General features: G+C 63.7%; 61 protein-coding genes and 1 tRNA gene (2 of these 62 cut by a window edge). 34 read left to right on the top strand and 28 right to left on the bottom strand.

Annotation, left to right across the window (positions count from 1 at the left end):
• From AB0H22_RS11785 to AB0H22_RS11765, 5 genes are all read left to right on the top strand, one after another.
• Nucleotides 1–19, top strand: the 3' portion of a protein-coding gene (locus AB0H22_RS11785; protein WP_358146676.1) for a hypothetical protein. The gene continues 215 nt to the left of window position 1, outside the view; the window shows 19 of its 234 coding nt (coding positions 216–234); its start codon lies off the left edge, out of view; the stop codon is at nt 17–19.
• Nucleotides 20–114: 95 nt separating this feature from the next.
• The gene (locus AB0H22_RS11780; protein WP_180751987.1) at nt 115–411 is read left to right on the top strand and encodes a hypothetical protein; all 297 of its coding nucleotides are present in this window, start codon (nt 115–117) and stop codon (nt 409–411) included.
• A 104-nt stretch (nt 412–515) separates the two neighbouring features.
• A complete protein-coding gene (locus AB0H22_RS11775) occupies nt 516–755 on the top strand; it encodes a hypothetical protein (RefSeq protein ID WP_180751988.1) in 240 nt (79 codons plus the stop codon).
• 130 nt (nt 756–885) lie between these two features.
• Nucleotides 886–1152, top strand: coding sequence for a hypothetical protein (locus AB0H22_RS11770; protein WP_358146675.1), 267 nt, complete (start codon nt 886–888; stop codon nt 1150–1152).
• A 94-nt stretch (nt 1153–1246) separates the two neighbouring features.
• Nucleotides 1247–1543, top strand: coding sequence for a hypothetical protein (locus AB0H22_RS11765; protein WP_180752249.1), 297 nt, complete (start codon nt 1247–1249; stop codon nt 1541–1543).
• A 54-nt stretch (nt 1544–1597) separates the two neighbouring features.
• On the opposite strand, the gene lysA is transcribed toward AB0H22_RS11765, so the two are convergent.
• Nucleotides 1598–2944, bottom strand: a complete 1347-nt coding sequence (lysA, locus tag AB0H22_RS11760) for a diaminopimelate decarboxylase (RefSeq protein WP_358146674.1) — start codon at nt 2942–2944, stop codon at nt 1598–1600.
• Between the two features lie 108 nt (nt 2945–3052).
• Between lysA and mfd the strand changes: the two genes are divergently transcribed.
• On the top strand, nt 3053–6709 hold the full coding sequence (mfd, locus tag AB0H22_RS11755; RefSeq protein ID WP_180751991.1) for a transcription-repair coupling factor: 3657 nt from the start codon (nt 3053–3055) through the stop codon (nt 6707–6709).
• Nucleotides 6706–7761, top strand: a complete 1056-nt coding sequence (locus AB0H22_RS11750; protein WP_358146673.1) for a nucleoside triphosphate pyrophosphohydrolase — start codon at nt 6706–6708, stop codon at nt 7759–7761. Before mfd ends, AB0H22_RS11750 begins: the two co-directional genes overlap by 4 nt.
• Here the strand turns inward: AB0H22_RS11750 and efeB are convergent.
• The 3 genes from efeB to efeU are packed head-to-tail and all read right to left on the bottom strand — an operon-like array spanning nt 7743 to nt 11057.
• Nucleotides 7743–9014 (bottom strand): iron uptake transporter deferrochelatase/peroxidase subunit, encoded by a 1272-nt coding sequence (gene efeB / locus AB0H22_RS11745; protein ID WP_358146672.1) that lies wholly within the window; start codon nt 9012–9014, stop codon nt 7743–7745. The genes AB0H22_RS11750 and efeB overlap by 19 nt on opposite strands.
• Nucleotides 8995–10155, bottom strand: coding sequence for an iron uptake system protein EfeO (efeO, locus tag AB0H22_RS11740; protein ID WP_358146671.1), 1161 nt, complete (start codon nt 10153–10155; stop codon nt 8995–8997). The genes efeB and efeO overlap by 20 nt, the downstream gene beginning before the upstream one ends.
• Nucleotides 10152–11057 carry an iron uptake transporter permease EfeU gene (gene efeU / locus AB0H22_RS11735; RefSeq protein WP_358146670.1) on the bottom strand — a complete coding sequence of 302 codons (906 nt, stop codon included), beginning with the start codon at nt 11055–11057 and terminating at the stop codon, nt 10152–10154. The genes efeO and efeU overlap by 4 nt, the downstream gene beginning before the upstream one ends.
• A 220-nt stretch (nt 11058–11277) precedes the next feature.
• Between efeU and AB0H22_RS11730 the strand changes: the two genes are divergently transcribed.
• From AB0H22_RS11730 to AB0H22_RS11700, 7 genes are all read left to right on the top strand, one after another.
• Entirely contained in the window at nt 11278–11997 is a 720-nt protein-coding gene (locus AB0H22_RS11730) for a hypothetical protein (protein WP_219603504.1), read from the top strand.
• 50 nt (nt 11998–12047) lie between these two features.
• On the top strand, nt 12048–13340 hold the full coding sequence (gene eno, locus AB0H22_RS11725; RefSeq protein ID WP_180751996.1) for a phosphopyruvate hydratase: 1293 nt from the start codon (nt 12048–12050) through the stop codon (nt 13338–13340).
• 104 nt (nt 13341–13444) lie between these two features.
• Nucleotides 13445–14023, top strand: a complete 579-nt coding sequence (locus tag AB0H22_RS11720; RefSeq protein WP_180752251.1) for a septum formation initiator family protein — start codon at nt 13445–13447, stop codon at nt 14021–14023.
• Nucleotides 14020–14499, top strand: a complete 480-nt coding sequence (locus tag AB0H22_RS11715; RefSeq protein ID WP_180751997.1) for a DUF501 domain-containing protein — start codon at nt 14020–14022, stop codon at nt 14497–14499. The genes AB0H22_RS11720 and AB0H22_RS11715 overlap by 4 nt, the downstream gene beginning before the upstream one ends.
• Nucleotides 14493–15440 carry a Ppx/GppA phosphatase family protein gene (locus AB0H22_RS11710; protein WP_358146669.1) on the top strand — a complete coding sequence of 316 codons (948 nt, stop codon included), beginning with the start codon at nt 14493–14495 and terminating at the stop codon, nt 15438–15440. The genes AB0H22_RS11715 and AB0H22_RS11710 overlap by 7 nt, the downstream gene beginning before the upstream one ends.
• Nucleotides 15441–15661: 221 nt before the next feature.
• The gene (locus AB0H22_RS11705; RefSeq protein ID WP_180751999.1) at nt 15662–16552 is read left to right on the top strand and encodes an alpha/beta fold hydrolase; all 891 of its coding nucleotides are present in this window, start codon (nt 15662–15664) and stop codon (nt 16550–16552) included.
• A complete protein-coding gene (locus AB0H22_RS11700) occupies nt 16549–17415 on the top strand; it encodes a sulfite exporter TauE/SafE family protein (protein WP_180752000.1) in 867 nt (288 codons plus the stop codon). The genes AB0H22_RS11705 and AB0H22_RS11700 overlap by 4 nt, the downstream gene beginning before the upstream one ends.
• Here AB0H22_RS11700 and AB0H22_RS11695 read toward each other — a convergent pair.
• From AB0H22_RS11695 to AB0H22_RS11675, 5 genes are all read right to left on the bottom strand, one after another.
• Nucleotides 17312–18529 carry an MAB_1171c family putative transporter gene (locus AB0H22_RS11695; protein WP_358146668.1) on the bottom strand — a complete coding sequence of 406 codons (1218 nt, stop codon included), beginning with the start codon at nt 18527–18529 and terminating at the stop codon, nt 17312–17314. The two genes, AB0H22_RS11700 and AB0H22_RS11695, sit on opposite strands and share 104 nt — an antisense overlap.
• On the bottom strand, nt 18526–19044 hold the full coding sequence (locus AB0H22_RS11690; protein WP_180752002.1) for an ImmA/IrrE family metallo-endopeptidase: 519 nt from the start codon (nt 19042–19044) through the stop codon (nt 18526–18528). The genes AB0H22_RS11695 and AB0H22_RS11690 overlap by 4 nt, the downstream gene beginning before the upstream one ends.
• Before the next feature lie 2 nt (nt 19045–19046).
• Nucleotides 19047–19526, bottom strand: coding sequence for an XRE family transcriptional regulator (locus tag AB0H22_RS11685; protein ID WP_180752003.1), 480 nt, complete (start codon nt 19524–19526; stop codon nt 19047–19049).
• An 86-nt stretch (nt 19527–19612) separates the two neighbouring features.
• Nucleotides 19613–21454 (bottom strand): fatty acyl-AMP ligase, encoded by a 1842-nt coding sequence (locus AB0H22_RS11680; protein ID WP_358146730.1) that lies wholly within the window; start codon nt 21452–21454, stop codon nt 19613–19615.
• Nucleotides 21455–21802: 348 nt separating this feature from the next.
• The gene (locus tag AB0H22_RS11675; protein WP_358146667.1) at nt 21803–22849 is read right to left on the bottom strand and encodes a hypothetical protein; all 1047 of its coding nucleotides are present in this window, start codon (nt 22847–22849) and stop codon (nt 21803–21805) included.
• 70 nt (nt 22850–22919) lie between these two features.
• Here AB0H22_RS11675 and AB0H22_RS11670 point away from each other — a divergent pair, with 70 nt between their 5' ends.
• The 8 genes from AB0H22_RS11670 (at nt 22920) to AB0H22_RS11635 (ending at nt 27854) form a co-directional block, all read left to right on the top strand.
• The gene (locus AB0H22_RS11670; RefSeq protein ID WP_358146666.1) at nt 22920–23306 is read left to right on the top strand and encodes a nucleotide pyrophosphohydrolase; all 387 of its coding nucleotides are present in this window, start codon (nt 22920–22922) and stop codon (nt 23304–23306) included.
• 180 nt (nt 23307–23486) lie between these two features.
• A tRNA-Leu gene (locus tag AB0H22_RS11665) sits at nt 23487–23560 on the top strand.
• Between the two features lie 188 nt (nt 23561–23748).
• Entirely contained in the window at nt 23749–24057 is a 309-nt protein-coding gene (locus tag AB0H22_RS11660) for a WXG100 family type VII secretion target (protein ID WP_358146729.1), read from the top strand.
• 3 nt (nt 24058–24060) lie between these two features.
• Nucleotides 24061–24372 carry a WXG100 family type VII secretion target gene (locus tag AB0H22_RS11655; RefSeq protein WP_358146665.1) on the top strand — a complete coding sequence of 104 codons (312 nt, stop codon included), beginning with the start codon at nt 24061–24063 and terminating at the stop codon, nt 24370–24372.
• Between the two features lie 3 nt (nt 24373–24375).
• The gene (locus tag AB0H22_RS11650; RefSeq protein ID WP_358146664.1) at nt 24376–26022 is read left to right on the top strand and encodes a hypothetical protein; all 1647 of its coding nucleotides are present in this window, start codon (nt 24376–24378) and stop codon (nt 26020–26022) included.
• Entirely contained in the window at nt 26019–26594 is a 576-nt protein-coding gene (locus tag AB0H22_RS11645; protein WP_358146663.1) for a hypothetical protein, read from the top strand. Before AB0H22_RS11650 ends, AB0H22_RS11645 begins: the two co-directional genes overlap by 4 nt.
• Before the next feature lie 131 nt (nt 26595–26725).
• A complete protein-coding gene (locus tag AB0H22_RS11640; RefSeq protein WP_358146662.1) occupies nt 26726–27058 on the top strand; it encodes a hypothetical protein in 333 nt (110 codons plus the stop codon).
• Nucleotides 27039–27854, top strand: coding sequence for a site-specific integrase (locus AB0H22_RS11635; RefSeq protein ID WP_358146661.1), 816 nt, complete (start codon nt 27039–27041; stop codon nt 27852–27854). Before AB0H22_RS11640 ends, AB0H22_RS11635 begins: the two co-directional genes overlap by 20 nt.
• On the opposite strand, the gene AB0H22_RS11630 is transcribed toward AB0H22_RS11635, so the two are convergent.
• A complete protein-coding gene (locus AB0H22_RS11630) occupies nt 27826–29190 on the bottom strand; it encodes a hypothetical protein (RefSeq protein ID WP_358146660.1) in 1365 nt (454 codons plus the stop codon). The genes AB0H22_RS11635 and AB0H22_RS11630 overlap by 29 nt on opposite strands.
• A 6-nt stretch (nt 29191–29196) precedes the next feature.
• On the opposite strand from AB0H22_RS11630, the gene AB0H22_RS11625 reads away from it, so the two are divergent.
• Nucleotides 29197–29340, top strand: coding sequence for a hypothetical protein (locus AB0H22_RS11625; RefSeq protein WP_358146659.1), 144 nt, complete (start codon nt 29197–29199; stop codon nt 29338–29340).
• A gap of 303 nt (nt 29341–29643) precedes the next feature.
• Entirely contained in the window at nt 29644–31305 is a 1662-nt protein-coding gene (locus tag AB0H22_RS11620) for a CotH kinase family protein (protein WP_358146658.1), read from the top strand.
• Here the strand turns inward: AB0H22_RS11620 and AB0H22_RS11615 are convergent.
• Nucleotides 31299–32207, bottom strand: coding sequence for a hypothetical protein (locus AB0H22_RS11615; RefSeq protein ID WP_358146657.1), 909 nt, complete (start codon nt 32205–32207; stop codon nt 31299–31301). The two genes, AB0H22_RS11620 and AB0H22_RS11615, sit on opposite strands and share 7 nt — an antisense overlap.
• 5 nt (nt 32208–32212) lie before the next feature.
• Nucleotides 32213–32848, bottom strand: coding sequence for a DUF3060 domain-containing protein (locus AB0H22_RS11610; RefSeq protein ID WP_358146656.1), 636 nt, complete (start codon nt 32846–32848; stop codon nt 32213–32215).
• A 47-nt stretch (nt 32849–32895) separates the two neighbouring features.
• Here AB0H22_RS11610 and AB0H22_RS11605 point away from each other — a divergent pair, with 47 nt between their 5' ends.
• Together AB0H22_RS11605 and AB0H22_RS11600 are read left to right on the top strand one after the other, a co-directional pair.
• A complete protein-coding gene (locus tag AB0H22_RS11605; RefSeq protein ID WP_358146655.1) occupies nt 32896–33285 on the top strand; it encodes a VOC family protein in 390 nt (129 codons plus the stop codon).
• 44 nt (nt 33286–33329) lie between these two features.
• Nucleotides 33330–33704 carry a hypothetical protein gene (locus AB0H22_RS11600; RefSeq protein ID WP_180752010.1) on the top strand — a complete coding sequence of 125 codons (375 nt, stop codon included), beginning with the start codon at nt 33330–33332 and terminating at the stop codon, nt 33702–33704.
• 17 nt (nt 33705–33721) lie between these two features.
• On the opposite strand, the gene AB0H22_RS11595 is transcribed toward AB0H22_RS11600, so the two are convergent.
• From AB0H22_RS11595 to AB0H22_RS11580, 4 genes are all read right to left on the bottom strand, one after another.
• Nucleotides 33722–34336 carry a hypothetical protein gene (locus tag AB0H22_RS11595; protein WP_358146654.1) on the bottom strand — a complete coding sequence of 205 codons (615 nt, stop codon included), beginning with the start codon at nt 34334–34336 and terminating at the stop codon, nt 33722–33724.
• A gap of 96 nt (nt 34337–34432) precedes the next feature.
• Nucleotides 34433–34909 carry a hypothetical protein gene (locus AB0H22_RS11590; RefSeq protein ID WP_180752012.1) on the bottom strand — a complete coding sequence of 159 codons (477 nt, stop codon included), beginning with the start codon at nt 34907–34909 and terminating at the stop codon, nt 34433–34435.
• On the bottom strand, nt 34902–35489 hold the full coding sequence (locus AB0H22_RS11585) for a hypothetical protein (RefSeq protein ID WP_180752013.1): 588 nt from the start codon (nt 35487–35489) through the stop codon (nt 34902–34904). The genes AB0H22_RS11590 and AB0H22_RS11585 overlap by 8 nt, the downstream gene beginning before the upstream one ends.
• A 164-nt stretch (nt 35490–35653) precedes the next feature.
• On the bottom strand, nt 35654–36088 hold the full coding sequence (locus AB0H22_RS11580; RefSeq protein ID WP_358146653.1) for a lipoprotein LpqV: 435 nt from the start codon (nt 36086–36088) through the stop codon (nt 35654–35656).
• Between the two features lie 190 nt (nt 36089–36278).
• On the opposite strand from AB0H22_RS11580, the gene AB0H22_RS11575 reads away from it, so the two are divergent.
• Together AB0H22_RS11575 and AB0H22_RS11570 are read left to right on the top strand one after the other, a co-directional pair.
• Nucleotides 36279–36851 (top strand): cysteine dioxygenase, encoded by a 573-nt coding sequence (locus tag AB0H22_RS11575; protein WP_358146652.1) that lies wholly within the window; start codon nt 36279–36281, stop codon nt 36849–36851.
• Entirely contained in the window at nt 36848–37216 is a 369-nt protein-coding gene (locus AB0H22_RS11570; RefSeq protein WP_180752015.1) for a rhodanese-like domain-containing protein, read from the top strand. Before AB0H22_RS11575 ends, AB0H22_RS11570 begins: the two co-directional genes overlap by 4 nt.
• Before the next feature lie 32 nt (nt 37217–37248).
• Here the strand turns inward: AB0H22_RS11570 and AB0H22_RS11565 are convergent, their stop codons facing one another.
• From AB0H22_RS11565 to AB0H22_RS11540, 6 genes are read right to left on the bottom strand one after another with little or no spacing between them, the layout of a single operon-like run.
• Nucleotides 37249–37746 carry a MarR family transcriptional regulator gene (locus AB0H22_RS11565; RefSeq protein ID WP_180752016.1) on the bottom strand — a complete coding sequence of 166 codons (498 nt, stop codon included), beginning with the start codon at nt 37744–37746 and terminating at the stop codon, nt 37249–37251.
• 4 nt (nt 37747–37750) lie between these two features.
• Nucleotides 37751–38524, bottom strand: a complete 774-nt coding sequence (locus AB0H22_RS11560) for an enoyl-CoA hydratase (protein WP_180752017.1) — start codon at nt 38522–38524, stop codon at nt 37751–37753.
• The gene (gene mmsB / locus AB0H22_RS11555; protein WP_358146651.1) at nt 38521–39405 is read right to left on the bottom strand and encodes a 3-hydroxyisobutyrate dehydrogenase; all 885 of its coding nucleotides are present in this window, start codon (nt 39403–39405) and stop codon (nt 38521–38523) included. The genes AB0H22_RS11560 and mmsB overlap by 4 nt, the downstream gene beginning before the upstream one ends.
• On the bottom strand, nt 39402–40433 hold the full coding sequence (locus AB0H22_RS11550; RefSeq protein WP_180752019.1) for an enoyl-CoA hydratase/isomerase family protein: 1032 nt from the start codon (nt 40431–40433) through the stop codon (nt 39402–39404). Before AB0H22_RS11550 ends, mmsB begins: the two co-directional genes overlap by 4 nt.
• The gene (locus AB0H22_RS11545) at nt 40430–41578 is read right to left on the bottom strand and encodes an isobutyryl-CoA dehydrogenase (RefSeq protein ID WP_358146650.1); all 1149 of its coding nucleotides are present in this window, start codon (nt 41576–41578) and stop codon (nt 40430–40432) included. The genes AB0H22_RS11550 and AB0H22_RS11545 overlap by 4 nt, the downstream gene beginning before the upstream one ends.
• 2 nt (nt 41579–41580) lie before the next feature.
• The gene (locus AB0H22_RS11540; RefSeq protein ID WP_358146649.1) at nt 41581–43086 is read right to left on the bottom strand and encodes a CoA-acylating methylmalonate-semialdehyde dehydrogenase; all 1506 of its coding nucleotides are present in this window, start codon (nt 43084–43086) and stop codon (nt 41581–41583) included.
• 313 nt (nt 43087–43399) lie between these two features.
• On the opposite strand from AB0H22_RS11540, the gene AB0H22_RS11535 reads away from it, so the two are divergent.
• Nucleotides 43400–44251, top strand: a complete 852-nt coding sequence (locus tag AB0H22_RS11535) for a Bax inhibitor-1/YccA family protein (protein WP_180752022.1) — start codon at nt 43400–43402, stop codon at nt 44249–44251.
• A gap of 50 nt (nt 44252–44301) precedes the next feature.
• Here AB0H22_RS11535 and purT read toward each other — a convergent pair whose 3' ends face one another.
• From purT to AB0H22_RS11520, 3 genes are all read right to left on the bottom strand, one after another.
• Nucleotides 44302–45501: a formate-dependent phosphoribosylglycinamide formyltransferase gene (gene purT, locus AB0H22_RS11530; RefSeq protein ID WP_180752023.1), complete on the bottom strand. Its 1200-nt coding sequence runs from the start codon at nt 45499–45501 to the stop codon at nt 44302–44304.
• Between the two features lie 94 nt (nt 45502–45595).
• On the bottom strand, nt 45596–46813 hold the full coding sequence (locus AB0H22_RS11525; protein ID WP_180752024.1) for an acetyl-CoA C-acetyltransferase: 1218 nt from the start codon (nt 46811–46813) through the stop codon (nt 45596–45598).
• A 49-nt stretch (nt 46814–46862) separates the two neighbouring features.
• On the bottom strand, nt 46863–47870 hold the full coding sequence (locus tag AB0H22_RS11520; RefSeq protein ID WP_180752025.1) for an SGNH/GDSL hydrolase family protein: 1008 nt from the start codon (nt 47868–47870) through the stop codon (nt 46863–46865).
• Between the two features lie 189 nt (nt 47871–48059).
• On the opposite strand from AB0H22_RS11520, the gene AB0H22_RS11515 reads away from it, so the two are divergent.
• From AB0H22_RS11515 to AB0H22_RS11500, 4 genes are all read left to right on the top strand, one after another.
• Nucleotides 48060–49136, top strand: coding sequence for an alpha/beta hydrolase (locus AB0H22_RS11515; RefSeq protein ID WP_358146648.1), 1077 nt, complete (start codon nt 48060–48062; stop codon nt 49134–49136).
• A gap of 90 nt (nt 49137–49226) precedes the next feature.
• Nucleotides 49227–50624 carry a cystathionine beta-synthase gene (locus AB0H22_RS11510; protein WP_180752027.1) on the top strand — a complete coding sequence of 466 codons (1398 nt, stop codon included), beginning with the start codon at nt 49227–49229 and terminating at the stop codon, nt 50622–50624.
• Between the two features lie 106 nt (nt 50625–50730).
• Complete coding sequence (locus tag AB0H22_RS11505; RefSeq protein WP_180752028.1) at nt 50731–51312, top strand: RDD family protein; 582 nt, start codon at nt 50731–50733, stop codon at nt 51310–51312.
• 64 nt (nt 51313–51376) lie between these two features.
• Entirely contained in the window at nt 51377–52549 is a 1173-nt protein-coding gene (locus AB0H22_RS11500; protein ID WP_180752029.1) for a cystathionine gamma-synthase, read from the top strand.
• A 3-nt stretch (nt 52550–52552) separates the two neighbouring features.
• On the opposite strand, the gene AB0H22_RS11495 is transcribed toward AB0H22_RS11500, so the two are convergent.
• Nucleotides 52553–53224, bottom strand: a complete 672-nt coding sequence (locus AB0H22_RS11495; protein ID WP_180752030.1) for a GPP34 family phosphoprotein — start codon at nt 53222–53224, stop codon at nt 52553–52555.
• Nucleotides 53225–53265: 41 nt separating this feature from the next.
• Here AB0H22_RS11495 and ilvA point away from each other — a divergent pair, with 41 nt between their 5' ends.
• Complete coding sequence (gene ilvA / locus AB0H22_RS11490; RefSeq protein ID WP_180752031.1) at nt 53266–54510, top strand: threonine ammonia-lyase; 1245 nt, start codon at nt 53266–53268, stop codon at nt 54508–54510.
• An 8-nt stretch (nt 54511–54518) separates the two neighbouring features.
• Here ilvA and greA read toward each other — a convergent pair whose 3' ends face one another.
• The gene (greA, locus tag AB0H22_RS11485; RefSeq protein WP_180752032.1) at nt 54519–55013 is read right to left on the bottom strand and encodes a transcription elongation factor GreA; all 495 of its coding nucleotides are present in this window, start codon (nt 55011–55013) and stop codon (nt 54519–54521) included.
• Nucleotides 55014–55276: 263 nt separating this feature from the next.
• A protein-coding gene (locus AB0H22_RS11480) for a DUF4307 domain-containing protein (protein ID WP_358146728.1) crosses the window boundary here: on the bottom strand, nt 55277–55601 show its 3' portion. It continues 35 nt past the right edge of the window; only the last 325 of its 360 coding nucleotides appear in the window; its start codon lies beyond the right edge, outside the window; its stop codon occupies nt 55277–55279.

The raw sequence follows: 55601 nt of genomic DNA, 5'->3' as shown, positions 1-55601 counted from the left end.
GGGTATCTGGATCCCGTGACGGAATGGCGCAGTCGGGTCGAAGCAGTGCGTGACATGCATCGATCACCTAGAATTTAACTTGTTGGGGTTGACCACTTAGGTGAGGTGTTTGTCATGACGTCAGTAGTTGTGCGATGGGTTGTGGCTGGGGCCGCCGCCGCCGCGTTGGGCGCTTTGCCCGTGTCGCTGGCCTCGGTTGCTGCGGCCGATCCGCAGTGCGCGGACCCGGCGATGTGTCAATCCGAGCCGCCCAACCCCGAGAGTTGCAACGGTGGACCCGACGACATGGTGTGCACCCGTGCGGGGGACGCGGAACTGCATTCTTCGCCGAACCCGGCAGACATCCCACCGGTGCCACAGGCCGAGACTCCGCCCTGGATGGTTTTCGGTAATCCCGGCATGGGCCGCTAACCAGTAGAAACCAGGGCGACACCGCCCTCAATGGTTGCTTTCGGATCCTAACGAGTCTAATTTTGACTTGTTAGGAAATCTAAGCATCTAAGGGGTGTTGTTCCATGCCTGGCCTTCGATATGCCATGGCGCTGGTGGCGACGGGTCTGCTTACGGCTGTTCCTGTCGGTATTGAGATAGCGGGTCCGGCGAGTGTCGCTCACGGAGGACACGGGAATTGCACGCAGCCGCGTACTGGTGCGGAGGTTTGCGTCAGTCCGGGTGACGCCGAACTCCGGTCGTGGCCTGACCCCGCCGATCTGCCGACGCCGCCCGACGTTCCGGTGCGCCCCGACAACCTGTGAGGTGGTTATCGGGGGAGGCATGCGCGTAAATCTGTTCAGTAGGTTCGAAAAAGCTGTGAACTAGCTGTATGACATGCGAAAAACGCCTACAGTGAAACCCTGGGGTTGATCGATGGGCGAGGTGCTTGTCATGGCATCAGTAGTAATGCGATGGATGGTGGCCGGAGCGGCCGCCGCCGCGTTGGTCGTCACGCCCGCGGTGCTGGCCCCGGTCGCAGGGGCAGAGCAGCCGTGCGCGGATCCGGCCATGTGCCAGGCGCCCACTCCGGCGCCGGTGCACGAGGATGCGGAGCTGCACTCCGCGCCAAATCCGAACAATATTCCGCAGGTTCCGCAGGCCAACATTCCGCCGTGGCAGATGATAAATGCTCCGGGTGAGGCGCGTAACCACCCCTGAGCCATGGTGCGCGGCTGGCAATGAGCTGTGAACCGACTGGGAAAGCGCTGGTCTGATGGCTAGATGAGGCAGGCGGACCTATCGTCGTCTCATGATGTCTCTGCTGGTACGGCGTGCGGCATTGCTGGTGGCCGCCGGTGTCACTATCGGTATGCCGCTCGCAGTTGGGGTGTCGAATGCCGATCCCCCATGCGCACCCGGTGCAGCCGCCTGCTCCCTCCCGACCGCAGTTGTCCCGCCGTCTGGAGGGCACGAGAAGTGCAGTGCGCCAAAACCGGGTGAACAGGTCTGTTCCGAGCCCGGTGATGCCGAGCTCCACTCAACACCGACGGCCCATATCCCGGCACCGCCGTTGACGGTGGCGCCGACCAAGAGCGGTGCCGCGCTCTAGCCGAATGTGGCGAGGACTCGCTAACGGTCGGGCTGACTAGTCCGGTCGCTGGCCCTAACGCGCGCCGCAGTCCCGCGCGAGCAGATCGGCGATCGTCTCGCGGCGTACCAGCTCACGCACCCGCCCGTCGCGCACCGCGAGCACAGGGGGACGACCGACCAGGTTGTAGGACGAGGCCATGCTGTGGTTGTACGCACCGGTGCAGGCCACCGCGAGCACATCGCCGGGATGCACATCAGAGGGCAGGCTGACATCGCGGGCGATCTCGTCGCCGGATTCGCAGTGCCGCCCGGCCACCGTCACCAACTGAGGTGGGGCAGAGGGATGCCGATTGGCCAGCGCAACACTGTACTTCGCGTCGTAAAGGGAAACTCGGGGGTTGTCGCTCATGCCGCCGTCGACGGCGACGAAGGTGCGCCCGCCCGGCTGGGTCTTCACCGACACCACCCGGTACAGCGTGACCCCCGCGCGTGCGGAGATGGCGCGGCCGGGCTCCACCACGACACGCGGACGGGGGAAGCGCTCTGCGGCACAGGCGGCGTCGAGCGCGTCGTCGATGAAATCGCGTAGCTCGGCGATATCGAGTTCGGGGTCGCCCGAGCGGTAAGGAACACCGTGGCCGCCACCGATATTGAGTTCACCCAGGATGACGCCGTGTTTGGCGCGGATATCTGCCATCGCGGCGATCATGCGGCGGATGGTCTCGCCGTACAGCGCACAGTCGGTGACCTGTGAGCCGATGTGGCAGTGCAGTCCCACCAGGTCCAGCATTGGCTGGTCCAGCACACGGCGGACGGCCTCGATGGCGTGCCCGCCATGCTGCGGGAACCCGAACTTCTGGTCGGTGACTCCTGTCGTCACGGCGGCATGCCCGTGGATGTCGATATCAGGGGTTACCCGCACCAGCACCCGCTGGCGCTTCGACAGCCGAGTCGCCAGGAACATGATCTCGGTGTAGGAGTCGACGACAATCCGACCGACACCCACTGCGGCCGCGTCACTGAGTTCATCGGGAGTTTTAGCGTTGCCGTGCATGATGATTCGTTCCGGATCGAAACCGCCCGCGAGGGCGGTGGCCAACTCTCCGTAGGAGCAGACGTCCAACGACAGACCCTCTTGCGCCACCCACCGCGCGATATCGGCCGTCAGCAGCGCCTTGCTGGCGTACGCGACCTCGACCTCGCGCAGTGTGCTGCGATAGCGACGGGCGCGGTAGCGGAAGTCCTCCTCGTCGACCACGTAGGCGGGGGTGCGGAACTGGTCGGCGATCTCCGAGAGCACCGTCTCTCCGACGCACATCCGGCCCTGCTCATCCAGGTGCGTGGTCACCGGCCAAACGGCCGGGTCGACGCGTGGCCGCGCCACATTATGTAAGGACGGCAGGATGTCCAGAAGTGTCATGCCTCCACCGTGCGCCGGTGGCGACCCCCTGCGGAGTTTCTTGACGCGGCCTTGACGTCGGTGGGTCGGAAATTGGCGTTTTCTGGACGCCGTAGAATGGCTGCCATCATGACTGCGACACCCCCGCCTCTCGCCGGGGTGATCCGGACAGCCTTGCGGGATCCCGCATTCGATGTTCTCGCCCCGGCGCTCGCCGCCAAGACCGGCCTCGATCTGACAGCGCCCTCCTGCGCCCGCGCATTCGTGGTGACGGGGATGGCGGATGCCAGCGATGCACCCGTCCTGGTTGTGACGGCCACCACCCGAGAGGCGCAGGACCTCACCGCCGAACTGCGGGATGTGTACGGCGATGCGGTGACCCTGTTGCCCTCCTGGGAGACGCTTCCGCACGAACGGTTGTCGCCTGGTGTCGACACCGTAGGTGCGCGGTTGCAGGTGCTGCATCGGCTGGCGCATCCGGAGGATGCCCGGATGGGGCCGCCGCTGCGAGTCGTGGTCACCACGATTCGCTCGCTGCTGCAGCCGATGTCCCCCGAGCTGTTCGATCTGGAGCCGGTGGAGCTCACGGTCGGCGCCGAATCGGAATTCGACGCACTGATCGCCCGCCTGGTCGAGCTCGCGTACAACCGCGTGGACATGGTGGCGGGTCGCGGCGAGTTCGCGGTGCGCGGCGGCATTCTCGACGTCTTCAGCCCCACCGCAGACCATCCGGTGCGTGTCGAGTTCTGGGGCGACGAGGTCAGCGAGATGCGCTACTTCGCGGTCGCCGACCAGCGATCGATCCCCGAGCTGGAGGTCACCTCCGTGCTCGCGATGCCCTGTCGCGAACTGCTGCTCACCGAACCAGTGCGTGCCCGGGCCGCTGCCTTGGCCGCCGTGGCGCGTGCTTCCGGGGATCTACCCGATGAGCACCGGATCGGGGCTGGTGTGGGGGAGATGCTGGCCAAGTTGGCGGACGGCATCTGCGTCGACGGGATGGAATCACTGCTGCCCGTGCTGCATTCGGGTGAGCTCACCATGCTGGTCGATCATCTGCCCGATACCGCTCCCGTGCTGATCTGCGATCCCGAGAAGGTGCGGACCCGATCGGCGGACCTGGAGCGCACGGGCCGGGAGTTTCTGGAGGCGTCCTGGTCGGTCGCCGCGATAGGTTCCGACGCACCGATTGATATTGCCGCGCTGGCAGATTCGGGATTCCGTGAGCTCGATGACGTCAGGCGTAGCGCCGATGGCGCCGGACATCCGTGGTGGTCGCTGAGTCCACTGAGCATGGATGACGATCGGGCGGTCGCGCTGGCGGTGCGGCCGTCACCGTCCTCGCGTGGACACAAGGAGGGCGCGGCGGAAATCTTCGCAATGCTGCGTGCCCATGTGATGACGGGCGGACGTGCGGCGGTGGTGGCCGCCGGTGCGGGCACCACGCACCGGATTATGGAGCAGCTCGCCGAAACGGAAACGCCCGCAACACTGCTGGAGCCCGGCGCGGAGCCCGCCGAGGGCGTGGTCGGTGTGCTGCGCGGGCACCTCACCGACGGTGTGGTGCTGCCGGGAGCCAAGATCGTCATCGTCACCGAGACGGACCTGACCGGCAGTCGGGTGGCCGCCACCGACGGCAAGCGGTTACCGGCCAAGCGCCGCAACCAGGTTGACCCGCTGGCCCTCACCGCCGGCGACCTCGTCGTGCACGATCAGCACGGTATCGGGCGATTCGTGGAAATGGTGGAACGGACGGTCGGCGGCGCCCGTCGTGAGTACCTGGTGCTGGAGTACGCGTCGGGTAAGCGCGGCGCTGCCGCCGCCGGTGGACAAAGCGACCGACTGTACGTGCCAATGGACTCCCTGGACCAGCTGTCCCGGTACGTGGGCGGCGAGTCGCCCGGCCTGAGCCGTCTCGGCGGTAGCGACTGGACCAACACGAAGACCAAGGCGCGCAAGGCGGTTCGTGAGATCGCCGGTGAGTTGGTCGCGCTGTATGCGGCGCGTCAGGCCGCGCCTGGACATGCCTTCGCGCCGGACACCCCGTGGCAGCGGGAAATGGAAGACGCCTTCGGATTCGTCGAGACCGTCGACCAACTGACCGCCATCACCGAGGTGAAATCCGATATGGAGAAGCCGGTTCCGATGGACCGGGTGGTGTGCGGCGACGTGGGCTACGGGAAGACCGAGATCGCGGTGCGCGCGGCATTCAAGGCCGTCCAGGACGGTAAGCAGGTTGCGGTGCTGGTACCCACGACGCTGCTGGCCGACCAGCATCTACAGACCTTCACCGATCGCACGGCGGGGTTCCCGATCAAGGTGGCCGGTCTCTCGCGCTTCACCGACCCGGTCACCTCGAAGCTGGTGATCGAGGGAATGGCCGACGGCTCAGTCGATATCGTCATCGGCACGCATCGTCTGCTGCAGACCGCTGTGCGATGGAAGGACCTCGGCCTGGTGGTCGTCGACGAGGAGCAGCGTTTCGGGGTTGAGCACAAGGAACACATCAAGGCGCTGCGCACCCACGTCGACGTGCTCACCATGAGCGCTACCCCGATTCCGCGCACCCTGGAGATGAGCCTGGCCGGCATCCGGGAGATGTCGACCATCTTGACTCCGCCCGAGGAGCGCTACCCGGTGCTCACCTACGTGGGTCCGCATGACGACAAGCAGGTGGGGGCGGCACTGCGCCGCGAGCTGCTGCGTGATGGTCAGGCGTTTTATGTGCATAACCGGGTGAGCACTATCGACAACGCCGCCGCCCGGGTGCGCCAACTGGTCCCAGAGGCCAGAGTCGTTGTGGCGCATGGTCAAATGCCGGAGGAGATGCTGGAGCGCACCGTCCAGGGATTCTGGAACCGGGAGTACGACATCCTGGTGTGCACCACGATCATCGAGACCGGGCTGGACATCTCCAACGCCAACACCCTGATCGTGGAGCGGGCCGATATCTTCGGTCTGTCGCAGCTGCATCAGCTGCGGGGTCGCGTCGGCAGGAGCCGGGAACGCGGATACGCCTACTTCCTGTATTCCCCCGAGGTGCCGCTCACCGAGACCGCGTACGACAGGTTGTCGACGATCGCGCAGAACAACGATCTGGGTGCCGGTATGGCTGTCGCCATGAAGGACCTGGAAATTCGTGGCGCCGGGAATGTGCTGGGCGTCGAGCAATCGGGTCACGTCGCCGGGGTGGGCTTCGATCTCTATGTCCGACTTGTCGGCGAGGCCGTCGAGGCGTATCGCGCCGCCGCTGACGGGAAGACGGTGCTGACCGCCGAGGAGCCCAAGGAGGTACGCATCGATCTTCCGGTCGACGCGCATCTGCCGACGGATTACATCGGTAGCGACCGGCTGCGGCTTGAGGCGTACCGCCGGCTTGCCGCCGCAGGCGATGCCGGACAGATCGGTGCTGTGGTGGAAGAGCTGACCGACCGTTACGGGCCACTGCCCCTTCCGGTGCAGCGACTGGTGGCCGTCGCCTCGTTGCGTTTGCTATGCCGCGAGATGGAGATTACCGATCTTTCGGTGGTCGGCACCAACATCCGAATACAGCCGTTGCCGCTGCTCGACTCGGGGCAGTTGCGGCTCAAACGTTTGCACCCGGCCGCTCAGTATCGCGCGACCACTTCCGTTGTGCAGGTTCCAGTCCCGCGTTCTGGCGACGGAGGCGTGGGCTCGGACCGGATCCGCGACCTGGAACTCGTGCACATGATCGTCGATCTGGTGCTGGCATTGTCGGGGCGTCCCGCGGGCAGTGTTGGTATAACACCAGTGGAGGTGAGCAAATGACTGTCATCCTTGTGGACCCGCGCCATCCTTCGATGGTCCCGGTCGAGGCAATCGGTTTGCTCGCCGGCGATCTGCAGTACACCGAGGAGCTTCCGGTCCGGCTGGCGTGGACGCTCTCGACCGCGCGCCCGGTGTACATCGGTGAGGACGCTCCCGCGCTGCTGTCCTCGGACCGCAACCACCCAGAGGTGAAGGCGCGGATCGACGCCGGGGCCAAGGTCATCGAACCGCCCGCGCGTCAGGGTGAGAAGCTCATCGATGCGGTGGCCGTGATGGACAGGCTGCGAACCAATGGCCCGTGGGAAGGCATCCAAACTCACGATTCGTTGCGGCGGTACCTGCTCGAAGAAACCTATGAGCTATTCGACGCCGTGCGCACCGGCGACGCCGACGAGCTCCGCGAAGAGCTGGGGGACGTACTGCTACAGGTACTCTTCCATGCCCGCATCGCCGAGGATGCCCTCGAGCATCCCTTCAACATCGACGATATCGCCGAAACGCTGCTGAACAAGTTGGGCAACCGCATCCCGGTAATACTTGGTGCCGGTGGGGATTCCAGTTCGATCACGCTGGAAGAGCAACTGGCGCAATGGGAAGAGCGCAAGGCCGAGGAGAAGGACCGCGACTCCTGTTTGGACGGTGTCTCCAGCAGCCAACCGGCGTTGGCCCTCACTCAAAAGGTGCTCGGCCGGGTGACGGCCGCCGGGCTGCCCGTGGAGCTGATCCCTGGGCAGCTGCTTTCGGTGACGATCGACCCCGACGGCGACGCCGAGAACCAGTTGCGCGCAGACGTCTTGGAGTTCATGGATACCGTGCGGCGCGCCGAGAAGGATATTCTGGCGGGCCGCCGTGGCGAGGATGTCGCGGTGGAACTGGATATCAGCGATCTACGCAAGGTGAGTGCCGAGGAATGGCAAGCACATTGGCTGCAGGTGCCGAAAGAACCCGGCGTCGGCGGGTCCAAAACTCAAAAAATCACCGCTGAGGAACAGCAGCCGGACGTTCACGACGAGGACGAGGCCGAGGACTCAGATCAGCCGAAGAGCGCCTGACCCCAGTACTCCTTGGTTCCCAAACCCGGCGGACAGGCGAAGATGGCTGACCCGGTGTGCAGGATGTATTCGTTGAGGGCGTCCTCGGTGGCCAGCTTGCGCTGCATCGGGATGAACTGGGTCTGCGGATTACGCACGAAGGCGATGAAGAACAGCCCGGCATCCAAATGGCCGAACCCGTCCGACCCGTCGGTGAAGTTATAACCGCGGCGCAGGATCTCGATACCACCCAGTTCCTCGGCGGAAGCAAGTCGCACATGCGCGTCCACATCGAGCAGCGGTTCCCCGTCGGGCTTATCACCCGTGAAGTTGATGGCCCCGAACTCGTCGGCCTGGCCGATCGGTGCACCAGATCCCTTGGAGCGCCCGATGACCCGCTCCTGTTCATTGAGTACCGTGCGGTCCCAGCTCTCGATCAGCATCCGGATACGCCGCGCCACCAGGTAGGTGCCGCCCGTCATCCACTCGGGATTGTCGCCCTTGGCCACCCAGACGCTGGTGTCGACCTTCCCGGTGTCCTCGGACTTGATGTTGCGGGTACCGTCCTTGAACCCGAACAGGTTTCGCGGAGTCAACTGTGCTCGGCTGGTAGAGGAGGTTCGGCCGAACCCCAGCTGTGACCACCTGACCGCGACAGTTCCGAAGCCCACCCGGGCCAGATTGCGGATCGCGTGCACGGCGACCTGCGGGTCGTCGGCGCACGCCTGGATGCAGATATCGCCGCCGCAGCGGGCGGGGTCGAGCTTCTCATTACGGAATTTCGGCAGCTCCTGCAGCGGCTGCGGCAGCTTGTCGGCGATTCCGAATCGGTCCACTCCGTCCTTGCGGAAGAACGAGGGGCCGAAGCCGATCGTCAACGTCAGCGCGGAGCTGGCCAGATCCAGCGCCTCACCCGTGTCCGTCGGCGGGGCATAGGGATTGCCGTCCACCGCCCCACCGGGTGTGGTCTCCTGGCCCTGGGACATCCGTTCGGCCATATCTGTCCACTGGCGCAGCATGGCCTGGACCTCGCCGCGGGTGGCGTTCGGCATGACGTCGAAGGCGCAGAAGTGCATCCGGTCCTGCGCCGGGGTGACGATCCCGGCCTGGTGATCTCCGCGGAACGGAACCTTGACGTTGACCGCTCCCGTGCTGGCCGCGCTTGCGCGACCGCCGAGCACTCCGGCGCCCGCTGCGCCGGCGACGGCGGCGGTGACCCCGGCCGCGCCCAGCAGCTTGCGGCGGTTGAACCCACTACCGTCCTGCGATGACACCTTGCACCTCGCTGACCTCCTTGGAGAGCGCATCGATGGCATGCGCCAGCTCGATGCGCTGGTCCTGGGTCACTGCGTCGTAGAAGACGAATCCGTCACCCTTGCGGTACTTGCCGAGCAGCACGTCGACTTCCTTGAAGCGCTTGTCGATGGCTTGTCCCAGTTCAGGTTTGCGCTCGTCGAGGATGGGTCGCACGGTCGCGATCGCGTTCTGTGAGCCGTCGATATTGGCCTGGAAGTCCCACAGGTCGGTGTGGCTGAAGAACTCTTCCTCGCCGGAGATCTTGGTTCTGGCCACCTCGTCCAGCAGGGTTTGCGCACCGCCGGCGATCTTCGTGGTGTTGATATCGAAGTCCTTGGCACGCACGCCGTCAGACAGCTCCTTGATGTCCTTCAGCAGCTGATCGGCAATCGCGTTGGTATCGGGCTGTAGCCCGGTGGTCCACAGATCCTTTTCCAGCCGGTGATAACCCGTCCACTTTTCGCCGGGCTGAACATCGGCCTCGCGCAAGTCGATTCGCGGATCCAGGTCGTTGGGGAAGGCCTCGGCGACGGGTTCGATGCGCTCGTAGTACACGCGGCTGGTCGGGTATTGCGCCTTGGCCGATGCGATATCGCCGGCCTTGACGGCGGCAACGAACTTGGTGGCGGCCTCACTGAGCGCGTCGACCTGGGTGATGATGTAGCCGCGGTAGCGGTCGGTGGCATCTTTGAACTTGCCCTCGGCGTCCAGCTTGACCGCGCTGCCGCTGACCTTGAAGTCGCCGCGGATGCCGTCGCCGATCATCCCTGGCTTGCAGGCGGTCTGGTAGGTGCCGGGCTCGCTGAACTGCACGATGAGCTTGCGGGACAGGCCAGCGCCGATGTTCTCGACCTCGCCGAGCGCGCGGTCGCCCTTGTCGTAGACGTAGAACTCGGTGACCTTGGATCCGTTGTTGGTCACCTTGAAAGTCGTTGGCCCCGTGGTGGCCTCGGTCTTGGAGACGTCACAGCCGGTATCGGTGGCGCTGACGGTGATCTCCTGGCCCCCGGCGGCTGCACCGCCGCCCTCGGACTTGGGTTCCTTGGCGGTACAGCCGGATAGTGCGGCGCCGGTGATGAGGACCAGCGCGGCGGCGCCGCAGGTGAGAGCTGATTTCATGGAGTGGACCTCTCGGATTCGAGTACTGCTTCAGATGTTTCGGGACTAGTTACAGAGGCCTTGGGGGCAACGGGGCGCAGGAATAGCGCCAGGACCACGATCAAGTAGGTGAGCCAGCAGATCAGCTGCAGCACGGTCGGCGTCGGCGTCACGTTGAAGATTCCGCGTAGCGCCTCGCCGTACCAGGTGCTCCAGTCGAACCATGAGGTGATGTCGAAGGCCTTGTGCGACAGCATCGGTAGCCAGCCCACGGTCTGCAGCGCGCCAATGCCGTAGGACAGGATTCCGGCTGCGACGACCACCAGGAAGGCGCCGGTGTACTTGAAGAACTTGCTCAGGTTGATACGTACCGCGCCGCGGTACATGCCATAAGTGAGTACGGCAGCGACGAGGAATCCGGCAACCAGACCGATGAGCGGGCGTGCCGTCTCTGCCTCTGTGTAGGCGACCATGAACAGGGCGGTCTCCACCCCTTCCCGGCCCACCGCGAGGAAGGACAGCGCGAGCACTGCCATCGCTCCCGCCTCGAGAGCTTTGGCCATACCCGCCCTCAGCTCACCGGCGATACCGGCAGCGGCCGCCCGCATCCACAACACCATGGTCGTGACGATTGCCACGGCAACAAGTGATGCCACCCCCGCTATGGCCTCCGCGCCCAATCCGGTGATGGTGTAGCTACCGAAGTGGATGGCACCAAACACGATGAATGTCATCGCAATTGCAGCGGCGACGCCGACCCATACCCACCGCACCGCGTCGCGCCGGTCGGATTTCACCAGAAATGCAATGAGGATCATCACTACGATCCCGCATTCAAGACCTTCACGCAGTCCGATGAGGCCGCTGCTGAAATATTGCGAGAAGTTTGTCGGCCCGTCAGCGAGGACGCCGATGCTGCGCATGTCCAGGGTCCTTTTCCTCCACTTGACTTTGGCTAGCCAATGCTTGCCAAGGTGCGGCTGACCTTACCCGAAAAGGACGCTCGGACGCGATGGGACAGCCTCGGCTGCGCTGCAGTGTGACCGTCTCATGCGACGATGGGGGCAATCCATCGCACCGTCTAGGAGTTCCGTCGTGTCGTCCCTCGCCGTGCGCTCCCTGTCGGTGCGCTTAGTGCGAATCCTGCTCGTCGTCTCCCTGTCGGCTTTTCTGCTGGCAGCGGGCTGTTCCTGGCAATTGGGTGGGCGTACGCCGCTACCGCAGGGGGTGCCGCCGCCTTCCGGTGATGCGGTGCCCGATATCGCGACGCCGCCCGCACATATCCAGGGCCGTCCCGCCGACCAGCTCCGCGAGTGGTCGACACCGCGTGCGGAGCGGACGGGAATTCCCGTCATCGCCCTGGAGGCGTACGCCTACGCCGCCAAGGTTGCCGAGCGCGAGAACCCGCGCTGCAAGATCGCATGGACGACGCTGGCCGGAATCGGCACCGTCGAGAGCCATAACGGCACCTATCACGGCGCCGAACTGCAACCCAATGGCGACGCGCTGCCGCCCATCCGTGGTGTGCGTCTGGACGGGTCCAACGGAAACCTGCAGCTTCCGGATACCGACAAGGGTGTGTTGGACGGCGACCCGAATCAGGACCGGGCGATGGGGCCCATGCAGTTCATCCCGGAGACCTGGCGTATCTACGGTGTCCGCGCCGCAGGGGAGGGCGAGCCCAGCCCGGACAGCATCGATGATGCGGCGCTGTCGGCGGCCGGTTACCTGTGCGCCCGCGGCGGCGACCTGAGCACGACAGATGGCTGGATCAAGGCGCTATGGGCGTACAACATGTCCGATGTGTATGCCGAGCAGGTACGGGACTGGGCCACGGCCTACGCCAAGGGTGGGTCGCCGTAGCACTAGTCTGTCTCTCGAGACCCGACCGGAGTGCACCCTAAGGAGAGACAGTGCCGATTCTTGAGCAGATAGGCGCCCGCGAGATCCTCGATTCACGCGGCAACCCGACCGTCGAGGTCGAGGTCGTCCTGACCGATGGCACGTTCGCGCGGGCGGCCGTCCCTTCTGGTGCCTCCACCGGTGAGCATGAGGCCGTCGAGCTGCGCGACGGTGACGCACGCTACGGCGGCAAGGGCGTCACCAAGGCCGTGAACGCCGTGCTTGACGAGATTGCCCCGGCCATCATCGGACTGAGCGCCGATGATCAGCGCCTTATCGATCAGGCGCTGCTTGATCTCGACGGCACTCCGGACAAGTCACGGCTGGGAGCCAACGCCATCCTTGGCGTCTCCCTGGCCGTCGCGAAGGCCGCCGCCGACTCGGCAGGCCTGGCGCTGTTCCGTTACCTGGGCGGCCCGAATGCGCACATCCTGCCGGTGCCGATGATGAACATCGTCAACGGCGGCGCCCACGCCGACACCGGGGTGGATGTGCAGGAGTTCATGGTGGCGCCGATTGGCGCGCCCAGCTTCAAGGAGTCGCTGCGCTGGGGCACCGAGGTCTACCACTCGCTCAAGTCCGTGCTCAAGAAGCAGGGCCTGTCCACCGGTCTGGGTGATGAGGGTGGATTCGCCCCCGATGTCGCCGGAACGCGGGCCGCCCTGGACTTGATCAGCATTGCCATCGAGGCGACGGGTCTCAAGCTGGGCTCGGACGTAGCGCTGGCTCTGGACGTGGCAGCCACCGAGTTCTACAGCGCCGCTGACGGTTACAGCTTCGAGAAGGAGAAGCGCACCGCCGAGCAGATGGGTGCGTTCTACGCCGAGCTGCTCGACGCTTACCCGCTGGTATCCATCGAGGACCCGCTGTCGGAGGACGATTGGGACGGATGGGTGGCGCTGACCACGGCGATCGGTGATCGCGTTCAGCTGGTTGGTGACGACCTGTTCGTCACCAACCCCGAGCGCCTGGAGGAAGGTATCGAGCGGGGTGCCGCGAATGCCTTGCTGGTCAAGGTGAATCAGATCGGCACACTCACCGAGACCCTGGACGCGGTGACGCTGGCGCACGCCAGTGGCTACAAGACCATGATGAGCCACCGTAGTGGCGAGACCGAGGACACCACCATCGCCGACCTGGCGGTCGCGGTGGGCAGCGGCCAGATCAAGACCGGCGCCCCGGCGCGTAGCGAGCGGGTGGCCAAGTACAACCAGCTGTTGCGCATCGAGGAAACTCTTGGGGACGCTGCCCGCTTTGCGGGAGACCTTGCATTCCCACGCTTTTCGATCGAGACGTCCGACTAGCGGACAAGCTGACGGGCTGAGGCCGAGCTATGGCTGAATCCAAACGCCGCCCCGCGTCCGGTAGGTCGCGGGGACCGGCTCCCGCTGCGCGTAAACGGACGCCGGTGAAGCGCCCGGCGCAGAAGGTCGTCAGGGGTGCCCCTCGGACAGGCCCAGCGGCGCCTACCAAGGCGGCTAAGGCAACCAAGGTGACGGGGGCCACCGGCGCGGTGGCCGCGTCGATCGAACGCAGCGCCGAGCAGCAGTCCGAGCAGCGCCTCGGGTCCACCGCGCGGCGGGCCGCCATCTTGGCCGCCGTGGTGTGCGCACTGACCTTGACCGTGGCTGGCCCGGTTCGCACCTACTTCTCGCAGCAGGCCGAGAGGAGTCAGCTCGCGGCAGCGGAAGCGCAACTGCGGGACCAGATTTCCTCGCTTGAGGATAAGAAGCGACGACTGGCGGATCCCGCCTACATCGCTGCCCAGGCGCGTGAGCGGCTGGGGTTCGTGATGCCCGGTGAGGTGCCGTTCCAGGTGCAGCTGCCGAATACCCCCGTCGACGCCAGGCCGCAGGGGCAGGGGCCGGTGGATAACGGCAATCCTTGGTACACCAACCTATGGCACAACATCGCGGACTCGCCCACGGCGCTCCCCGGTGAAAACACGGGAAGCCCACTACCCTCAGCACCGGCGCCACGCTCGTGATCTCAGAAGATGATATCGCTGCGGTCACAAGGCAATTGGGCCGAGCACCGCGAGGAATGCTGGAAGTTTCGTTCCGTTGCCCCAACGGTGAGCCCGCTGTCGTGAAGACCGCTCCGCGGCTGCCTGACGGGACGCCGTTTCCCACGCTTTACTATCTGACGCACCCGGCCATCACGGCTGCGGCTAGCCGCCTGGAATCCAGTGGGTTGATGCGCGATATGACGGAACGCCTTGCCGCCGACGAGGATCTGGCTGCGGCGTATCGGCGTGCACATGAGAGCTACCTCGCGGAGCGCGATGTCATCGAGCCGTTGGGAACCGCGGTCACCGCAGGCGGTATGCCCGACAGAGTGAAATGCTTGCACGTGTTGATTGCTCATTCGCTCGCGATGGGGCCGGGGGTAAATCCCTTGGGGGATGAGGCAATTCGAGAGCTGACGGGTACCATTCCCGGTGTGCTTCCGGAGCAGTGGTAGTGCGCGTAGGTGCCGTTGACTGCGGCACCAATTCGATTCGGCTGTTGGTGTCGGATGTCGACGACTCAGGGCGGTTGACCGATGTGCATCGTGAGATGCGGATCGTGCGTTTGGGGCAGGGCGTCGACGCGACGGGGGAGTTCGCGCCGGAGGCCATCGCGCGTACCCGGATAGCGCTTGGGGTGTACGCCGATCTGATGAAATCTATTGGGGTGCAGCGTGTTCGCATGGTAGCCACCTCGGCTGCGCGCGACGTCTCCAATCGTGAGGCGTTCTTCACGATGACCGCAGAGCTGCTCGGAACGGTGGTTCCGGGGGCGGTCGCGGAGGTCATCACGGGCACCGAGGAGGCAGCACTGTCGTTCGCCGGCGCGGTAGGAGAGCTGGACTCGGCGGCAGGGCCTTTCGTGGTTGTCGACCTTGGTGGCGGATCGACGGAGACGGTGATCGGTGACGTCGGCGGGGTCAAGGCCAGCTTCTCGGCAGATATCGGCTGTGTGCGGCTCACCGAGCGGTGCCTGCATTCGGACCCGCCCACAGCTGACGAGATTGAGGCGGCACGTGATGTGGTGCGTGCGCAGTTGGTGCGCACATTCGACGCGGTGCCGGTCGAGGAGGCGCGAACCTGGGTCGGGGTCGCAGGCACCTTCACCACGCTGGCAGCACTGGCGAACCGGTTGGACGTGTACGACCCCGCCGCAATCCATCTGTCGCGGGTACCGCTGGGGCGTCTTGCCGAGGTGACGTCCTCGTTGATCGCGATGCCGCGATCGGAGCGAGCCGCCTTGGGGCCGATGCACGAGGGGCGTGTCGACGTCATCGGCGGTGGATCCATTGTCGTGCAGGAATTGGCGCGTGAGTTATCGGACCGTGCCGGAATCGTCGAGCTGGTGGTCAGCGAGCACGACATCCTCGACGGCATCGCGATGTCTCTTCGCTAGTTAACTCCGGCTTAATGCCCATGGTGTGACATGGGTGACAAGTTGACAGTCTTCATGTTCCAGCAGTTGACAAGATCATCAAATCAACTGACAGTTGATATATCAACACGATCTAATAACGGGCAGTTGATGTCCTGTAAACGGTCAGTTGAGTAGGCGCAGCGTCGCGCACGAGCCCGGATCAGCGGATGTTTGGTTAGGTGCGGAAGGTTTGGTTGGTTATGTCCTTTTCGATGTCCACCGCCGTAGTACGCGAAATTGGAGTCACTGAAACAGGTTTCGTGCGACGCCCGGACAGTGACGGTGCCGCGATCGCCTATCGCACCTATGGGAAGGCACGGCCCGGTATCGAGCATGTGTTGCTGGTTCACGGCAGCCTGCAGTCCTCGAGCGTGTGGTCCAAGCACGGATACATCACCCAGCTATCTCAGCAGTATCGGGTGACCACCATCGACGTGCGCGGCCACGGTGACAGCGAGAAACCCGATCATCCCGGCGGTTACGCCATCGCCTCTTCAGTGCGGGACGTCTGCGCGGTGCTCGATCACCTGGGCATCGAGCGCACGCACTACATCGGTTACTCGCTTGGTGGACGAATCGGACTGACGCTGGCTGCTGTAGCGCCGGAACGGCTGACTTCGCTGGTGGTCGCCGGCTCGTCGCACCGGCCGCAGCGCGGCGCGGTGGACATGCTGATCTTCCCGGATGCCGTTCGGGTGGTAGAGGAATCGGGGCTCGACGGGTTCATCGCGGGGTGGGAGGCGCACCGAGATCAACGGATGGGGTCCGCATTCCGTGCGACGATCGAGGCGTTGGGGCAACGTGGGCTGTCGGCGCTGCTGCGGCAGTGGGATGACGAACCCGGCGTCGCCGAGCAGGACCTTCTTCAGATTTACACGCCCACACTGTTTTTCGCCGGGTCGAAGGACCCGCTGCGTCTGGCGGAATCGCGTGAGGCCGCGGTGCGGATGCCCCGCGCCTACTTCACGCTGTTGGCGGGGTGCGATCACGGGCAGACCGTCACGATGCGCGAGCCCATTCTGGACCGCGCCGAGGCGTTCTTCCGGTTATCCGAGTTCTCCGATATCGAGAAGCTCCGGGTGGCCGGATGACCGAGCGTCCCGGGTTGGGGACGCTTGCGCGTATCGGCGTGCTGGGGGGGATATCGGGCGGGCTGCTCGGTGGTGGCACTGGTGTGATCACCGTTCCCTCGCTGGCGCGGGCAACCGCGTTGAGCAGGGCGGTCATTCATGGCACCTCGACGCTGCCGAACGTCTCCGCCGCTATAGCGGGTAGCACCGTCTACGCGTTGCACGGAGCGAAGGTGGATGTGGTGGCCGGCGCCGGGCTGATGGCCGGTGGGGTGATCGGCGCAGTGGTGGGGGCCAAGCTGGTGGCACGAATCCCGGAATGGATCCTTAAGGCGCTGTTCGTCTTCGTGCTGCTGGCGACGGCGCTCAAGCTGCTGCTCAGTGCCTCGGGTATCGATCCGTCTGCGGGCGACGCCTTGCTTCCCGACGGCGTCTTGTCCAGTGTCCCATCTGTAATCGCCATCGGGGCCTTCGTCGGCTTCGTGGTGGGCGCCTGGTCGGCCGCCTTGGGTCTGGGCGGTGGGCTGCTGACGGTTCCGGCCATGCTGGTGCTGTTCGGGTCCGACCTGCACGTGGCCGAGGGCACCTCGTTGATGGTGATGCTGCCCAACGCGCTCGTCGCGTCGACCACACATCTACGGCAGGGCACGGCTGATTCGTGGATCGGCTTCCGGTTGGCCGCATTCGCGTTGCCGGGCACCGTGGTAGGAGCTCTGCTGGCGCTCGCCCTCAACGCTCGATGGCTCGCGTTGGTATTCGGCTCTTACCTGGTGTTCATCGCTATCCGCGAGATTGTGCGGGCCCTGAAGACGAGGAAACCGCCTGTCCGGCAGACGAAGCAACCAAGGCCAGTGCCGTCGCCTCAGGCGTGTGTTGGCGGTTGATCTTCTGGAGCTCGCGCGCAACGGCCAGGAGCCAGCTCAGCTCCTCCTTGCGGTTGGCTCCGGGAAGCTCGCCGATGATCTTGGTGCCAGAGGAGCTCTCGCTCCGCGGCGCGGTGCGCTGTTGCTCGATGGCCGAATAGATCTGGCGGGCGGCGGACGTGGTCGATGAGTCCTCGGCGAGGTACGGGCGGATGGCACTCAGGCCGTCGCGAATCTCGACAATTCTGCGGTAGAGCCGGTAATTGTGATCGCCGATCGCGGCCCGGGGTGGTGCCAGCGCGATCTGGCTGTTGCCCTCGTACAGTGCGGTCCACAGCGGCTCCAGTTGGTGGTGCCAACGATAGGTCTGGATGCGTTGTCGAGTCGACGACACCAGCTGTGAAAAGGATGGTCCGGCAAGGCCTATCACGATGAGGATCTGCCCGATCGTGGCGGCGAGTGGGGCCAGGCGCTGCCAGGAGTAGCTGTCGTTGGTGATCATCCCGTAGATCGCCGAGTGGGCCCGCATGATGCAGAACAGCAGGCACATCGTTGCCCCGGCGGCGGTGAGCAGCATGCTCCGTCGCAGCCACGCCACATCGTGAAACCGGGCGTACTGGAGGCATTTGACGATAATCAGGAGTGCGCCCAGGCCGTAGGTGATCAGGTAGATCATCATGTACGCGACCCAGGCGGGTTTGGCGCCGTGGGAGGCGTAGAAATCCTGTGGCAGCTCGGAGGTGGGTGCCACAAACCAGCAGAGAGTCAGAGCGCCGCCAACCGCCACTGCCATGCCGATCCACAGCCGTGCGCGCTGTACGGCCCGGTGCCCAGATTCACCCCAGAACGTGATGACGATGAGTACGCACGCAGTCCACGCCATACCGCCGGACAGGTTCAGGACGAGCCGGCCCATGTTGTGCACGCCGACCAGGTTGTCGAATTTCTCATACAAGGGCGGGGTTGCCAAGGTGACGGCAATCCCTTTGAACAGGAACGACAACAACAGCGCCACTGAGGCGGGTGGGCGAACTCGAGAGCGCAGCATGTTGGCGGCAACCACCACTACGGCGGCAAAGCTGAAGACGGCCGCAACCGAATACGCCGCGGCGGAGTCTTCGAAAACTGAGGTCACGGTGCCGCCGGCGCACCTTCCAAGGTCAGTGATTCCAGAATGCGTCGCAGGTTGGCGTTCGTGACGGCGATGGGGCGGTGGCTGTCCGGACTGACGCGCTGCCCCATCATCGAGGCGAGCATCTCCGCTTCGACTTCCTGATCGTCCAGATAGGTTTCGCGGCAAAGGACTTCGGCAAGATCGCGGCGGCTGTTGCTGGTGTGCCCGCACATCACGTGGCTCAGCTCGTGCAAGATGATGTGCTCGCGGTGCATGGTTGTGGTGTCGCTGTCGTACACCACGTAGTCGGTGGCGTCGGTGCGGACGAGGAGGCCGTGCACGCCGCTGCCCGAGAGCGAGTACGGGACGAGTTGAATATCGCGCTCACTGAGCTCGCTGGCGCGGGCGCGGATGTCTTCGACAGCGGTCAGCGTCTCCAGCCCCAGATCCGTGAGCTTGCGGCTGCAGCGTTGGTGTATTGCTTGAAGTTCGCGAGTGGACCGTAGATCGGTTGTGACACAACGCATCTTCGGCATGATTACTGCCCGTTGCTGGCCGAGTTGTCCACCGTGGGCAGGCCCTGGAGTGCGCGCACGTGATCGAGCACCGCGGCGACGGTTTCCAGGCTCTGCTTATTCAGGCCGATCGCGCGCAATGCGATCAGCTCGACCTCATCCCGCGTGGTCTCGTCCAGGGCGCCGAGGCGCTCATCGAGCGAATAGGTGCGCTCGGGATCGGTGAGCACGGAGAGTGGAACGCGGAAGAAGTCGGCCAGCGCGCCGAGCAGGTCGATGGCGGGGCGGGCGCGCTTTCCAGTGCGCAGCGCCGACAGGTAGGCGCCGCCGACCTTGATATCGGAGTTGGCCTTCTTGATACCGCTTGCGACTTCGTCGTTGGTCCACATGCGTCCGTCGGGGCGCCGATGCGACTGGAAGAGCGCATTGATGCGATCAGCGAGGTTCGCCTCGGCGGATTTGGCGTCCTGGATGGGCGCCTGCAGCGGGCTCGTAGTGGCCATCGGATAAGTCAAACACTGATGTGACGCGCCCTCAACGCGAGGGGGCAGACTCCGGGTGTGATTCAACGCACAGTTGAGTGCCCGGTTTAGCGGTATGTGTCCGCGAGGTACTCGATCTGACAGGCTCGGCGCGCAAGCTTCCCGCTGGTGGTGCGGGGAATCGCACCCGCGGCGACCAGCCGGATATCGGCCACCGGCAGTGCGTGCTTGCGTGAGATGGCGGCGCGGATGGCCTCGACGACCGGTTCATGCTCGACCCGCCCCGATCCGGGTGCCCGTTCGGCGACGATGACCAGTCGCTCGCTGGTATCGGCGATGGCGGCCTCGGCGAGTTGATTGGCCGCGACGGAGAATGCCGCGACATATCCGGAGCGGACGGCGGGAGAGGACTCCGAGGCGGTGGCTTCGATGTCCTGGGGGTAGTGGTTGCGTCCGTCGATGATGACGAGGTCTTTGATGCGACCGGTGACATACAGGTTGTCCTTCAGGTACACCCCGAGATCGCCGGTACGCAGCCACCGGCTGTCGTCGGCGGTTCCGGTTGCGTGGCTGCGCTGTTCGAGCCTTGAGCGCAGCCTGTTGTGGAAGGTCTCCTCCGTCTCGCGGGCGCGGCCCCAGTAGCCGCGGCCGATGTTGTCGCCGTGGAGCCAGATTTCTCCGATTTCTCCCTCGGGGAGTTCGGCTCCGGTTCGTGGGTCGACGATCACCAGCCACTGGCAGGAGATCACCTGACCGCAGGAGACATGGGGCACCGCCGTCGGAGCGTCGGGGGGCACCGGGACGGCACGGTCTTCCGCGAGCTGGGCACGGTCCAGGTAGATCATGCTGGGGAGCGCGTCGGAGGCGATGGTGGCGACGGAGAGCGTCGCCTCTGCCATGCCGTAGGACGGCTTGATGGCGGCGGGCGGAAATCCATGGGGGCCAAAGGCCTCATTGAATTTCTCGATCGCGGAGAGGGTGACCGGCTCGGATCCGTTGAGGAGGCCCGCGACATTGCTCAGATTCCAGGTCTCGCCAGCCGGGGGGCGTCCGCGCTGTGCGGCGAGTTCGAATGCGAAGTTCGGTGCCGCCGCGAACACCCGCCCGTAGGCGGATTCGGCGGCGAGCTGTTTGATCCACCGGCGGGGGCGTCGCACGAACGCCAACGGTGACATCAGGGTGATGTGACCACCGCACAGCGCCGGGAACAGGATCATGATCAACCCCATGTCGTGATACAGCGGCAGCCAGCTCACGCTGCGTGTACTCGCGTCGAGGCCACCGGCCAGAATCATCTGAAGCACATTCGTACAGGCCGCGCGGTGAGTGATCTCCACTCCGGCCGGGGTGCGCGTCGAGCCCGAGGTGTACTGCAGATACGCGATGTCATCGGTGTCGAGCTCGACGGGTGCCAACGTCTCGCCGACCGAGTCCGGTACCGCGTCGATGGCGATGACCCGCGGTCGGCGTTGGCGAGGAAGCTTGCGCAGAAAGGTGTTTACCGATTCCGCGGCACTGTTGGTGGTGAGGATGACCGACGGCGTTGCGTCGGTGAGCACCGCGTCGAGGCGTTCTGCGTGGCCGGGCAGCTCGGGTGCGAACAGGGGAACAGCGATGTTTCCGGCCTGGATGGCTGCGAAGAACCCGATGACGTACTCGATGCCCTGTGGGGCCAGGATCGCGACGCGATCGCCCGGTTCGGTCACCTGCTGCAGGCGTGCGCCGATCGCGCGCATCCGGGTGCTGAGCTGATTCCAGCTCAGCTCGATGGCCGCGCCGTCGTCGTCACGTGTGAAGTCGAGGTAGCGGTAGGAGATGGTGCTGCCGAGCTCGGCGATATTGCGCTCGAAGTTCGAGAGCAGCGTCGAGCCGGGAGGGAGTTGGATCGTGCCGTCGGCACCGAGATAGTCCTCGACTCCGCTCTCGCGAACGGCCACTCCGTCTGACATATCCAACTCCCGACTCACGTTAAAACACTACCTGCGCTAACTAAATAATCGCCTAGCTCGCAGGTGATTCGCCATTCCTGTGTCGAGCGGCAACGTTCGATGTCGACGATCTCGAAATCTGGTGACGACTCAGCACTAGAATCACTTTGAATTCTAGTGTCTTTCAACAGGTATCACCCACCGGCGGTAGTTTCCAATGTGATCCGGGGTGGTCGACGGCTTGGATGTGATTTTGGTCGTACAAATTTAGGTGCAAGAAGGTATCGACAGAGTCTGCTGGGATCGGGAACCGTTCAGCTTGAGACTTCGGTGTATGTATGAAATTGAAATGCTGGGCGAGCTAGCATCTCAAGGCAACTCGATGTGCGCCTCGCTCGCGTAGCCGTTGCCTACCCACACTACGTACCTGTCAACCGGAGCGTCAGAGCGTTCAAACGCCCCGAGAGTGTTTCGATAGATGATGTCGATCCCGTAGTGATGTAGCAGTGCTACGTCTTCGATTGCGGGTTTGGTTGGGAACAGTGTGGCTACGCGGTTGACTGGCTCAACGACGCTATGTGCGTAGTCCAGAATCTGGCCTAGTGCTTCGCGGACCTTGTGGTGGCGGCTACTACTTTTCGCCTCGATGATCTCGTTGCATTCGGGTGACTTCACATCGATGTCCACCACGCCTGATCTGACGAGTCGACGAGTTGCATTGTGGCCCGCGGGAAGCTGATCTTTGTATGCGTTGACCAACTCTGATTCGGCTCTGCGCACGATCACGTCGCGGGCGCTGCGCGAGTAGGTGGTCATTGGCGTCAGGGCGCGCTCGACGGGTCTACGAGACTCATTCTTGCCCAATGCATCCAGTGCCGCCTGGGCATCTTCCACGTCTTCAGTCACGCGAGCTTGAGCGTCAATCTGCAGCGCCGCAAGGACGATGTCGGCGCGATGATCTGCTATGAATCGAGTTCGCTGAAAGTTGTCCTTAGGGCTCGTGCCGAGCGCCGTTTGAAGGATTTCGTAGGGGATCTCTGTTTCTTGGAATGAAAAGAGACTGTAGACATTCCGCCAGGCGCCTCGCTCAGGGTGGGGATCCCAGAGTGTGAGCGAAAACGGCTCATTTCTGAAGGAAGCACCAACCTCGCCGATGGCGCGTATGTGCAATTTCCCTGTGAACAACACAATGTCGCCGGGTTTGAGCTTGTCGAACATCTTGTCGTTCGATCCGACGGCACCCCAGAAGCGGGCCTTCCCAGTCGGGTGGACGGCCTCCAGTGTGGCGAGCTCGTCAGCAACGAGAGGGTGGACACGCTCGGGGATTCTGAAGTCAACTTCCTGATCAAGCGTGGCAGCCCAATGTTTCTGGGCGGCAGCGTCTCCGAAGGACGGTTGGATCAGAACGCTAACCACGGTTTCCCCCTCGTTTCAGTTCGATCCGTAGTCTGGCACGCCCCACCGACATCTGTGCTTCCCTAGAGCTGTGACGTCCTTCGAGGAGTTATGCGATCGGGTTGGGAAGTTCAACGCTGCGCGCGACTGGGGTCAGTTCCATACTCCTAAGAACCTCGCTATGGCGATCTGTGGAGAGGCGGGCGAGCTCGCGGCAGAGATGCAGTGGCTCTCGCCTGCCGAGATCGAGCTTCAGCTCGCGGACGAGGGATTCCGTGAGTCTCTGGCGGCCGAGGCAGCTGATGTACTTCTGTACCTGGTCTCCTTCTCCCGGGCCTGTGGTTTTGATCTGGCAAGAGCCGCTTTGGATAAGTTGCAAGTCAACGAAACTCGCTATCCGGTGAACCTCTCCAAAGGATCGAGCGCCAAGTACTCGCGTCTACTGGCATCGGATGACAGCTCGTCGCCCGGTGCATAACCGAATCCGATTCCTGCAGCTCGTCAACGAGTCAGGACGTTGGACGCCTGGACGCACTGAAGGCCTACGTGTTGCCGCCGCGTCGTTGAGTATCTCGGCTGGCGCTAATGTCGACGTTGTGCAGAGGACGTCCGGACAGACTGTGGCCGCGATGCAATAAGTTTCCATATGACCTGCGAAGCCCCCATAGCCCAATTGGCAGAGGCAGCGGACTTAAAATCCGCCAAGTGTCGGTTCGAGTCCGACTGGGGGCACCGAGTTAGGGCAGGTAGGTGGGCTGGCCGCGTAGGGGAATGGTCGCGATGGGTGCGCGACCCCGGCGTCACCCCGGCGTGTGGAGACTACCTCGGCAGGATTCACAGCTACTTGACAGGGTTCGCGCTCTCGCGCTGTTTGCTGCTAGCGGTGTAGTGTCCGACTTTGAAACTGGAGGTGAGGGGCAATTACGGGTACTGAGGGGCCTCCAGGCGAGTCGTTACAGATCACCCCGGAGCGGGTACTCAAGCTGGCCGAAGACATTGCGTCGAGTACGTCTGATTTTGCTACTGCGTTGACGCAGCTTGATGATCAGGTGCGGAGGCTGTTGGGTGCGGGTTGGAAGGGTGATCCGGGTAGCCAGTTTCATGACGCGTTCGCCGATTGGCATCAGGGGACCTCTGATGTCACTGAGGGCATGAATTCGATGGTGTCTGCGCTACAAGGTGCTGCTACCGCGTTCCGGGTCGCGGACGACCGGGTAAGCGGGGTTTGAGATATGGGTGTGGCATCCGGTGCTTCTGAGTTCCATGTGGAGCCCGACAAGTTGATGACGGTGGTTACGCTGCTCACCACATTCGAAAAGGCCGCAGAGGCGTTCATCGCTGACGTGGACAAGCGGGTCCATGATATGCACATCGAATTTGAAGGTGCTACCGCTGCAGCGCATTTGGAGGCGCACCAGAAGTGGGCGAAGGGTGCAGCGGAGATGCGTGAGGCTGTCGCTGTGTTGAACAAGGTTGTGACTGGGGCGCACGGCAATTACACGGCGGCGATTTCTACGAATACCAAGATGTGGCAACGGGGGTGACGTGTGGTCACCGTTGACCCGGCAGTGCTCGATGCTGCCGGAGACGGCACCGTCACGGCCAGCACTACCTTTACTGCTGCGGTACAAAATGGGCTCAACGCGTTATCCGCCTCGGGTGGGATGACGGGCAACGATCCTGCCGGGTTGGTGGTGGGCGAGAAATACGACGATGCGGCATCGTCAGTTGTGGTGGCGTTGGTCGACACAGGTAACGGCACTAGCCGTATCGGTGACTTGTTGAAGATGAGTGCCTACAACTACGCCATCGCCAACCATTACTCAGCGATCAAACCCGGTGGTGGTCCGCCCACCAAACCGGCAGCCACGAAGCCGGTTTCGTCGCATGTTCCGCCCAAGGGTGAAGGCAGCCTCACAGATGAGCCGTTCGGGTGGAGCCTGATCAAGTCTGTGATTGGGATGGTGTGGCCTAACGGCGACATCGGAAAAATGCGCACCGCCGCAGCTGCTTGGACTTCGATCGCGAATGCTGCCAACACTTTTGATGGCGCGCTGGTATCTCCGGAGACGTCGGCTAAATCCCAGGACATTCCCGAGAAAAATGATGTCGCAACAGGTTACGGCGATGCAGCTAAGGCCGCCGCTGCGATGTCCAAAGCGGCCGGTGACATCGCCAAGCAGCTCAACGATTACGCCCAGCACGTCGATGATGCACACACCCATCTGAAGAAGCTGATCGGCGAAGCCCTGCATTTGGCGACCCCCTCGGGCCTGTTCCAAGAGGGACTGAGCCTCATCACCGGCAAAGGTGACCAACTTACGAAAATCGCCCACGATGCCTTGCAAGTGTTGCGGGACTTGAAAACTGAGGCCGATGCTGTCAAGGAACTTCTCGCGCCTATCGTTGCGGCAGTGGAGGCTGTTGCCAAGACGATGGCCGGGTGGGCCGCTGTGGAGCTAGAAGAAATTGGTGATGACCTCCACGATGTCGCAGCGAACGTTGTGAATGCCGCTGCCTCACTTGGAAACGCGGCACTGAACGATCCGTTGGCCGCGGTCGAGGTCATAGGCGGCGGCCTGCTCATGGATGCCGGAGGCCTCATAATGGGTGGAGGTGGCGTTCTCGAACTCGCGACCGCAGGCCTGGGCACCCCCATTGTCATCCCGCTCGAAGCCGCAGGAGTGGCGGTAGTCGCCGCAGGTGGTGCCCTCGCGATCGACGGAACCACCAAACTCGTACCCGCCGCGATCGGCGAAGACCACGTCACCGTCATGCACGCAGCAGTGCGAGATTCCCGAGGCCGCTACCAGGGGCACGACGGACCATCAGCTGATAAGGAAGCGGCGGGCGTCAAGTCGTATGGGAAGGCCAACCCTGACCGCACCGTTGTACCGAACCAAAGTCAATCGAAGTTCCCTGAAGGCACTGGTCCCGTTAAGCCGAACGGCGATCCACGCGTCCGTAAGTTTGATGGCTACGACATGCCTAGAGACCCAAAGCCAGGGCCAGATGGATACGTCGAAGCCAAGGGCGTCGAAGTGAAGAGTGGAACAGGGGGGCTCTCTGGAAACCAGAAAGGTTTCGATCCTCACGTCAGCGCTGAGACGCCTGCATATGGAACGGCGAAGTTGCCTGACGGTAGCGTAGTCCCTGTCAAGATTACGGATGTTGTAGAGGTGAGGGTGCCGTGAGGTTTGCAGTAAAGGATGAGTCCGCGACCATCCCACTCGGCGAAGAGCCTGGTCGTGCGCAGATGCAGCTCGGACACCTTGTTCGCACTATCGGCGATGACTCGCTCTTCATCATCCTGTTCAAGTGGCCGGACAACGTATCTAAATTCGAGTATGCCGAACCCGAAGACAACTTCCTCCAATCCACGGGGACGCAATCGGGCCTGACCGTCGAATTCATGCGTGATGGTCGGCTATTCACGTTAGGGCACAAGGGTGGTGACACACAGCCATTGCAACTCTTGCGTCAGGATGGAACTGCGGTTGAGGTGAACGCGAATGAAGTGCTTTCGCCTGATGAGGCAGTTGCGTTGTTCACCGAGTACTCCTCAACCAATGCACTAGATACTGCGCTGTGGAGCCTTCGTGAAATCACGCTGGACTCGGAGGACGCCGATGAGACTTCCCAGGCCAGCGCCAGCACTGGAACCTCGGAGACATCGACATCGGCAGCTTCAGTCCAGTCCGACACCGCAGAGCAGACCAACGTGGCTGCGGATGAAGATCGTAGAGAGCGCGGAAGCTCAACATAGGGTGCCTCAGCTGGGGCGAGTCTTATCGTGGGCACGAGACCCGTTCCCGACTGAGGCGGTAGTCCAAGGGGCGTGGCGAAGGGTAGGCCGTAGCCGCGCCTGGACTGGTCTTGCAGCAGCCCTGACGGACCGTGACGGTACTGCGGTGGCTGGTTAGGGTAACCCCCAAGCTCAAGCAGTCCACCCTTGACGGGTACGAACGGCTGTTGCGGTGCTATGTGCTCGATGAGTTCGGGCCGAGAGCAGTTGCGTCCATTGCGGCAAGGGATTGCGAAGAATTCCGGGCGCGTCTCGTCACCCAGCCGTCGCGACAAGGCGACCACAAGCCGCTCACCCCCGCTACACGTAAGCATGTCTGGAACGTGTTGCGGTGGGTATTGGCCTACGCGATGAAGCAGCACGGCGCTATCCCGTCCAATCCTGCTGACGCGACGGAAAGCCCCAGTGCTCGCGGTACCGGGTGACCACGAGAAATTCGAACACCATCCACTTACCGCCGACCACGTCGGTCGCCTCAGCGCCGCTATCGCAGGCGAGCTACCGGGGCTACCCGAGTACCCGGTGTACGCGCTCATGGTGGAGTTCATGGCGTACAGCGGATTACGTGCCGGGGAGGTGACCGGCCTTGAGGTTGGTGACCTCCTGTTCATGCCTGGGCCGAAGTGCTCGGTGAAGGTCCGCCGAACTAAAGAACGTAAAGACGGACAATGGGTTCCGGGCACACTCAAGTCCAAGAAGTCTCGCCGTACTGTGCCGCTACCCGACTGGCTCGCGGAGCGTCTGGCGGCGTACCTCGCGGAGCACCCCCGCGTTGACGACCCGACTGCGCCCCTATGGCCGTCACGGAAGAACGGGGGCGGCTATCGCGCAGCGGGGGAGAGGTATGCGGTACCGCTGGACTGGAGCAAGCCGCTTGCGATGGGCGCGTTCTACGACACCATTTTCCGCCCAGCCTTGGAGGCAATCGGCTTGCCTGCCACCCGTCCAGCCACGAAAGACACACCGGCACAAAGTGGTGTGCGCCTGCACGACCTCCGGCATACATTCGCGGTGTTGCAACTGGCAGCAGGTGTGCACTTCATGCTGGTTTCCAAATGGCTCGGACACAGCACCTACACGCTCATCCTTGACGTCTACGGCGACTACATCCCCGAAGAGGACGGCGGAGCACTCAACACCTTGCAGGCCCCACCAGCCACGGCGAAGCATGCCGAGCTGCCGGATAACGTCGTCAATCTGTTTGGACGGCAGGCGAATTAAGAAGTTTTCGAATGTTCTGTTGAAGAGTGATCGTCCTGTGACTTTGACACAGAACTTTCATTGGAATCCGATTCCCAGCAGCTCTATTTAGAAGCTCTCCAAGCAGTAGCAGCGGGCCTGCATCGCCGAGAGTCCGCACGTCGTACGGATCGTACTCAAAGCTGGGGGCATGTTTGAGGCTGTTGTAGGTGTTCCAGAACTTGTCTGCCCATGCGGCGAGGTCACCTCCTACGAATTCGGTGAATGCCGGACCGACGTGCCGCCCCACGGACATTGGAAGCGGCTCGTTCTTCTTCCCTCGCTTCCTTGGCTTGGCCCAGGCACGTTTGAAGTGCTCGTTGTGAAGCCTCGTCCAATATTCAAGTCCAAGAGCGATTTCGATGAGCCTTACCTCAGCGCCGCTGGCTCCGAAGCGATACATATTCGTGAGCGGGCCGGTGGCACGTGGATAACTTTGGTCGAGTCGAATCCAGTTCCTCACACCTCGGATGCCGCCGATGGTTGCAAGATGGAACATGGGAACCTCCGTCATCGACGGCTTCGATAGCCCTGGAGGCAGGGTCATAAGCCGAGAGTTCCACATCCGTGGAGTGGAGCGTGGCTCGCCATCCTCTCTGCACTTGAACCCGACTGTTCCGTATTCTGCGGGCACGAAGCCTTCGTACGCGAGGTTGATGAGATCCTGAATCGCGATGAGCGCAGGGAGATGTTCCCGCCACGATCTTGGTTTTGTGCTTGCGGTTCCCACTACCAATGGGGTGCTCAGCACTCGTTTGTCGTCAGGCCCCTCGACGGACCACGTGGTATCTAGGGTGAGCTTGAGCCCGCGTCCTAGAACGATTTCGAGCGCATCGACGTCAATTGTGGTGGCTGTGTATCCCCGGGATCGACCGTCATCGGTTTGCCGGAGACGCTCGGAAACGCCGGATAGCCCGGACCACTGGGTCACCTCGGGAATCCGGATCTCGACTTCGGCGAAGTCGCGGTCTTCTAGGACTGGGAAAGGTACATTGACCACGACGCCTCGCGTACGTACGGTCTGCGTTGATGCTCGTTGTCCCATCACATTCGACTGTCTGACACCTGCTATGTCAAAGAACAATGATCGTGTGTTAGCAGTCATCGCGTATATCGCATCGGGGTTAGTTGGTCGCTCTCGATTGCCGCGGATCTCCCTGTTGAATTCGCGAGTCCGCAGGGTGCCTATGTGAAAAAGGTTGTCGTCGGCCAGCTTCACGTAGCCGTCGTGAGACTTATCTAGCCGATAGACGTCGCTGAGCTCGGTCCAGAAGTGGCCAAGAGTCCCGTCCATAGTTTCGCGTATCTGGTCAGCCATCATTGGATGGTCCCACTGCTCGTTGACGCAGGGCGGATCTCAGTCGGTTTCGTCCTCGGCTACCCCCGTCACCCCGGCGAGACCCCGGCGACCGAGGGCGATATGGGGCCGTACCTAGGGCGTACCGATGCCGTACTGGCAACGGCCTAATATGGTCTCTTGCAGCGCTTTTACTACCTTCCGCGATCCTGTTTCGCCTGGTCGCGCTAGGCGGCCCGTAAGGACTTAAATCCGCCAAGTGTCGGTTCGAGTCCGACTGGGGGCACCACTACTCGGGACGTGAGGCCCTGGCTCAGGTAGATCTCGCGGATGCCACGTTCGGGTGTTGGGAGCGTGCCCAACCAGATGCACCCAAACCGACTACGCTGGTCGCCACTGCGGCGCACACTTGCCCAATAGGGCAGGTTGATACCCGTCAGGCCGCCTGGATCAGCTCCGTAGGGAGGTGCTGGTATGAGCGCGCAGCAGCAACAGGCACTCGACAGGCTCTATGCGATCGACAATGTCCTGACGATCAAGGTCACCATGCCGCAAGACGATTGGGACGCTTTGCGCACCGAGCAGCCCAAGGGCGGTGTCTGCAATTTCGAATGGACAGGCGATGCCCGTTTCACGTGGCGCCGGGCAACAGCGGTCGAGATATCAGGCACAAAGTTTCCGGATAGCTCCACATTCAACGAGGTGGGCCTCAAGAAGAAGTCGTTCTGCGGATCCCTCAACAGCGAGAAACCGTGCCTGCATATCGACTTCGGGAAGTTTCGCGATACCAACACCCAGACGATCGAGTCCCTCATCGGATCGCGCTATCTGACACTCAACAATTCCATCCAGGATCGGTCATTCATACGGCAGCCGCTGGGTTACCGCCTGCTTGCCAAAGCCGGACTGCCACATTCCCGCTGTAACTACGCGAAGGTGTTTGTCAACGGCACCCTCATCGGACAGGGCGTCGCGGGCGTCAACGCGCCCGGCTTCTACGTCAACGCCGAACCGGTCATGAAGCGTTACATCGAGCGCAACTTCAACGGCAATATGAAGGGCAACCTCTACGAGATCGAGCATCACGATGATTTTGTCCGCGAGAGGTTGCAATTCATCGGGGTGGAGTCGCTATCCGAGTTCGAGAACATGGCGGACCTCAAGTTCGCGATGGATCATATTGCCGCACAAGGTATTTCCGGCGCAGCGCAGATGTTGGACCTCGACCAATTCATCAAGTTCTACGCGATGGAGTTTTACCTCAAACATTGGGATGGCTACGCCGACAACACCAACAACACCTACATCTACAACGATGTCGCCGCGGTCGAAGCCCCCGGCGTCAACGATGTGAAATTCAAGATGATCCCGTGGGGGATCGACCAGACCTTCCAGCCCGACCGTCCGTTCACGCTGGGCAGCGACGGCCTGATCGGCAGGCTGGTGCGCAACGACTCCGCCCGGCGTACGCAACTGATGAACCAGATCCGAACTTTCCGGGAGACGGTGTTCGGCCGCGAGGTTCAGCAGAAGGTGTGGAGACCATTCATTGACCAGCTGCAGGCGCTACTGGTAGATCTCAACGTGCCCAACGCCGTTGCGGAGATTTCTACGGTGCGCCAGCAGCTGCGGTTGGCCGAGTCGGCGGGCTATTTGTGCGCGGGGCTTCCGGACCAGGCAGCCGTCTACATCCTGCACGGCCGCACCGGCGAGTGCCTGCATGCGAGCAATACCGAATCTGTCCCGCCGAGTACACCCAACCCGCAGAACTTCGAGGTGTACCGGCTGCCTGTCCGCGATGACAACGACCCAACGGACGTTTGGCTGATCGCCGGCCTCGGTAACGGAAAGTCACTGACGAATAAGTCCTTTGACCGAGTGCTGCATGCGAGTAACTCGCTGCTGACGCCGGAGGGCAACAAGTTCCTGTACACCTGCGCACCCAATAACATCGATCGCGCTGAGGAATTCGCGATCGTTCCCGCCGATTCTGCCGACGAGTTCACCTTCAGCGGATACTTCCGGCTGCGGAACCTGCGGACCGACTTAGCGGTGGCCTTCGGCGAGTCGCTCACTCCTGGGGGTAGGGTACGAGTTCATCAGGAACCCGCCGGATCCCGGCTGTACTTCTACTGACGGGCCGGGTAATCCAACACCGCATAGCCTCCGGCGTCGTCGACAATCAGAAGTCGGCCATCCGAGCAGGCCGTGACGCCCTCGGGCTTCATTGAACGATGAAAGGCGACGTCTAGCCGCGTCACGTTCTCGTCGCCGTCCCACGAGCACAGCTGGAACGGTTCCTTACCGCGGCTCGTCGAACGTCCGAGCAGGACGAGGAACTGGCCGTTGTGTCCATCATAGGAAATGTCACGAATCCCCGGTGTTCCGGTTGATTGCGGGATGCCGATGGTCAAAATGGTTGGTGTGCCAAGGGATACGGTTGTCCATGCTGCTCGTGCGGCATCCACAGGCACTCGGATCACCGAGATTCGCGCGCGATCTGCCGGGCCGCGAACACCAAACAGCAGCGCACCGTGGGGATCCCAGGCAACGCCTTCGATGTTCACGCCGCCCGCGTCAGGTTCATGCTGGCCTGAAGCGGCGAGCAGGGGCACGTGCGCAAGCAGCCAGGCTCGAAATCCGGCCATCGCTTCCACACGCAGCTCGCCGTGGGATGTGTACCGAACGCGCACCAGGCCGTCGCACGCAGATCCGCCCGCAACGCATAACGAGGACGCGACCACTAGGAACATCTCGTCATCTCCGTCGACCCGGCATAGCCCCTCGGGGTCCCGCAGCTGTGCCTCCGTCAGACCCGACAGCGTTCGGCGCGAAATCCGTTCGGCCTCTTTGCTGTCAGCGTCGAGAGTCAATTCGAACAGAGCCGACGGGTCCTGATTGTCTATGAACACGAATCGGTGTGGACCAATCTGTGCGACACCGGAGGCGTTGAACGCAGACTTGCGATTCTGCTCTCCGAACGGCGTCGGTTTGACCTTGCGCCGCCACAGAGCGTCGATCCAAGCAGTCGAGAACACGTCGCTCAGCCCGGCTCCACGGTGTTGCGATCACCGGACTTGGAGATGGTGGGTTCACCGCCGCGGTAGGTGACTCGGTTATCGAAGCCGGAGACCCGGATCTTGTCGGCGGCATCCACGGTGACGGTGTTCTCGACACCCGAGACCGTGAGGTTGTCGCAATTGCCCTCGATCTCAACGGTGTTAGAGACACCGCTGACGTTGACCGAGCACTCGTCGCATGTCACCGTCACGTGTTTATCGGTACCGGAGACGCTGAATGTGGACCCGGGTGGCACAAAGGTGAGGCCGGGAGCCTCGGTCGACGACGGCGTCGCCGTGGCACGCGTCGGGAGCTTGACGACGGTTGATCTGACCGGCCGTGTGGTCGTCGCACCCGGACTTGTCTGCACATTCCGGGGCACGGTGGGATTGGCGGCATAGAAGACGAGTCCCGCCGCCCCCGCCGCTATGAGGGCAGAGAAGACAGCGGCCCGTCCGCGGAACTTCCGGACGGGTGGGCGTGGTGCGTAAGTCGTTTGATACACCGGCGGCGGATACGGGCTCCGGCCCGTGACGCCGAGTTCCGACGTCCGCGCCGTCTCGCTCAATGAGCGTTCCAGCTCTCGGATTCTGGCTTCGGGATCACCATCCGGCTCCACTCACAGATGGTCCCACACCGAGCGCCTCGTAGCGGTAGCGTTTCGTCATGGCCTCGACCGATGTCATCGTCGCCGAACCGCAGTTGTTCGTCACCGACCTCGAACGTGCCATCGGCTTCTACGTCGAGAAGCTCGGTTTCGAGCTGGCCTTCACATATGGGGAACCACCCTTCTACGGACAGGTGGGGCGCAGCGGTGCGAGCCTCAATCTCCGCAAGGTCGCGGGTCCGGTATTCGACAGCAATTTCCTTGCCACAGAGCGTGATCCGCTGTCCGCGGTGCTGACGCTGTACAAACTGGGCCCACTGTATGAGGAGTATCGAGCCGCAGGCGTGGTGTTCCACCAGCCGTTGCAGGAGGAATCCTGGGGGAGCGTCACCTTCATCGTGAAGGATCCCGACGGCAACCTCATTCTGTTCTCCGGCGCCGAGGCCTGAAGGAATCTCTCGCCATCGATGCGGTTCGGGGTGACAATGGCCGCATGCGACTGCCAACCTCATTCGAAGGACTCGCGACCGACGGCGGTAATTCGATCGTCTACGGCGAGCCTTATACAACGGCCGACGGCACCATGGTCATCACTGTTGCCAAGGTGCGCAGCCGCAGTCGCGGCCCAGAGGGTGCACCTCTGGAAACACTTGCCAGACCGCTAGGCGTGTTCGTCGTCAAAGACGGGCACGCCCAATGGTGCCCGGCCTTTAACGCTGACCGCGCTTCGACGTTGGGCATACTCACCGGCCTGCTCGCGGCGGTCTTGGGACTTGTAGCCATCATCCGTCGCCCGCCGTGGCCGGACCTGACGCTGCCCGGCTGGTCGCCCGCCGAGAACCCGCGCTGGTTCCGCGGCGGGCGCTAGCCGTCGATCGCGGTCTGCTACTTCTGGGTGACGGTTTCCTTGAAGGTCCCGTCGCCCTGGTTCAGCCAGGTGATGGTGCCCTTCTGGAATTCGCCGACCCAACCGCCCTTGGCGATATCAGGTCCGCCTGCCGTCTCGGCCTCATCGGCAGTGGGGAATCCAAGCGTGCCGCCTGCTCCACCCTGCTCGGTGTACACCTTCAGGATTTCGCCCTGCACCAGGTGTGCACCGGTCGACGGCGAGCTGAAGATGGTGCCCTTGGCGAAGGCCTGTACGGTGCCGTCGCCAACCTTTTCGGGCTGCCCGGTCGGCAGGCCGAGCTTGGCTTCACCACCGGCCTTGGTGTACGCCTCGGCGACTGGCGGTTCCAGCGTCACATCGCCGACGCCCGGCACGTTAACCGTTGATGGCGCCCCGGCGATGACGGACGACACCGCACTGCTTGCCGACGATGCGGCACTCGATGCGGCGCTACCACCAGCGCTGATGGCCGACGATGCCGCGCTCGTGGCGCTGGACAGCGACTCCTTGGCGGCGTTTTTGTCTTCTTGGGAACACGCGACCACGACAGCCGCGGATATGGCGACGATGGAGACCGCGCCTGCTGCTCGTTTCATCAGATTGGTATCCATGATCCGAACGTAACAACCTAGACGCCGCATATAGGTGAGTTTTTCAATGTTCACCTGTCGTCCACGGGATGATTTCGGTGCAAAATCGCTAAGCCGCTATGAAGCGGGTGTCAGCTCACAGACGTAATCGCCGACATCGATATGCACCTCGGCCGCCTCCGGCACCGTGGGAGTGGGCACGACTTTCAGCTGGAACTGTTCGCGACCGAAGTCGTCGGTGGTTCCGGGCCACTGTTCCTGCAGGATGTCGCTGATCAGGCCCGCGACGGCGGGCTCGGTGACGCGATAGGTCTCGGCCTGGCAGAACTTGGAGTACACCTCGGTGACCCGGATGCGGGCCTTCTCGATGGGCAGAGTGCCCAGGTCCTCGCCGGATTCGGGATCGCGCACGGCGGTCCCGGTGGCGCCGATGACGGAGAAGATCATCCCGACCTCTACTCCGGCGTCATCACCCTTGTTGACCAGCACCGAGTAGCGGTCGACGATATCGGCCACCTTCCCGATTATCGGGTCCAGTGGCTCGGACTCTTGCTCACCAGCCGATTGCTCCGCTGGCTTCGTCTCTTCAGGCATTGCCCACACCGACGGTGTAGTTGTTCGCGCGCGGAGCGGTCTCAATCCTTTGCCGCTCTGGCTGCCCGGCGGTCTCTGCCGTCGCGAAATCGGTCTTGGCCTTGGCTACCGCGGTGCTAGATACATTCTCCGATTCGCGCAATGCCTGGAAGGCGTGGCGCAAAGTCAAACGGCTGATTGTCAGGGCAAGGTTGAGGGCGCTGGACGCAGCCGGCTTATTGCCCTCGTTGAGGTCGTTCGACGCGGCCGCAAGGTGCTTGTCCACGTCGATCATTCCCTGCAGCGTCACCATCGTGGAGTACGCCGACTGTCCAACATTGCGGTCAAGATTGTTGCTCTGCTGTATGCGGTGATACAGATCGGCAATCAAGATCCCGGCGACGAGGGCAAGGAGTGGAGTGACGATGCCCTGAACGAATCGTACGAGTTCGGTGTCGCTGGATGTAAAGCCGACAACCGCCGCGACGATCGTTGCGACAATTGCCGTGCCGACAATCGTCCAATGCACTAGCGAGGGCTTCGGGGGAAGCTGATCTGAGTTTGCCAACGTCGTTACCGTCCGTTCGGTGAGTGGACGCATTCATTGCATCCGTGACCCCATGAGCACTGACCGGAGCATGCTAACACCGCGCTCAGGTTCATCCAAGGCGAGATGTAACGGCCGTGCTTTAGATTTGCTGGACGCCAGCTAAACGCCTATTTGCCCGAATTCTGTCGAATTACAGAAGGTTTCTTGGTTAGCCCTCAGCACTGCTGCTCGGCCGCGGCATTCGTCGCGACGATCACCGCAGCTTGCCGGTCTGCGGGCAGCTCATGCCAGGACTTGTGAAAGGTTCCCGGACCGACGTTTCCGGATGTCTGAATGGACTGGAGGTATCCCTCCACGAGCTGCACGTGGCCGTCCTGCTTCCCGGTCATCCAATCGGCCGCTGCTCGGCAGGCCTGGTAGTACTCCTCCTCCAAGGAGCTGGGTGCGGCGTTGACGGATGTCGTGACGCCTGAGGGCGACAGTGCCGACCCGGAGTCCGAGGGCTGGGCGGCGGGACTCTCGATCGGGGCGGTGGTGCTGGCGGAAGGGCTCGGCGCCGCCTTGTCGTCGGACTTCGACGCACATCCCGCACCGATCAACGGGACGCAGAGGGCAATCAGGGTCGCGACGATGCGTGTTGGGACGGTCACCACTCCAAACTAGCAAGTACCTACCAGCAACAACATTTACTCACTCAGAGCTTTTGCTCCGAGAGGAAAACCGCTGGAAAACGCCGGTACCATATGAGCTGTGATGGGACACAGGGGTTTTCAGGGGTGGTGTTGCGGCTAGCGCTGCTAGTCCGCCGCCACCCCTGCCCCTTCCATCGATTGAGCATTCATGACCACTGCATCTGTCCTGGATCTGCGCCGCCCCGCCTGGGCCGGATCCTCACCCACCCGACTTCGACTGCCGGATCTGCTCCGCATCACCGATGAGGGCGCCGACGACGCCCTGCGCGGTCGGTTTGACCATCTGCTGCCCGCGGGCGGCCTTCCCATCGACGAGCGGTGGGCCACCCGCATTCATACCGACGACGAGCTCGACGTCTGGCTGATCAGCTGGGTGCCCGACAAGTCCACCGAACTGCACGACCATTGCGGATCGCTCGGTGCGCTTACCGTGCTTAGCGGTTCGCTACACGAATATCGCTGGAATGGAAGCCAACTGGTTCGTCGCGGGCTCGACGCGGGCGATCAGGCGGGCTTTCCGCTCGGCTGGGTGCACGACGTCATGCGCGCCCCCCTGAAATCGGGTGGAGCGCCGATTCCTGCCGAAATCGGGCCCACTCTGAGCGTGCACGCGTACTCGCCGCCGCTGACCGCGATGTCCTACTACGAAGTGACTCAGGCCAAGACGTTGCGACGTAGCCGCACCATCCTCACGGATGAGCCGGAAGGGCCTGCGGCATGACGATCCACGATCTGCTGGCCTCGGCGCGCGGGCGCCTGCGCCGTCTGCCCGCCGATGAGCTGCCCACCGCGCTCGGCCGCGGTGCGCGGTTGGTGGACATCCGGCCGGCGGCGCAACGTGCCCAAGAGGGTGAGGTGATCAACGCCTTGGTCATCGAACGCAATGTCTTGGAGTGGCGTCTTGACCCGGAAAGCGACGCGCGCATCCCGGAGGCGGGTAACCACGATGTCGAATGGGTCATCCTGTGCCAGGAGGGCTATACCTCCAGCCTGGCTGCCGCCTCGCTGCAGGAGATCGGCCTCTACCGTGCCACCGATGTCATCGGTGGATACAAGGCCCTCAAGGACAAGGGCATCTTGATTTGATTCGGCGGGCTGGAGCTTAGCGACCCCGGCGGCTACCCGAAGTCGCCCGCATCGCGCCGTAGATGCGTCAGCACCGACACCAGGGTGCGGGTGCGCGACGGGGATAGTCCGATCTGTGCGAACACCTTCGCGTTCAAGTCCGTGGTCGCCTGCGAACCGAGATCGCGTCCGGCATCAGTGATCTCCACCAGGGTGCCGCGGCCGTCGGCGGGGTTGGGAACGCGACGCACCAGGCCGGCTTCCTGTAGACGATCCACGGTGTTGGTGACGGATGTGGGGTGAACCTGAAGGCGTGCACTGGCTTTCGCCATTGGCATGGAGCCGGCCCGGCTGAACGACAGCAGCATCAGCAGTTCGTACCGGGAGAACGTCAGGCCATGTGGCCGCAGCACGTCCTCGACCCGGGCCAGCATGATCTGATGCGCCCGCATCACCGACGTGACCGCGGCCATCCCGTCGGAGACCTCGCCCCAGCCGTTCTCGACCCAATGGCGTTGGGCGTCGTCGACGGGATCGAATGGCAGGGACATGGGCTTACCTATGAATGAAGTTGGCAGGACGCTTCTCGGAGAACGCGGCCATTCCCTCGGACTGGTCGGCGGTCGCGAACGCTGAGTGGAAGATCCTGCGCTCGAACAACAATCCCTCGGCGAGGCTGGACTCGAAGGCCCGATTGACCGCTTCCTTGGCCATCATCGAGGCCGAGAGGGACATTTCCGAGATGGTCTTGGCGACGGCCTTGGCCTCGTCGAGCAGGCTCTCGGTGGGCACCACGCGCGATACCAGACCGCTGCGCTCGGCCTCGGCGGCATCCATATTGCGTCCCGTGAGGATCATGTCCATGGCCTTCGCCTTGCCGATCGCCCGGGTGAGCCGTTGCGAGCCACCCATGCCGGGCAGCACGCCGAGCTTGATCTCGGGTTGGCCGAACTTGGCGTTCTCGGCGGCGATGATCAGATCGCACATCATCGCCAGCTCGCATCCACCCCCGAGGGCGTATCCGCTCACCGCGGCGATCGTTGGGGTGCGCACTGCGGGCAGCTTGGCCCAGGCGGCGAAGAAGTCGGTGCCGAACATGTCACCGAACGACTGGTCGGCCATTTCCTTGATGTCCGCGCCCGCGGCGAAGGCCTTCTCGCTGCCGGTAATGACAATCGCGCCGATGCCCTGATCGGTGTCGAACTCGGCGGCCGCGGCGGTGACCTCCTTCATCACCTGTGAATTCAGTGCGTTGAGTGCCTTGGGTCGGTTCAGCGTGATGACGGCAACTCGGTCGATGCGCTCGGTCAGGATTGTTTCGAAGGTCATGACGCTCCTTGGATTTGCGTGAAGATCGCCGAGAAGTCTAGGCCGGAGCCGCCGGTGGTGTTGAAATCGTCGTAGATATGCGCCGCCGCGAGCCCGAGCTGCGCATCAACTCCGTTGGCGCGCACCGCATTGGCGGCCAGGCCCAAATCCTTGGACATTAGCGCCACCGCAAACCCGGGGGCGTAGTCGTGGTTGGCCGGGCTGGCGGGTACGGGCCCGGGAACCGGGCAGTTGGAGGTCAGCGCCCAACACTGGCCCGAGGCGTTGGCCGCGACATCGAACAGGGCCTGGTGCGACAGGCCGAGCTTCTCACCGAGTACAAATGCCTCGCTGATCGCGATCATCGAGACCCCGAGGATCATGTTGTTGCAGATCTTCGCGGCCTGGCCGACACCAGGGCCGCCGCAGTGCACCACACGCTTGCCCATGGCCGCGAGAATTGGTTCCGCGGCGGCGAATACGGCATCGTCGGCGCCCACCATGAACGTCAGCGTCGCCGCGGTGGCGCCGGGAACTCCGCCGGACACCGGGGCGTCGACGAAGCGATGCCCGGCAGCGGTTGCGGCCTCGTGTGCTGCGCGGGCGTCGGCCACGTCGACGGTGGACGAGTCGATGAACAGCGTGTCCGGACTCGCGGCCGGCAGCAGTTCCCGATACGCCGCGAGCACATGCTCACCCTTGGGCAGCATGGTGATCACCACATCGGCGGTCGCGGCGGCGGCCGCACCAGACTCGGCCAGCGGCACACCGGCTTCGGTGGCGGCGCCGCGTGCCTGCTCGGACAGGTCGAAGGCGGTCACAGTGTGCCCGGCCTTGGTGAGGTTGACCGCCATCGGTAACCCCATGTGTCCCAAGCCGATAAAGGCGATTGTGCTCGTCATGACCACTCCAAATCATCGCTGACCGGTTGGAAGAAGGCGTCGATGTCGGCCGTGGTGACCGCGGCGAGTGTCTTCGGATCCCACTGCGGGTTGCGGTCCTTGTCGACCAGCTGAGCCCTGATGCCCTCAACGAGGTCGTGTGAACGCACCGACTGGCTGGACACCCGATATTCCTGCGTGAGAACCGCTTCCAACGAGGGCAAGTCCCGAGCCCGTCGCACCGCCGCGAGCGTCACCGACAAGGCGATGGGGGAGCGGGTCAGGATTTGGTCGGCGGCTGCACGTGCCCGCTCATCGCCATGCGCCTGCAGCGCCGCGACAATATCGGCGACGGTTTCGCCGGCGTAGCACTCATCGATCCAATTACGCTGCGCCAGCAGGTCGCTCGAGGGGGCATTGGTGCCGTGCACCGCAAGTGCAGTCGCGATATCACTGTCGATGATGGCCTTGACGAATTTGTCGAGCCGGTCATGGGGCACGAAATGATCGGCGAACCCCAACGCGATGGCGTCGGCACCGGAGAAGGGGGCGCCGGTGAGCCCGGCGTGCAGACCGAGCTGGCCAGGAGCGCGCGAGAGCAGATAGGTGCCGCCCACGTCGGGGATGAAGCCAATCCCCACCTCCGGCATGCCGACCTTGGAGGTGTCCGTGACGACACGGATGTCGGCATGTCCGGCCACTCCGACGCCACCGCCCATCACGATGCCGTCCATCAGTGCCACATACGGTTTCGGAAACCGGCCGACCTGGGCGTTGAGTTGATACTCCTCGCGGAAGAATCGGCGGGCAACTACGCCGTCGATCTTGGCGCTGTTGTGGATCTCCACCACGTCACCACCCGCGCACAGGCCGCGCTCCCCGGCACCCGAGAGCACCACGGCGCGCACCGCGTCATCGGCCTCCCACTCGGACAGGGCAGCCGACATCGCGGTGATCATGTCGTTGGTCAGCGAGTTGATGGCCTTGGGGCGGTTGAGCGTGAGCAGGCCGACGCCTTTCTCGACCCGGGTCTCGATCTGATCCGTCACGCCGGGAGCCCTTCTTGGATAAGCTTGCGGGACACAATGACTCGCATGATCTCGTTGGTTCCTTCCAGGATCTGGTGTACCCGTAGGTCGCGCACGATCTTCTCGATGCCGTACTCGGCCAGGTAGCCGTAGCCGCCATACAGCTGCAACGCGTCGTTGGCCACCGTGAAACCTACGTCAGTGGCAATGCGTTTGGCCATGGCACACAGCTCGGCCGCCCGAGGATTGCCCTCCTGTACGGCAGACGCGGCGCGCCAGACCATGGTGCGGGCGGCCTCCAGCTCGGTGGCCATATCCGCGAGTCTGAATTGCAGCGCCTGGAATTTGATCAGCTCCTCACCGAACGCCTTACGCGTGCGCAGATACTCAATGACCTTCTCCAATGCCGAACGTGCACCCCCGAGCGAGCATGACGCGATATTGAGCCGGCCACCGTTGAGGCCGCGCATCGCGATGGTGAATCCGATGCCTTCCTCGCCGATTCGGTTGGCCACCGGGACCCGGACATCCTCGAAGACGACCTGTGCGGTTGGCTGGGCGTGCCAGCCCATCTTGCGTTCGGGAGGCCCGAACGACAGCCCGGGTGTGTCCTTGGGGACGACGATGGTGGAGATGCCCCGTGGGCCGGGTCCGCCGGTGCGTGCCATCACCACGTACAGGTCTGCGGCACCGGCACCAGAGATGAACTGTTTGACGCCGTTGAGCACATACTCGTCACCATCGCGGGCCGCGGTGGTTCGCAAAGCCGATGCATCACTTCCGCATTCGGGCTCGGTGAGGCAGTAGGCACCCAAGGTCTCCATGGTGCACATCGCCGGCAGCCATCGTTGACGCTGTTCGTCGTTCCCGAACTCGTCGATCATCCAAGCGGCCATATTGTGGATCGAGATGAATGCCGATACCGCGGCACATCCGGTGGCCATCGCCTCGAAGATCAACGACGCGTCCAGTCGGGTCAGTCCGGAGCCGCCGACCTCGGGGTCGATGTAGATACCGCCCATGCCCAGCGCCGCGGCCTTCGGGAACACCTCGACTGGGAAGTATTTGTCGCGATCCCAGTCCAGGGCGTTGGGCGCGATGTGGATATCGGCGAATTCCCGCGCCGTATTCCAGATTGCGCGCTGTTCATCAGTCAGCTCGAACATGACTAATCCATCGTGGGGATCACGAAGGAGGCGCCCTCTTTGAGGCCGGACGGCCAGCGCTGGGTCACCGTCTTGGTCTTGGTGTAGAACCGGATGGAGTCGGGACCATGCTGATTGAGGTCGCCGAATCCGGAGCTCTTCCAGCCGCCAAAGGTGTGGTACGCCACCGGAACCGGGATGGGAACGTTCACGCCCACCATTCCGGTGTTGACCTTGGCGCAGAAGTCGCGCGCGGTGTCACCGTCACGGGTGAAGATGGCGACACCGTTGCCGAACTCATGCTCCGACGGCAATCGCAGCGCCTCGTCGTAGTCCTTGGCACGTACTACCGAGATGACCGGCCCGAAGATCTCTTCTTTGTAGATGCGCATACCGGGCTTCACGTGGTCGAAAAGTGATGCGCCGATGAAGAATCCGTCCTCATGGCCGGCGACCTTGAGGTCACGGCCATCCAGGACGAGCTGTGCACCTTCCGCTACCCCGATATCGATGTAATCGCGCACCCGCTTGAGGGCGTCCGCGCCCACCAGCGGACCGAAGTCGACGCTATCGTCCAGAGACGGGCCGACCACCAGCTCGCGGGCCCGCTTGGTCAGGCCGTCGACGAGCCGTTCGGCGGTGGACTCGCCGACCGGCACCGCGACAGAGATGGCCATACAGCGCTCACCGGCCGAGCCGTACCCGGCGCCGATCAATGCGTCGATGGCCTGGTCGATATCCGCGTCCGGCATGATGATCATGTGGTTCTTGGCGCCGCCAAAGCATTGGGCGCGTTTGCCATTCGCGGTGGCGGTCTCGTAGATGTACTGCGCAATCGGAGTGGAGCCGACAAATCCGATGGCGGCGACGCGCGGATCGTTGAGAAGCGCGTCCACCGCGGTCTTGTCGCCGTTGACGACGTTGAAGACGCCGGGCGGCAGGCCCGCTTCGAGGAACAGCTCGGCCAGGCGTAGCGGCACCGACGGGTCGCGCTCGGAGGGCTTGAGGATGAAGGCATTTCCACACGCCAGCGCGGGGCCCGCCTTCCAGAGCGGAATCATGGCTGGGAAGTTGAACGGGGTGATGCCCGCGACCACGCCGAGGGGCTGGCGCAGCGAGTACACGTCGATACCCGTCCCGGCTCCGCTGGTGTACTCGCCCTTGATGAGATGGGGAATGCCGGTCGCGAATTCGCAGACCTCAAGCCCGCGCTCGATATCGCCCTTGGCGTCGGCCAGGGTCTTGCCGTGCTCCTGGGACAGCATCGCGGCCAACTCGTCGATCTCCGCGCGGACCAGGTCGACAAACTTCGCGAGTACCCGCCCACGTTGCTGGGGGTTGCGAGCGGCCCAACCGGGCTGAGCTTCCGCGGCGTTCGAGATGACCGCCTCGACTTCGGAAACGTCCGCCAGCGGCACCTGTCGCACAGGCTTGCCAAGCGACGGGTCGTAGACATCGGCGTAACGCCCGGACGTCCCGGGGACGCGCTGACCGGCGACGAAATGTGTTAATTGCGGTAACGAACTCATGGTGTAGCCCCTTGGGAAGCGGTTGAGAATCAGGGAGGTCGGTATTTCCAAATCTAGTTGGACATCCAGGTAATGTCTAGTAGGACGTCCAGGTAAAAATTCGACTGTTCACAGTGATCTCACAGGGATTTGCCGCAACCGCAGTGCCCTGGCGGTAATGTGGGCCTACGACGTGGCCGGACAGTCTCGGGACCAGTGGCGAAAGCGCGGAACTCTTGCACTTGCCGGCTCGTTGAATCACCAGTTGACTTGTTGACGTCATCTGCGGACGCCGCATAGTGCGGCACCGCACTTCCAGGAGAGGATCACGACGGTGCGAACCACCAGCAATCCCATTCTTCGGACGCTGCCCGGGAAAGAGCGCGGCGGCTACGCGCAGTTCGGGGCGGGTGCGGCAGGTGCGGGCGCCATGATGGCGCAGCAGATGCAGCAGGACCCGTACACCGCTTACCCGGAGGCACAGGCCGGCGTCTCCCGGCCGCTGACGATCGACGATGTGGTGACCAAAACGGGTATCACCCTCGGTGTCATCGTCACGGTCGCCATCGCGTCGTTCTTCCTCGTCAGCGCCAACCAGGCGCTCGCACTGCCGTTCCTTTTGGTCGGTGGGCTGGGCGGTCTGGTCATGGTGATGATCGCCAGCTTCGGGCGTAAGCAGGACAACCCCGCGATCGTGCTGGGCTATGCCGGGCTCGAGGGCCTGTTCGTCGGTGCCATCTCGTTTGTCATCCCCGCAAGTGTCGGTCTTGGCGGCGCGAGTGCTGGCGTCCTGATCGGTCAGGCGGTGCTGGGCACCGTCGGCGTATTCATCGGCATGCTGTTCGTCTACCGCTCGGGTGCCATCCGCGTTACCCCCAAGTTCCAGCGGATGCTGATGGCCGGTCTTGTCGGCGTGCTGGTGCTGGCGCTCGGCAACGTGGTGCTCGGGTTCTTCGGCATCGACATGGGCCTGCGCAGTGGTGGCCCCATCGCGATCATCTTCTCGCTCGTCTGCATCGGTCTGGCGGCATTCAGCTTCCTGGTCGACTTCGACGCTGCCGACCAGCTGGTGCGCGCCGGTGCGCCGGAGAAGGCCGCCTGGGGTGTGGCGCTCGGCCTGGCTGTCACCCTGGTCTGGCTTTACGTCGAGATCCTGCGACTGCTGAGCTACTTCCAGAACGACTAGCGATTTTCTCGAAAAAGGGGCGCCCCGCACAGGGGCGCCCCTTTTTCATGTCATCGAGAAACGCGGACCCGGTTTGCGGCTTCGGCGGCATTGCGCCGCGCGGTCTCCACATGCTCGTCGTATGCCAGAGCCACGCCCATGCGGCGCGTGACAAAACTCTCCGGCTTGCCGAACAATCGCAGATCGGTACGCGGTACACGCAGGGCGGCCTCGACACCGTCGAATACGACTCCTTCCGCGTCGACCCCGCCGTAGATCACCGCGCTAGCGCCTGGGGTCTTCAACGTCGTGTCGACGGGAAGCCCGAGGATGGCGCGGGCGTGCAGTTCGAACTCGTTCTGCCACTGCGTGATCATGGTGACCATGCCGGTGTCGTGTGGGCGCGGGCTCACTTCGCTGAAGTACACCTGGTCGCCCTTGACAAAGAGCTCGACGCCGAAAATGCCCTGTCCGCCCAAGTTTTCGGTGACGGCGAGGGCTATTCGCTGTGCACGCTGTAATGCAGCGTCCGACATGGGGTGCGGCTGCCAGCTCTCGACGTAGTCGCCGTTGGCCTGTCGATGCCCAATCGGCGCACAGAAGCTCGTTTCTATCTCCCCGCCTTCGCCCAGTGCCCTGACTGTCAATAGCGTGATTTCATAATCGAAGTCGACGAATCCCTCAACGATCACGCGACTATTGCTTACCCGGCTGCCTGCCATGGCGTAGTCCCATGCGGCGCTCACATCGGCTGGTCCATCAAGCTTGCTCTGACCCTTACCGGAGCTGCTCATGAGCGGCTTTACGACGCACGGGTACCCGACACCGCCGTCGATCGCGGCCTGCAGTTCGACGAGTGAATCGCAGAATTGATAAGGGCTGGTGGGTAATCCGAGTGTCTCCGCCGCCAGGCGGCGGATGCCTTCGCGATCCATAGTGAGCCGTGCGGCACGAGCGGTGGGGATAACGCGCACGGCGCCCTCGGCCTCCAGCGCCTCCAACGTCGGGGTGGCGATCGCTTCGATCTCCGGTACTACGAGATCTGGCTTCTCCGTCTCGATCAATGCCCGCAGCTGCTCCGGATCGGACATCGAGATGACGTGCGCATGGTGGGCGACCTGGTGACCGGGGGCGTTCTGATAGCGGTCGACGGCGATGGTCTCGACGCCCAGACGTTGCAGGGCGATCAGTACCTCGCGGCCGAGTTCGCCTGAGCCGAGGAGCATGACCCGCGTCGCGCGCGGTGACAGGGGAGTTCCGATAGTGGTCATCGCGACTGAATCTTAATGCCGCCGACACGCCGTGTTGTGGTGAGCACGTGCGATACGAACCCGCCGCAACACGGCGTGTCGGCGAAAAGCGTTGTTAGACGAGCCGCTCGATAACCATCGCCATACCCTGGCCGCCACCGACACACATGGTCTCGACGCCGAAGGTCTTGTCGTAGGTGGTCAGGTTGTTCAGCAGCGTGGCGGTGATGCGAGCACCGGTCATGCCGAACGGGTGGCCCAGGGCGATCGCACCGCCGGAGACATTGAGCTTGTCCTCGTCGATTCCGAGCTCGCGAGCCGAACCCAGCACCTGCACCGCGAAGGCCTCGTTGATCTCGAACAGGTCGATGTCACCGATCGACTTGCCCGCGTGGGCCAGTGCACGCTTGACGGCCTCGATCGGGCCCAGGCCCATGATCTCCGGCGACAGGCCGGAGACACCGGTGGACACGATGCGCGCTAGCGGGGTCAGGCCCAGCTCCTTGGCGCGGGTGTCGCTCAGGATCACCAGCGCGGCCGCACCGTCGTTCAGCGGGCAGGCGTTACCGGCGGTGATGGTGCCGTTGGGGCGGAAGACCGGCTTCAGCTGGCTGATCGCCTCGTAGGTGGTACCGGCGCGCGGGCCGTCGTCCTTGGACACGACGGTGCCGTCGGCCAGCGTCACCGGGGTGATTTCACGCTCGAAAAAGCCGTCGGCGATTGCCTTTTCGGCGCGGTTCTGGCTGCGCACGCCCCAGTGGTCCTGGTCCTCGCGGCTGATACCGGTGTGCAGTGCCACGTTCTCGCCGGTCTGGCCCATCGAGATGTACACATCGGGGATCAGGCCGTCGTTACGCGGGTCGTGCCATTCGGTGGCACCCTGCGCGGCCTCGGCGCCACGGGCCTGCGCGTCGTCGTACAGCGGGTTCTTGCTATCCGGGTAGCCGTCGGGAGTGCCCTTGGCGAAACGCGAAACCGTCTCCACCCCAGCGGAAATGAAGGCGTGGCCCTCGCCGGCCTTGATGGCGTGGAACGCCATCCGGGTGGTCTGCAGCGAAGAGGAGCAGTAGCGGTTCACGGTGGTACCGGGCAGGAAGTCATAGCCCAGCTGCACCGCCACGGTGCGACCGATGTTGAAACCGGCCTCACCGCCGGGCTGGCCGCAACCCATGATGAGGTCGTCGAGGTCCTTGGGGTCAAGCGCAGGCACCTTGTCGAGGGCGGCGCGCACCATCTGCGCGGCCAGGTCGTCTGGGCGCATGCTCACCAGCGAGCCCTTACCGGCTCGCCCGATCGGGGAGCGTGCAAGGGAAACGATCACGGCTTCGGGCATGAAAACTCCTGGTATAGGGGAATTAGTACTGGTTCTACTCCCCAGGAATCTAATGCAGCGGCACGACGGCCCGATTGTCGGGCTGGACAGCGGGCTCACCAATGGCCAGGGCGATCTCCGTAGCGTTGCGCCGCCAGATCCGTCCCAGGATGCGCATCCGGGCACCTATGGTGTCCGCTTCCGCGGCGGCGGACACCCATGGCAAATCGGGGATGGGGCCACCCGTCCATTCGCCGAGGGCGTGCGCGACGGCCGGTAACAATAGCCGCGCTGCCAGCGCATATCCGGCGGCCGACGGGTGGTAGTGGTCGTCGGCGAACATCTCCTCGGGTGCTTGCAGAAACTCCGGCGACAGCAGGTCGGCAAGCGGAACGGGTACGCCACCGGCAGCCCGGACTGCCGCAGCCTGGAAATGGGCCAGGCGCAGCCCTCTCGAGCGCACCACCGCACGCAGCGGCTGCGGTATGGCGGTGATCACGCCGAAATCGGGACAGGTGCCCACCACCACGGCTGACCCCGCCGCGCGCAGCCGCTGCACCGCTTCGCCCAGGCGCCGCGCGGAGGCCCGCACCGCGTTGAGCGAGGTCACGTCATTTGCGCCGATCATGATTACTGCGGCGTCCGGGGGCGGGCCGATGATGGACATGGCGTCGATCTGCGCGGCCAAACCTTTGGATGTGGCACCCGATATCGCCTTGGTGGACAGACGGATTCGCTTGCCCGACTCTTCGGCCAATCCGCGCGCCAGCAGTACTCCGGGCACTTCGTCGGGTATGTGGCAGCCGTAGCCGGTGGCAGTGGAGTCACCGAAGATCGCCAGGTGCAGGTCGCACTGCACCCCGCGGCTGTATCGGGTCACTGGACTGCCACCGCGCTCGTAGACGCCGTCGGCGACCGGGGGAGCGTCGTGAGTCTTCGGAACCACCCGCCGCACCTGCCTGGCCTGCGCGTTCAGGAAGCTGTAGGCGCCCCATCCGGCGGTACCCATCGCAGCTCCCGCGGCCCCGGTGCTCAGGGCTGCCCAGATCGTGCGCCGCCGTTCGGCGAGGATGCTCACGCTGGCTATTTTCACTGACCGCGACACACGGCGCCAGTCCTCTGACCAGCATCACGGGAAAAGAGGCGAGGACGATGCGGTATCGAAAGCGGTTTGTTGCCTGTTGATAGGTATAGTCCATCGGGCGCTAGCTGCTAGCTAGCAGCCTGTTTAACGCAGGACACTGGCTAGGCAAAGGAGCCTGAACAGATGACCGCACCGAAGCGCGCTCCCGAATACGGGCATGTGGGTTCTTCCTCCAGTGCCCTGAATACGCTGGTCCGCAGCCTTCCGATGAGCGACGGCGCCGCCGTCGAGGTGATCGAGGATGCGGCGAGTCTGGCCGCCCGGCTGCTTGGATTCGGTGTCCGGATGACGGTGCGCACGGTCCTGCAGATCGGCAGCCACGCCCCCACACTCCCTTACCCGTTTGGGCTCTTGGAAGAACTCGGCCGCGTCATGGTTCCCCCGCGTGGCACGGTCAGGGCGACCGTCACTCTGGCGAATACCAACGCGCGTCTGATTCGCGCCAAGGGCGTAGGGCCGGTCGACGGCACCGGACGCGTGGTGCTGTATCTGCATGGTGGCGCCTTCATCGTGGGCGGCCCAAATACCCACAGCGCCATGGTGTCCACGATCTCTAAGCATGCCGACGCGCCGTGTCTGGTGGTCGACTACCGCATGCCGTCGAAGGCCTCCCTGGATCAGGCCGTCGACGACTGCGTCGACGGGTATCGCTGGCTGCGCGCTCAGGGATACGCGGCGGAGCAGATTGTGCTGGCTGGTGATTCGGCCGGCGGTTTCCTCTCGGTGGCGGTGGTCGAGCGCGTTCTGGCCGAGGACGGCGAGGCGCCGGCCGCGCTGGCGCTCATCTCGCCGCTCATCGAACTGGACCCCGCGCCCAAGGTGGCGCATGAGAACGCTAAGACCGATGTCATGTTGCCGCCCAACTGCTTTGAGGCGCTGCAGCAGATCCTCACCAAGGCCGGTGGCGGAATCCCGCCGCGGGAGATCATCGACAAGGTCGACGGCCGGATGCCGCAGACGCTGGTGCATTGCTCCGGGTCAGAGGTGCTCTTGTACGACGCGCGGCTGCTGGGGCAGCGCCTTGCCGAGCAGGGTGTGCCGGTGGAGATCAAGATCTGGCCCGGCCAGATGCACGTCTTCCAGTTGGCCACCAAGATCGTGCCCGAGGCCAAGGTGTCCCTGGCGCAGATCGGCCAGTACATCCGCGACGCTGTGCCCGAGACTTCCTCGGCTGAGTTCGTCGCACCTGCGGCGGTTTAGTCTCTCTTCGCGCAAGCGGCTCATCGGCCCGATTCCCTGCGGTGGGTCCTCTGTGCGCGGACCGGTGGCCGGTCGAATAGCGTTACCGGCATGCGCATCGCCCAGCATGTCTCGGATCTGATCGGCAACACCCCCCTCGTCCAGCTCAACTCGGTGGTGCCTCAGGGCTGCGGGGTGGTGGCCGCCAAGATCGAGTACCTCAATCCCGGCGGCAGCTCCAAGGACCGCATCGCCGTCAAGATGATCGAGGCCGCCGAGGCGGCGGGGCTGCTCAAGCCCGGTGGCACCATCGTCGAGCCCACCTCGGGCAACACCGGTGTCGGACTGGCGCTGGTCGCTCAGCGCAAGGGATACCGCTGCGTGTTCGTGTGCCCCGACAAGGTCAGCGAGGACAAGCGGAACGTATTGCGGGCCTACGGGGCCGAAGTCGTCGTGTGCCCCACTGCGGTACCGCCGGAGCACCCCGACAGCTACTACAACGTCTCCGATCGACTGGTGCGCGAGATCGACGGCGCCTGGAAGCCCGACCAGTACTCCAATCCCAACGGCCCTGCTAGCCACTACGAGACCACCGGCCCGGAGATCTGGGCCGACACCGACGGCAAGATCACCCATTTCGTCGCCGGGGTGGGGACCGGCGGGACGATCACCGGTGCGGGCCGATATCTCAAGGAGGTGTCCGGCGGGGCCGTGAAGGTCGTCGGCGCCGATCCGGAGGGGTCGGTGTACTCCGGAGGCACCGGCCGTCCGTATCTCGTTGAGGGTGTGGGAGAGGACTTTTGGCCCACCGCATATGACCCCAGCGTGGTCGACGAGGTGATTGCGGTATCCGATGCCGATTCGTTCGAGATGACTCGCCGTCTCGCGCGCGAGGAGGGATTGCTGGTCGGAGGATCCTGCGGGATGGCAGTGGTGGCCGCAATTCGATTGGCAGAGAGGGTCGGTCCTGACGGGTTGATCGTGGTGTTGCTGCCCGACGGCGGGCGCGGGTACCTGTCCAAGGTGTTCAACGACGGCTGGATGTCCTCCTACGGGTTCCTGCGCAGCCGCCTGGACGTCAGTGTTTCCGAGCCCACGGTCGGCGACGTGCTGCGTGGAAAGTCTGGTGCGCTACCGGATTTGGTGCACACCCACCCATCGGAGACGGTCCGCGATGCCATCGAGATCCTGCGTGAATACGGGGTCTCGCAGATGCCGGTCGTCGGCGCCGAACCGCCCGTCATGGCCGGTGAAGTCGCCGGGTCGGTATCCGAAAGGGAGCTGCTGTCAGCGGTATTCGAGGGTCGGGCGCAACTTGCTGACGCCGTGTCCCAGCATATGAGCCCACCGTTGCCGCTGGTCGGCGCCGGTGAGCCGCTGAGCACCGCCGGCTCGATGCTGCGCGATACCGACGCGGTGATGGTGGTCGACGAGGGTAAGCCCGTCGGTGTCATTACCCGTCATGACCTGCTCGGATTCGTTTCGTCGGCCAGGAGCGCCCGGCACTGAATCTGGCCTCAAATCGTTTCACGGAAGCCAACCTGTGGAAACGCTGGAAGCGTAATGTCCTCTTTTGCTCGACGCTGATGCGTGCCATACGAACTGGAGGACGACCGTGACCGAAGTTCCACCACTCCCGCCACAGGATCCGGGTGCCTATCCGCCGCCGCCTCCGGCAGCCGGTCCGCCCGCCTTGCCCGGCAGCAGTTTTGACGTCTGGATCAAGCGTGTCGGTGCCGCAATCGTCGATAGCCTCATTCCTGGGGTGATCTACGGTGTCGGTTACCTCATCGCATTCTTGACAGCCGAAAAGAGCTCGGTCTCGACCAGCGTCTACGAAGGTGACCCGCTCAGCGGCGGTGGCATGACGTACGGCGATGACGTGCAGGTCTTCAGCTTCTCGGGCCTCGGCATGGCGGCGATCACCATCTTCGGTCTGGGGGCTCTGGCCTTCGGCCTGTGGAACCTGAAGAAGCAGGGTGACACCGGCTCGACGATCGGCAAGAACCTCCTGGGCATCCAGGTGCTCGGTGAGACCACCGGTCAGCCGATCGGCTTCGGCATGTCAGTGGTACGACAGATTGCGCACTTTCTCGACTACATCATCTGCATGATCGGTTTCCTGTTGCCGCTGTTCACGGCGAAGCGGCAGACGATCGCCGACATGTTAGTGAAGACTGTCGTCGTCCCCAAGTAGAAGTAACCCGTCAGGCGGCGCTGGGCTGTCTCACTCCCACCGGTCCGGTATAGGCTCGGACCCGATGAGTGAGCAGCGCAGCGCCGCCGACGCGTCTCGGTGGCAAGGGTTTTCCACGAGAGCCATCCACGGCGGTTTCCATGCCGATCCGCAGACCGGCGCGGTCAACGTGCCGATCTACGCCAGCTCGACCTTCGCCCAGGACGGTGTCGGTCAGCTGCGTGGCGGTTTCGAGTACGCACGCACCGGCAATCCCACCCGTGCTGTCCTCGAATCCTCGCTGGCGGCACTGGAAGAAGCACACTTCGGCAGGGCGTTCAGCTCCGGAATGGCGGCCACCGACTGTGTCCTGCGTGCGCTGCTGCGGCCCGGTGATCACCTGGTCATTCCCAACGATGCCTACGGCGGCACCTTCCGGCTGATCGACAAGGTGTTCTCGCAGTGGGGAATTAGCCACACTCCGGTGCCCGTAGCCGATGTCGACGCCATTCGTGCGGCGATCACACCCAGCACGAAGCTGATCTGGCTGGAGACGCCAACCAACCCGCTGTTGAGCATCGCCGATATCGCGGCCGTCGCGCAGGTGGCCAGTGAACATTCCGTGAAACTCCTGGTGGACAACACCTTCGCGTCGCCTGCACTGCAGCAGCCACTGAACCTCGGCGCCGATATCGCGCTGCACTCCACCACCAAATACATTGGCGGACACTCAGATGTGGTGGGCGGTGCGCTGCTCACCAACGACGAGGAGCTGGACAAAGCCTTTGCATTCCTGCAGAACGGCGCGGGGGCCGTGCCGGGCCCGTTCGATGCCTACCTGACCTATCGGGGCATCAAGACATTGGCGTTGCGCATGCAGCGGCACAGCGAGAACGCCCAAGCAGTGGCAGAGTTCCTGGCTGCTCACTCCGCGGTTGCGCAGACCATCTACCCGGGACTGGACAGTCACCCCGGACATGCGGTGGCCGCCAAGCAGATGCGTGGATTCGGTGGGATGATCAGTGTCCGGCTGGCCGGAGGGCGCCAGGCCGCACTCGACTTATGCTCGCGAACAGAGCTTTTCATTCTGGCTGAATCGTTGGGCGGCGTCGAGTCGCTGATCGAGCATCCGGGTGCCATGACGCATGCGTCGACGGCCGGGTCGCTGCTGGAGGTGCCCGAGGATCTGGTGCGGCTGTCGGTGGGTATCGAAGAGGTCGGCGATCTGATCGGGGACCTTGAACAGGCGCTTCGATAAGCGCTAGCTCATCGAATGCAGGGCCGCCGAAATCACGGCGGCAGTCACTGCAAGATTGACCGCCGGGCCACGATTGTCGCGGGTTTGAGCCGCCCATCCGCCGTCGGCGATGGTCTGCGACCACCGGGACACCTGTTGCTTGCCCACCGCGTCGAGGCTCAATATTGCGTCGAATCCGTTGACGCCGTGCAGCACTGCAATGATCGCGGCAGTGCTCGGCGCGGGCGGGGCATAGTGGAACAACACATCCGTGACGCCCTGGCGCACCGCATTTGCACGCTCATTGTTGGTCACCGGCCAGTACTTCTCCGGGAACAGCCGGTTACCGCTGCGGACGGTGTGAATATCACCGGTGATCTCCAGCCGGTGCAGCATCTGGGAGTCCACACCGCGCCGGACCTTGGTGATCGCTTCGACCGGGCTCATCGGCCGTCGGCGGAGCCGGTGCACCGCGCGGTCGAGCACCGGATCACCGGTGTGCGGCACATTGAGCACCAGCAGATGACCGGCCTTCGCCGGTTCACCCTGCGTCGCCGGTCGAACACGTTGGGCCAGAGCGAGATCCAGCACGATAGCGGCGGCGAGGGCCTGCGTCCGCCGATTCTTGTCCAACAGCGGACGTCCCGAGGCATTGTTCAGCAACAGAAGCAGGAGGTCCTCCGCAATCTGTGGCATGAGGGGACAATAGCTGCAGAACTGGTGACATGATGCCTGGCATGGCTACGGAGTCAGCGGGAGCAACAGGGTTGGTGACGGTCGACGAGATCCGGGAGGTGGCGGAGCGCCTCACCCCTGTGATGCGGCGCACACCGGTGGTGGCTTTTCGCGCGCTGAGCGAACGCTGCGGGCACGAAGTGCGGCTCAAATGCGAAAACTTGCAACGCACAGGATCTTTCAAACCGCGCGGTGCCTACAACCGGATCAGTCTGCTGCCCGATGACCAGCGCGTGAATGGCGTGGTCGCTGCCAGCGCGGGTAACCACGCCCAGGGCGTGGCCTGGGCCGCGACCACGCTGGGCATCCAGTCGACGGTCTTCATGCCGGTGGGGGCGGCGCTGCCCAAGGTCGTCGCGACCCGCGCCTACGGCGCTACCGTGCACCTCACCGGTACGACCATCGATGAGGCGTTGTTGGCGGCGACCGCGTTCGCGGCGGAAACCGGCGCGGTGCTCATCCATCCTTTTGATCATCGTGATGTCGTGGCCGGTCAGGCGACTGTCGGGCTCGAGATTCTGGAGCAGCTTCCCGAGGTGGGGACCATCGTGGTGCCCGCGGGCGGTGGCGGGCTCGTCGCGGGGATTGCGGCAGTGGTGAAAGAGGCGCGGCCGGAGGTGCGGATCGTCGCGGTGCAGGCCGCGGGTGCGGCCGCGTGGCCGGTGTCGCTGAAAGCCGGGCACCCGGTGGCACTGGAGTCCATGGACACCATGGCCGACGGCATCGCGGTCGGTAAGCCGGGGGCGGTGCCGTTCGAGCATGTCGTCGCGTTGGTCGATGAGGTGGTCACGGTCAGCGAGGAGGCACTGTCGCGCGCCCTGCTGCTATGCCTGGAGCGGGCCAAGCTGGTGGTGGAACCCGCCGGTGCTGCCGCGGTGGCCGCATTGCTCACCCTGTCCGCCGAGGAGCTGGGCCTGACCGGCCAGGTATGTGCGGTGCTCTCGGGCGGAAACATCGATCCGCTGCTGCTCACGCACGTCATCACCCACGGTCTGCGCGCGGCCGGACGTTACCTGACGGTGCGGGTCACCATTGCCGATGCGCCGGGCGGCCTCTCGGGCCTCCTCGATGTCTTCCGAGCGGCGGGGGCCAGCGTCGTCGATATCACGCACTGGCGAAACAGCGAGCGTCTGCGTCTGGGTGAGGTGGATGTGTTGGCGACCGTCGAAACTCGGGGGCCAGAACACCGTCAGGCCGTCCTCGACGCAATCGTCGCGGCCGGCCTGACGGTTCAGGAAGAGCGGTAGGTGGAGCCTTAGTCGTGGTAGGGCTCGGCGCTGACGAGCGTCACCTTTACCTCGGTGCCGTTGGGCACCGTGTAGCTGCGGGTCTCGCCGACCTTGGCGTCGATGAGCGCGCCACCCAGCGGTGAGCTGGGGGAGTACACCTCGAGATTGCCGTCCTTGACACCCTCCTGGCGGGTGGCGATGAGGAATGTCTCGGTATCGCCCTTGTCGCCGTCGTAGTAAACCTTGACGACCGAACCGGGCAACGCGACGCCGGATTGCGTCGGCGCCTCGCCGACCTTGGCGTTGTTGAGCAGCTCTTGCAGCTGGCGGATGCGCGCCTCTTGCTGGCCCTGCTCGTCGCGGGCAGCGTGGTAGCCACCGTTTTCACGCAGGTCGCCCTCTTCGCGGCGCTCGTTGATCTCGGCGGCGATGATGGGGCGATTGGCGATCAGTTGGTCGAGTTCCGCCTTGAGCCGATCATGTGATTCCTGGGTCAGCCAGATCACCTGGGTGTCGGTCATGGTGCAGGTACTCCTTGTCTCAGGCCAGCAACCTCCGCTGGCTCTCATCTATCGGGTGCGGGTCGGGTCCATTGCTGCGACTCGCACTCTCCAAAATGCAGCAATACACGGTCCCAGCCGGGATCCGTGTATTGAGCCAGCATACCACTGTCGCTGTGATGTTCAGCCTATTTTTGGCCGAGGTTTGCCCGATGTGAACGTTGCCGATGTCTGGCCGGCGGTGCCCGAAGCGTCTGTGCTGGGTCTCGTGGAAGAAATTGGGATCAGGATGCGATCAGATACGGCGGAACCGCCAGACTGCATCCGTAGACATCGCCGGTCACCGGAGGCCGCGTCGACTTCACCAGGGCCGTGATCGGCACGGATCGTTCGGAGGAGGGTGGCACCAGTACTTCGCGGCGGCCCGTTTCGCTGCCGTCGATGGACCGTGCCCGCAGGATGCACACCGCCGGCTTGGACGGGTCTTTTCGTTCTACCGAGGCGGTGACGGCGACGGTCGAGGAGTCCACGAGCCGGTAGGCGGAAAGTTCGCCCTTGACGTCTCCGGGGCCCAACCGGTTGTATCCGATCGCGGCGATCGCGACTCCG

The sequence above is a fragment of the Mycobacterium sp. NPDC050853 genome, from assembly GCF_040653875.1.
In the GTDB taxonomy this organism is placed as follows: Bacteria; Actinomycetota; Actinomycetes; order Mycobacteriales; family Mycobacteriaceae; genus Mycobacterium.
The sequence above is the reverse complement of the archived record's forward strand: the minus strand, read 5'-3'. Positions and strand labels throughout refer to the sequence as shown.

Coding starts and splice junctions, on each gene's coding strand:
- AB0H22_RS11705 (WP_180751999.1), top strand. CDS start 15,662: ATGTCCTTTTCGATGTCCACCGCCGTAGTACGCGAAATTGGAGTCACT.
- AB0H22_RS11515 (WP_358146648.1), top strand. CDS start 48,060: ATGACCGCACCGAAGCGCGCTCCCGAATACGGGCATGTGGGTTCTTCC.
- AB0H22_RS11690 (WP_180752002.1), bottom strand. CDS start 19,044: ATGCCGAAGATGCGTTGTGTCACAACCGATCTACGGTCCACTCGCGAA.
- AB0H22_RS11625 (WP_358146659.1), top strand. CDS start 29,197: ATGGTCCCACTGCTCGTTGACGCAGGGCGGATCTCAGTCGGTTTCGTC.
- AB0H22_RS11680 (WP_358146730.1), bottom strand. CDS start 21,454: ATGTCAGACGGAGTGGCCGTTCGCGAGAGCGGAGTCGAGGACTATCTC.
- AB0H22_RS11620 (WP_358146658.1), top strand. CDS start 29,644: ATGAGCGCGCAGCAGCAACAGGCACTCGACAGGCTCTATGCGATCGAC.
- AB0H22_RS11560 (WP_180752017.1), bottom strand. CDS start 38,524: ATGACCTTCGAAACAATCCTGACCGAGCGCATCGACCGAGTTGCCGTC.
- mfd (WP_180751991.1), top strand. CDS start 3,053: ATGACTGCGACACCCCCGCCTCTCGCCGGGGTGATCCGGACAGCCTTG.
- greA (WP_180752032.1), bottom strand. CDS start 55,013: ATGACCGACACCCAGGTGATCTGGCTGACCCAGGAATCACATGATCGG.
- AB0H22_RS11570 (WP_180752015.1), top strand. CDS start 36,848: ATGACGATCCACGATCTGCTGGCCTCGGCGCGCGGGCGCCTGCGCCGT.
- mmsB (WP_358146651.1), bottom strand. CDS start 39,405: ATGACGAGCACAATCGCCTTTATCGGCTTGGGACACATGGGGTTACCG.
- AB0H22_RS11770 (WP_358146675.1), top strand. CDS start 886: ATGGCATCAGTAGTAATGCGATGGATGGTGGCCGGAGCGGCCGCCGCC.
- AB0H22_RS11780 (WP_180751987.1), top strand. CDS start 115: ATGACGTCAGTAGTTGTGCGATGGGTTGTGGCTGGGGCCGCCGCCGCC.
- AB0H22_RS11655 (WP_358146665.1), top strand. CDS start 24,061: ATGGGTGTGGCATCCGGTGCTTCTGAGTTCCATGTGGAGCCCGACAAG.
- AB0H22_RS11500 (WP_180752029.1), top strand. CDS start 51,377: ATGAGTGAGCAGCGCAGCGCCGCCGACGCGTCTCGGTGGCAAGGGTTT.
- AB0H22_RS11605 (WP_358146655.1), top strand. CDS start 32,896: ATGGCCTCGACCGATGTCATCGTCGCCGAACCGCAGTTGTTCGTCACC.
- AB0H22_RS11775 (WP_180751988.1), top strand. CDS start 516: ATGCCTGGCCTTCGATATGCCATGGCGCTGGTGGCGACGGGTCTGCTT.
- AB0H22_RS11630 (WP_358146660.1), bottom strand. CDS start 29,190: ATGGCTGACCAGATACGCGAAACTATGGACGGGACTCTTGGCCACTTC.
- AB0H22_RS11585 (WP_180752013.1), bottom strand. CDS start 35,489: ATGCGTCCACTCACCGAACGGACGGTAACGACGTTGGCAAACTCAGAT.
- AB0H22_RS11525 (WP_180752024.1), bottom strand. CDS start 46,813: ATGCCCGAAGCCGTGATCGTTTCCCTTGCACGCTCCCCGATCGGGCGA.
- AB0H22_RS11700 (WP_180752000.1), top strand. CDS start 16,549: ATGACCGAGCGTCCCGGGTTGGGGACGCTTGCGCGTATCGGCGTGCTG.
- ilvA (WP_180752031.1), top strand. CDS start 53,266: ATGGCTACGGAGTCAGCGGGAGCAACAGGGTTGGTGACGGTCGACGAG.
- AB0H22_RS11575 (WP_358146652.1), top strand. CDS start 36,279: ATGACCACTGCATCTGTCCTGGATCTGCGCCGCCCCGCCTGGGCCGGA.
- efeO (WP_358146671.1), bottom strand. CDS start 10,155: ATGAAATCAGCTCTCACCTGCGGCGCCGCCGCGCTGGTCCTCATCACC.
- AB0H22_RS11685 (WP_180752003.1), bottom strand. CDS start 19,526: ATGGCCACTACGAGCCCGCTGCAGGCGCCCATCCAGGACGCCAAATCC.
- AB0H22_RS11765 (WP_180752249.1), top strand. CDS start 1,247: ATGTCTCTGCTGGTACGGCGTGCGGCATTGCTGGTGGCCGCCGGTGTC.
- AB0H22_RS11545 (WP_358146650.1), bottom strand. CDS start 41,578: ATGTTCGAGCTGACTGATGAACAGCGCGCAATCTGGAATACGGCGCGG.
- AB0H22_RS11590 (WP_180752012.1), bottom strand. CDS start 34,909: ATGCCTGAAGAGACGAAGCCAGCGGAGCAATCGGCTGGTGAGCAAGAG.
- AB0H22_RS11595 (WP_358146654.1), bottom strand. CDS start 34,336: ATGGATACCAATCTGATGAAACGAGCAGCAGGCGCGGTCTCCATCGTC.
- AB0H22_RS11565 (WP_180752016.1), bottom strand. CDS start 37,746: ATGTCCCTGCCATTCGATCCCGTCGACGACGCCCAACGCCATTGGGTC.
- lysA (WP_358146674.1), bottom strand. CDS start 2,944: ATGACACTTCTGGACATCCTGCCGTCCTTACATAATGTGGCGCGGCCA.
- AB0H22_RS11540 (WP_358146649.1), bottom strand. CDS start 43,086: ATGAGTTCGTTACCGCAATTAACACATTTCGTCGCCGGTCAGCGCGTC.
- efeU (WP_358146670.1), bottom strand. CDS start 11,057: ATGCGCAGCATCGGCGTCCTCGCTGACGGGCCGACAAACTTCTCGCAA.
- AB0H22_RS11750 (WP_358146673.1), top strand. CDS start 6,706: ATGACTGTCATCCTTGTGGACCCGCGCCATCCTTCGATGGTCCCGGTC.
- AB0H22_RS11495 (WP_180752030.1), bottom strand. CDS start 53,224: ATGCCACAGATTGCGGAGGACCTCCTGCTTCTGTTGCTGAACAATGCC.
- AB0H22_RS11510 (WP_180752027.1), top strand. CDS start 49,227: ATGCGCATCGCCCAGCATGTCTCGGATCTGATCGGCAACACCCCCCTC.
- AB0H22_RS11600 (WP_180752010.1), top strand. CDS start 33,330: ATGCGACTGCCAACCTCATTCGAAGGACTCGCGACCGACGGCGGTAAT.
- purT (WP_180752023.1), bottom strand. CDS start 45,501: ATGACCACTATCGGAACTCCCCTGTCACCGCGCGCGACGCGGGTCATG.